Source organism: Psychrobacter sp. (assembly GCF_041554015.1).
In the GTDB taxonomy this organism is placed as follows: Bacteria; Pseudomonadota; Gammaproteobacteria; order Pseudomonadales; family Moraxellaceae; genus Psychrobacter.
Window position 1 is genome coordinate 1 of sequence record NZ_JBFFMS010000018.1, and the last position, 48,859, is coordinate 48,859.

Consider the following 48,859-nt stretch of genomic DNA (forward strand, 5'->3'; position numbering starts at 1 on the left):
CATGACGGATTATACCAACTTAAAACTATCGATTGATGGTCATACTGCAACGCTAACATTGAACAACCCACCTGCTCATACGTGGACGATGGACAGTCTTAAGGCGCTTAAGCAATTGGTCACTGACCTCAATGCTAATGATGAGGTATATGCACTAATCGTTCATGGTGATGGTGAGAAGTTCTTTTCAGCAGGCGCCGATCTGAACAATTTTGCAGATGGCGATAAAGGTCGCGCGATCAGTATGGCGATAGCCTTTGGTGAAGCATTTGAAGCGTTGTCAGCCTATCGCGGTGTTAGTATCGCGGTTATCAATGGCTATGCGATGGGCGGTGGTCTTGAGTGCGCACTCGCTTGTGATATCCGTATTGCAGAAGATCATGCTCAAATGGCCTTACCTGAGACGGGTGTGGGTTTGTTACCCTGTGCTGGTGGTACCCAAAATCTAACAGCTTTGGTAGGTGAGGGTTGGGCAAAGCGCATGATATTGTGCGGCGAGCGCGTCGATGCCGAGACGGCACTACGCATTGGCTTAGTCGAAGAAGTTGCTGCAAAAGGTGAGGGATTACAAACAGCACAAGCATTGGCGCAAAAAGTTGCTAAACAATCACCGGTTGCGGTCAGTTACTCTAAAACGCTTATTCAAGCGGCAAGAGACACGCCACCTGCGCAAAACCTTATCCATGAGCGTGAAGCCTTTGTTAAATTGTTCGATACTGAAGATCAGCGTGAAGGTGTGCAAGCATTTTTAGAAAAGCGTAAGCCCGTTTGGCAAAATAAATAACCTTAGCGTAAATATAATAATATTATTTCACTTTTTCATTTTGTAGGTCACTTTTATGACAGCAGCTATAGAAGGCACGCCAGACGCGCCGGTATTATTCAGCACCGAGGCGACAGATTGTGGTCACCTTATTGGGATAATGACGTTAAATATGCCAAAGTCTCTTAATGCCTTGAGCGTTGAGATGTGTCAGTTGTTATCGCAGCAACTAGAGCAATGGCAAGGTGATAAGCAAGTGGTGGCATTGCTATTAAAGGGCGCAGGCGACAAAGCGTTTTGTGCAGGCGGTGATATTCGCAAGCTTTATGACAGTATGTCAGCAACAGCGCCTATGCCAAATCCTTATGCGACAGATTTTTTTGGTCATGAATACAGTCTTTATCGCCAAATGCACTTTTATCCCAAGCCATTAATCTTATGGGGTGACGGCATCATGATGGGCGGCGGTATGGGTTTGATGGCAGGCTGTAGCCATCGTCTAGTCACTGAACGTACCCGTTTTGCCATGCCAGAGATTACCATAGGCTTATTCCCCGATGCGTCCGGCAGTTGGTTCTTACAGCGTATGCCAGCCAAAACAGGCTTATTCTTAGGATTAACGGGTGCGATGTGTAATGGCAGTGATGCACTACTAGCCAACTTAGCAGAATATGCAGTTGCCAGCTCTGATTATGATGCCATCATGCAACGTTTGAAGCAAAGTGATTGGCAACCGGCAGCTGATACGGATAATAAAGAAAGCCATAAAGAAAACAACAACAGCGCTCATAGTATCGTGAGTCGAGCATTAGCGGCGCAGCCTGTTGCTGAGCTACCTGCTAGTAAGCTTGCGCAGCATTGGCGTGCTATCCAGCAGCTGATGAACAGTGGCGGCTTAGGTGATATCGATGCGCTATTACAAAGCGATAAGGCGCTTGCAGAGCTTGATTCAGATTTTGCTGCCGACAGCTGGTCACAGCGAGCTGTAGCAACCTATCGACATGGCTGTCCAGTGACTGCAGCGTTGACCTATGCGTTATATCATAAGGTGACGGATTTATCGCTAGAGCAGGTCTTGTATCTAGAGACCAATGTCGCTGTACATTGTGCGGCTAACCCTGATTTTAAAGAAGGCGTACGGGCGTTATTGATTGATAAAGATCGGACGCCAAACTGGTCTCGTACGTTAGCTGAGTGTTTGAGCACTGAGGGACAAGAGTATATCCAGCAGCACTTTACCAATCCATATGCCAAAGGCGAGCATCCTTTAGAGGAGTGGCTTAGCGCGGCAGCACTCGGTAATAAAGCGGTTCGCTAATCAGATATTTAGTATCTGATTTAAGACAACTTAGCTAGATTGAATAAAAATTAAAACCAATTGCATAATCAATCATCAAGGAGTGATGAGATGGCTACAAAGGATACAGGTTCAAGTAATACAACTACGACTGATAGTAATGATAATACAGCAAAGCCAAATATCGCCTTTATTGGGCTAGGTAACATGGGCAGTCCAATGTCAGAGAACTTATTAAAAGCAGGTTATACATTATCGGTTTATGACTTGTCTACAGAGGCAACTGCGCGTTTGCAACAAGCAGGTGCTAGCGTGGCTGATAGCCCAAAAGACGCAGCACGTAATGCTCAAGTGATCATCAGTATGTTACCTGCTGGTAAGCATGTCCATTCTGTTTATTTAGGAGATAATGGCTCTGACGGTCTACTTGCGGACTTACCAAAAGGTACTTTGGTCATTGATAGCAGTACCATAGCCGCAGCGGATGCAAGGGCAGTGGCAGAAGCTGCGACTAAGCTTGGTATCGACTTTTTAGATGCGCCAGTCTCTGGCGGTACGGGCGGCGCTATTGCTGGTACGCTAACCTTTATCGTTGGTGGAGAGGATACAGCCTTTGCCAAAGCTGAGCCGATACTGGCTGTGATGGGTAAAAATATCTTTCATGCAGGCGAGCATGGCGCCGGACAAGTGGCGAAAATCTGTAATAACATGCTGCTTGGGATTTTGATGGCAGGCACGGCCGAAGCGATTAATCTGGGCGTCAAAAACGGTCTCGACCCAAAAGTGCTGTCAGATATCATGCTACAAAGCTCAGGTCGTAACTGGACGCTAGAGGTATACAACCCTTATCCGCAAGTGATGGACAATGTGCCATCGAGCAACGGCTATCAAGGCGGCTTTATGAGTAAGCTCATGCAAAAAGACCTTAACCTTGCCATGCAGACCGCTGAAGATACTCAGGTAGAAACGCCAATGGGCGCTAAAGCCACTGAGCTATATGCCGCGCATACTGTCGACAATGGTGATAGAGATTTTTCTAGTATTATGGCGCGTCACGACAGTTCTGTATTGTATTAAAATATCAGAAACCACTAAAAAAGGTCTGCACTATTACGATAATGCAGGCTTTTTTTAGTGATTTCTGATTTATATCAAGGTTTTAATTTGGCAGCTCATAGACCAAAGCCTGAATATCTTGTGCTGCTTTTTGCAGTCGTGGCACATGGGTTAAGAGGTCATCTAAAGACACCCGTATGGTTGGCGCATGCAGATAAAGCGAGGCAAGGTAGCGCGATTTTCTATCTCGTATTGGTACGGCGATTGCCACCATCTCAGAGATAAACTCTTCATTGTCGATACCTATGCCCGTTACGGCGATACGATCAAGCTCAGCATTTAATGCATCGATATCGGTGATGGTGTTTTTGGTAAATTTATCCAGCGACAGGTTTTGCAGTATTTTGTCACGACTTACGCGCGGTAATTGACTCAAGTACAGCTTGCCAGTTGCGGTACACCACATCGGTGATTTTGCACCCACTGGTAAATAAATCTGTATCGGCAAGGTCGTCTGTGCACGATTGGTATAGATCATATTCATCTGATAAGGCACACCGATACCGCAAGTCTCTTTGAGCTCATCGACCAATTTTTGCAAAATCATTTGCCGCTCATTAAAGAACAGTCGCTGCTGCCAAAGCTCAACACCCAAATTGCGCACCCGTTTGCCCGGTATAATACCGCCGCCAATATCGACGGTCACAAAGCCTTCATCGACCAAGTTTTGAATCAATCGATGAATGGTCGGCTTTGGGATGTCAAGCTCTTGAGATAGTTCAAGTGGCGAAAGCGGCTTTGAGGCATAAGATACCGCCTCAATAATCTCTAGCACACGGGTAATCGATGATACTTTAGGCATATGAGTGACTCAATAAGAATAAAAAACTAAACAGGCAATTAGACCATAACAGATGCAGGCGCTAGCATAAAATAGGCATAGTAAATAAAGCGATAAGGCTAACAACGAATAAGCATAAAGGCCGACAGTGATTGGCTTATTGATTCTAATTTAGCACAATATAGCGCTTAGACAAGCCTGACTTTATAGCGCCTAGACAAGCCTGACTTTCATTATATAGCAGCGTGTTTATCTTGCGTGAATTTATGACCAAATTATCTGATATTTTTCAGGTTTTTAGCAATATTAGATACGTTCAGTCACAAACAACAACAATCTGTAGTAATTAACCCCATAACTGTTATTGCGTTATTCGGTGAGATGCTGCATCATGCAGACATATTTTGTAATACCTTTACATGAGCGTTAAGCATTCCGATAATCATGTTTGGGCTGCGCGGTGGCTTTAGGAGCATTGTGTAACAAAAAGGCGAAGTATTGCGGGTTGGTAGCGTAATTATTACAATATCTATGCAATCTTTACATAACGGTAAATAAAAAGTTCGTTCTTAGGGGTGACTTTTTGAACCAAAATTGTTTTAATCCTCGCATCAAAATGATTGTTTAAAAAAGCTAGATTTTCATTTTTTTATGGGCGCGTTATTTCATACTTTAGGAGAGTAATCATGAAACTTATTCAATTAACAGCAATTACTGCTGCCGTTTTAGCCTCAACTGCTGCTCTTGCAGCTGAACCAGTTATCGTAGTTGATGGCAATGATGCTGTTGTATACGAAGTTGAGCCAGTAGCTGTTGCTTACAATGCTGACGCAGGTGTATTACGTAATACTACTGGTGCGGTTGTTGGTGGTACTAAGACTTTCTTCCAAACCGTTACTCATCCAGCAGCGATCAGCGCTGAAGTTGGTACTTTAGGTTATGGTGCTAACATCGCTTGGGGCTTAAACGACAAAACTGAAATTCAAGCTGGTTGGGCAGGTGGCGATGTTGCTGATCTATTCGGCGGTGACTTTGATGCTAACGATATCAACTACGATGTAGATTCTGACTTTAGCAACCCGTACCTAGGCGTGCAATTACGTCCTATGTCTAACTGGTTCACTGTTGGTGCTGGTATCATCGTTCCTGATAACGATATCAATGTACGCGCTAACGCTGAAGGTGAAGGTTATTACAGCATCAATGGCGATAAATTTTATGCTGGCGCAGCTCCAGATAGAGTTAACGACGAAGACTTCGGTGGTCAGAACGTTGGTGCTTTAGAAGGTACTATCGAACATCGTAATAAGCTGGCGCCATATGCTACTATTGGTTTCCGTCCTAATATCACCAATAACTTTGGTCTATTTGGCGAGCTAGGTGCTGCATATATGGGTAAAACTAATGCTACTATTAATCGTGTAGCTGGAAATCCTAACCCTGCTGCTGATATCGTCGCAGATCAAGCTGAAAAAGATTTAGAAGATAAAAACTGGTTAGAGTGGATGCCAATCGTTAAAGTTGGTGCAACTTACCGCTTCTAATTTAATGACAGTCTGAGTACTGTTATTAAAAGAAGAATAAGTTTAAAAAACGATCCTCTCGAGGGTCGTTTTTTTATGTTTAAAATAAGGTGAATAGTCTCATGGAGTATCGAAGCTTTGTATCTTTAATAGATGATGACCGTTTGTTGGGAAACAATAGCGGCAATATGATAACCGCTTGTCTCATCAATTATCGTTGGTAAATGCAGAGTGTCTGCCACTGGTTTGATTAACTCAGGAATATAAGCGGAATAATCCATACCTAACCCTTGGGCAAGGGTATATTGACGTATTTTGATAAAACTTTCTTTTATTTGCCATAGTAATTTAGCGACAGTGTCACGTTGCGTGCTGTTTAGAGCTTGTAATATAGCCAGCTCGTTAGTATGGTAAAAGCGCTGCGCCACTTGCCATTTCACATTATTGGCTTCTATGTCGATGCCTACAGGTCGATGACAACTAATAACTACTGCAACTTTATTATCTAAACTATCTAACCTATTAAAAGGTTTTTCTTTGTTCAGTTGAGCCGCGTTACTTTGACTACTTGCGCCAGTATGACTAAAACACACATAATACTGACTGCTGGTCAGTCGATAAGGGAAGCTTGTTTCATCCAAAGTATCTCTAATATTCATTTTCTCAAGTAGTGCCTGTAACAGTAGCCGCACACCGGCACGTTGCTGCTGGCGCTGATGACGAGCAATGTGAGGAGCAGATAAAGATAAGTGAGCATCGGCTGTTTGCTCATAATGAGGCTGGATAGGGCGCACTTGAGCAGTCGCACACCATGTCACGGTCATAGGGTCGAGATTGGTATAGTGGATATTGTCTAGTATTAAGTTTTGCATAGATTTTGTATGAAAGAGACTTTGTATGAGAGATTTAGGGTTTATAGGCGATGTAACATGTATCTTAGTCTAATAAAAAGCAAAAAGCCCAACAATGGGTTTGTTGGGCTTTTTAAGACGTATAGTGTCTTGTGCTCTATATCTTAGTAAGACAGTTCAGCGCGGCGGTTTTGCGCATACGCATCTTCTGTGGTGCCAGCAGCAGCAGGGCGCTCTTCACCATAGCTGATGACACGGATATTATTTGCTGCAACGCCTTGAGCGGCAAGATAATCACGTGCTGCTTGGGCACGGCGCTCACCCAATGCCATGTTATATTCACGGCTACCGCGCTCATCGGTGTGACCTGCGATAACTACGCTTGCATTTGGATTAGATTTTAACAGACCAGCGTGTTGATTTAAAACGCCAGCAGATTGTGAGGTGATTTCACTGCTGTCAAAAGCAAAGTATACAACGGCTTGGATGTTCTCAGCACCAGTGATGACTGCATTTGAGTTGTCGACGATGACAGCACCATTGTAGCCAACTTGACCACCTGGGATACCTAGTGGAGCAACCACGACTTCAGAAGTAGCGCGCTTGGTAGCACAACCTGATGCTAGAGCGACAGCGCTTGACAATACAGCAAGGGCAGCGATTTTTGAAAAACTGGTTGACATAATAAGCTCCAAAAATTTTAATGAATTAGATTTGTTGTTGTAAACTGCTTACGATAAAACTTGGGCAATTACTATCTATCATATACTAAATGTTACTTTATGTAAGTACTATTACTGTAAATAATGCTAGTCTTTACAAATAGATATAATGCGTATTATGTCGAGATTTGTACCATAATAATAGGGGTTTGATCAGCAGTGCTTTCTTATTTTAATTTATCAGCACCCTTGAAATTTGGCGCGTCAGGTCAATGTAGCTAGGTATCGCTGTAAAGGCTGTTATCATTATAACCCTCATAAAAATCAATAGGAATCTATATGTCTACCGCTGAAACCGCTGCGCAAATTATCAATCCAGATATGCCTGATGTGCCGCTTCATACCCCCAATAAGATCCATTTAAAAGATTACCAAAAGCCAAGCTATGATGTTGAAACGGTTGATTTGGACATCAAGCTATTTGAAGACCATGCACAGGTAGACAGCGTGTTAAAAATGGTACGTCAAAGCGCAGGTGATCTCGTTTTATTTGGTGAAGAGTTAGAGTTGTTGGCGCTGACGATGAATGGTGAGGTGTTGACCTCTGAGCGTTATGAGCTGTCAGCAGGGAAGCTTACGATTAGTGAGGCTCCTGATGAGGTGACATTAGCCATTCAAGTACGTATCTGCCCGCAGACCAATACTGCGCTTGAAGGATTTTATATGGCGGGTAGTGGTGACGATACGATGTTTGTCACCCAGTGTGAGCCGGAAGGCTTTCGTAAGATTACCTTTTATCCAGACCGCCCTGATGTGCTTGCGATATTTACTACCCGTCTTGAAGCAGACAAGCGCTATCCGACGCTATTGGCCAATGGCAATTTGGTTGAAGCAGGGGATATGATCGATAACCCAGACCGCCATTATGCGATTTGGCATGATCCAACCAATAAACCAAGCTATCTGTTTGCTTGTGTGGTTGCTGACTTGGACGTCTTGGCGGATAGCTATACGACCAGCGAAGGTCGAGAGGTATTGCTGGAAGTCTATGCAAAGTCTGCTGACATCGATAAATGTGCTGTCGGTATGCAGGCACTTAAAGATTCGATGCAATGGGATGAGGTCAATTACGGCCGTGCTTATGACCTTGATCGTTATATGATCGTTGCAGTCAGTCAGTTCAATATGGGTGCGATGGAAAATAAAGGTTTAAATATTTTTAATACTGCCTGTGTGTTATCTAGCCCTGAAACGACGACAGATAGCCGCAGTTTTAGTGTAAAAGCCATTATCGCCCACGAGTATTTCCATAACTGGACGGGCAATCGGATTACGTGCCGTGATTGGTTCCAGTTGTGTTTAAAAGAGGGCTTTACTGTTTATCGTGATCAGTCGTTTTCAGCCGATCAGCAATCACGCGCGGTACAACGTATTGATGATGTCGCCACCTTGCGCGCCCATCAGTTTGCAGAGGATGCAGGACCACTTGCGCACCCTGTGCGCCCTGAGAGCTTTGTTGAGATTAATAACTTTTATACTACCACCGTCTATGAAAAAGGCGCTGAAATCGTGCGCATGATTGCCAATACCTTGGGCGCGGATGATTTTCGTAAAGGGACCGACGAGTATTTCCGCCGCTATGATGGTCAGGCGGTGACCGTCGAAGACTTCTTATCGGCGCTTAGTGTTACCAATGATAAGGTAGAAGACTTTATTGATTGGTATCGTCAGCCCGGTACGCCAGTGGTGTCCGGTCATCAAAACTATGATAGCGCGACGCAAACCTTGAGCATTACTTTAAGTCAGCAAACCCGTCATGTGAGCGGATTTGCTGCATCAAAACCGTTGCCAGTACCAGTTGCCACGGCGTTATTTGATAAAGAAAGCGGTAACATTATCGCTGAGCGTATGCTGCTGTTAGACCAAGCTACACAAACCTTTACTTTTGAAGGTATCAGTAGCGAGCCTATCGTCTCTTTGCTACGTGATTTTAGCGCACCCGTGCAGCTCAATTACGACTATCAAGATGAAGATTTGGCATTTTTACTCAAATACGAAACCAATGGTTTTAATCGCTGGCAAGTCACGCAGATGCTGGTAAACCGTATTTTATTGCAAACCCAAAATACAAAAAGTAACCCAGATATTTATCTGGCGGCATTGGCACAGACCTTGCCAGTGCTCGCAGCTGAAGATGCGATGCTAGCGGCGCGTTTGCTTGATATTCCATCGGCGCAGGAGCTGGCAGCGGCTATCTCTAAAGACTATGATCCCGATCAGGTCAAAGCGCAGCGAGAGGGCTTATATCAGCAGTTGGCAGCGGCGTTAAAAGACCAATGGGCAGTATTGTATAAGCAGTTGCCAATGCAGGATTATGAGGACAGCGCGGAAGCACGTGGCAAGCGCGCGCTACGTAATGTGGTACTGGATATGGCGTTGACGGCAAATGTGGAAGGCGCTGGCGAGTGGGCACAGCAGCAGTATGAACATGCCAGCTGTATGACGGAGCGTTTTGGGGCACTAAAAGCCATGGTCAATCATCAAGTGGCGCAGGCGGATGCGTATTTGGCAGATTTTTATCAGCGTTTTCAAGCGGATGATTTGGTGATTGATTTGTGGTTTAGTGTGCAAGCGTCAGCTGATAACGTCAGTGCCGATGTTATTAAATCACTATTAGCACATAAAGATTTTGATTGGAATACGCCCAATCGTGTGCGCGCAGTCATCAGCGCTTTTACCTCGCAGCCAACTGCATTATGGACACCAGCAGGTTTGGATATCTATACAGACGTGATTAAAAAGCTAGATGACTCCAACCCGATGATAGCTTCGCGCTTACTACAAATATTGGCACGTTGGAATACCTTAGCTGAGCCACGCCGTCAAATGGCGTATGAGCAGCTGCTTGATGTACAACAGCAGGTATCTTCTAAGCACGTGCATGAGAGCCTAAGCAGTGTACTGGGCGCAGCAGTGAAGTAGAGTAGTATTAAAGAGCCAATATCATAAGCTTAAACCTAAAAAAGCCCGTTTGACACTAAAATGTCAGACGGGCTTTTTGATAAGCAGTGCTCACTGGATAAGCTATGATTAACGGTTAGGTAAGACGTCTTTAACCATATCACGTAAATTATGTAGTGCAGTAACGGTGCTATCCCAGTCTAGGCAGCCATCAGTAATCGACATGCCGTATTCTAGTGCAGTCAAGTCAGCAGTCAGCTCTTGACGACCGCCTTTTAAATGGCTCTCAATCATCATACCTATGATAGATTTGTTGCCGTTTCTGATTTGCTCCGCGACGTTTTGGATGACCATCGGTTGCAAATAAGGGTCTTTACCGGAGTTAGCATGACTTGAATCAATCATAATCTTATTACTGGTTTTGCCTTTCGCTAATGCGTCCTCTACTTGAGCAACGGCCGTTTCATCATAGTTGGGCTTGCCATTGCCACCGCGAAGTACCACGTGAGCATACGGATTGCCTTTAGATTTGATGATAGACACTTTGCCATCTGATGACAGACCTAAAAAGCTATGACCGGCTTTTACCGCTTGCATAGCGTTGACTGCGACCGTCATACCACCATCAGTACCATTCTTAAAGCCAACTGGGCATGATAAGCCTGAGCTCATTTCACGATGCGTTTGGCTTTCAGTCGTACGAGCACCAATCGCTGACCAGCTGATCAAGTCCTGCATATACTGCGGCGTGTTCGGATCAAGCGCTTCGGTAGCACAAGGTAGTCCTTTTTCATTCAAATCAAGTAGCAGCTTACGGGCAGTACGCAGACCTTTTTCGATATCAAAGCTGTCATTCATATCTGGGTCATTAATCATGCCTTTCCAGCCAACGGTCGTGCGCGGCTTCTCAAAATACACGCGCATCACTACAAATACACTGTCTTCTATCTCTTTTGCCAATACGGCTAAGCGATCAGCATATTCATGAGCGGCTTTGATGTCGTGAATAGAGCAGGGACCGATAACCACAAACAAGCGCTTGTCTTTGCCATCCAAGATATTTTGAATGGTCTTACGACCATTTAGAACGGTTTTATAGGCTTCGTTTGATAAAGGAAGTTCGGTTTTTAGCTCATTGGGTGTGATTAATGGAATAAATTTTTCAATATTCACGTCGTCAATTTCTGCATTATGGGTAGCGGTTGTTATCATGATTATATATCGTCTAGCTGATTTATAGGGTCTTTCATTATGCGGACAAAAGTACCAGTTGACAAGGGCAGTCGAGCAGTTAATTGACTGATAACTGGAATGCGGATGCGAAAACTTGGTTATACTTGACGATTGTGGGTAGGAGCAAGCGGCGTTCATAATGCTGGATTTCTTTGAGCAACTTCGCTATTTTTATCATCGTCACGTATGATGGCACTATAGATAGCTGAGTTTGCGCACCAAAGAAGTCGCTGATTATGATAGTACATGTCCTATACTAGCTACGCTATGCTATATTTTATAATATCTATGTTTTATCTCTTGTACGACTTTCACTGTAACATTTTATTATTAAGAGTTTGTTATGACCGATACCGCTATGCTTCAGCCTGATTTAACTGTGCCATTTGATCATTGCAAATCAACTCCTGTAGCGCGTCAGCCGCTTGTTATCGGTATCGTGGCTGGTGAAGTGTCGGGGGATAGCTTAGGCGCTGACTTTATGCAGCAGATGAACAATCTACGTGATGACATCATATGGGTTGGTGTTGGCGGCACCAAGATGCAAGCACAAGGGCTTAAGAGTATTTTTCCACTGTCCCGTTTGGCAGTTATGGGGTTGGTAGAGGTGATGGGGCAGTTGCCGGACTTGCTTAAGGCGCGCCGTGAGTTACTGACAGCTTTTAAAACTGCAAATATTGATTGGTTTATTGGCATAGATGCGCCTGATTTTAATCTTCGAGTCTCTAAAAAGTTAAAGCCTCAGGGCGTGTTTTGCGTGCAGTATGTCAGCCCCTCTATTTGGGCATGGCGTGAGTCGCGTATCCATAATATCAAAGCGGCAACCCACTTGGTGCTTTGCTTGTTTCCATTTGAGCTGCCCGTCTATGAGCGTCATGATCATCCGGCGATATGCGTTGGGCATCCATTGATGCATACTATTGACCAGTCACTGCTCGACATACCCATTAATCAGCGCCGTAGTGAGCTGGTTTGGCACAATGATGGCTTACAGCAGTTTTTTATTGAACGCTTTGATGAAGTCAGTCAGCTTATTTGTGTGATGCCAGGCTCACGGCGCGGTGAAATAACCGCTATTTTGCCACTGATGTTAGATGGTATTCAAAGGCTGCTATTATTAGACCCAAAGCTGTGCTTTATCATTCCAACCATTGATCAAAATCATCAATATATCGTCCAAGATGTCATTGATAAGCGCTCAGAGCAGCTGCGAGCAGCGATTGTGGTGGTTTATGATGACAGTCAGCCTGCATTTAGTCAGCAAGCGATGGCAGCATCAGATATCGTGATGTTAGCATCGGGTACAGCCACGCTTGAGGCGATGTTACTTGAGCGTCCGATGGTGGTCGTGTATCAGCTCAATCAGCTGACTTATCAGATTGCCAAGCGTCTGGTAAAGGTTCCTTATGTCGGCTTACCCAATATTTTGGCAGATAGCGCGATTGTACCTGAGCTTATCCAAGAGCAGGCAAGTGGTGACAATATTTGCCGTACCGTTATGCGTCTGTTGCAGCCCCGTGCTTATGCTGAGCAACTAAAAGCGCTTATTGATACCAAGCATTTGTTGCAGCAGCAAAGCAATCATCAGCCTGCTAATAGTGTGATTGAACAATGGTATCTGCAAGACAAGCTGCCAAAAACGCTGTAAATCTAGCCCGCGCATCCGCCTTATACCTCATTAACTAATGCAAATAAGATCGTACAATCAATGAATAACATGCCACATATAGAAAGCAATATTTTACAAGTTGAACGCCGTATCGAGCAGATTGATATTAAAGGACAATATATTAATTTAGCCTCTGCAATTTGTTTGTCTGGTCACCTTAATGTCACTGAATTACATGCTCAATATACACAAAATATCGCACAAAATGATACGGGGTCAGTACTACAGATCGGGGTTGATGAAGCGGGGCGCGGACCTTTGTTAGGCAGTGTTAATGTCGCGGCAGCACTATTGCCACGTGCTTGGTCAGGACTGATTGAAGAGCAGCCCCTCAAAGATACGCCGTTATCGATATTGACAGACTCCAAGCAGCTAAGCGAAAAAAAACGCGACATACTTTATCCGCTGGTTCAGCAGTACGCCGTCGGGCATATCGTCGCTGATATACCGGCAGCGGTCATCGATCAGATAAATATCTTGCAAGCCACCATGCTGGGCATGCGTTTATGTACTGAGGTGTTATTAGAGACGCTTACCAAGCACCTTGATATGGAGCATAAAAGGTTTTTTGAGGTGTTGATTGATGGCAATCGCTGTCCGGATTTAGATAGTGCAAAGCTTGTAAAACTTGGTATCGAAGAATCAGCCCTTGACTGCCAAGCGTGGGTCAAAGGCGATGGTCGTCATACCAGTATAGCCGCTGCCAGTATTTTGGCTAAGGTAAGCCGTGATAAGACCATGTATGCACTTGACGCTGAATATCCTGAATATGGCATTGCCAAGCATAAAGGCTATCCGACGCGCGCCCATATGGAAGCTATTTCAGCTCATGGCGTGTTAGCCGCGCATAGACGCAGTTTTGCACCGATACGAAAGGCATTAGAAGGTGAGCATTAAGGCTTTGATAATGAAGCAAGTGCATACAAAAGTTAGTATAGCTACGCCAATCTCAACTTATCGTAGGCTTTTGGTTTTTATAGAATTTAAAATTCTAATTGTTTTAACTGAAATTTTAAAAACTAAGTAAACCAATACCTTAGAAAAACAAGTTGAGAGTGGGGTGTATAGCTATATAATTCTATATTTTATAAATAGCCTAAGCAAAAAAGGTTTACTATTTAACAGTAAGCCTTTTTTAATGGCCTCTTTTAGACAAATGATTAAAAGGAAGAGTCAGGTTGCTGCAAAAATGTCAGCTCTGTTGCAGTGGATTTTCTACCTACTACCTCATTACGATGCGGATAACGCCCAAACTGCTTGATAATTTCTTTGTGACGCTGCTCGAAATCTAAGGTCAGGGCATCATCAAGCTGCTCAAATAATGGCAGATAGCGCTGATGAATCATCAAAGATTCTGAATGCATAAACGGCATAATAAGAAACTTACGCCATTGCGTTGGTAAGGTATGAAAATGTGGCTGCAAAATAGCTTCTTGCGCCAATACCAGTGCCATACCATCTTGGGCAAACGCGCACGCTTGCTCGCGGCATAAATTGCGTGAAAACTGATCTAGCACGATGATTTCTGCCAAACGCCCAGCCAAAGCAGTGATGGAGCTATTACTATCGGCTGGCGCGTCTGCAATGCGCCAAGTGACACATTGCCCTTGCTTCGCGGCTTGCCAAACCTTGCCAAATTTAGCCTTTATCTGCTGATCAAAAGCATCATTTTGCTCAAACCAATAAGGCTTATTGTCTTCGTCAAACCAAAAATCCAATACGGCACGCGCATCCAGATCGAGATACTCTAAACTTATGTTTTTTGGATCAAGTGACGATAGATTGGCATGGCTTTTTGAGGTGGAATAATCGGTTGAGAGAGACATAAGCTATTCTAATTATAATAGATTTAGTCTACTATAGCGCAAATATTTATATCTGTCACAATGCCAATAGCAGCTATTAGGTTACTTTTTATGAACGAAAAAACCTCACAACCGATGTCACCTGTATCCTCTGTATCGATGCCTCCGACGCCCTATTATTTGCTTGATGAAGCGGCAATCGTTGCCAATATGCAGATTATCGCGCGCCTGTGCGAGTTGTCTGGCGCCAAAGCATTACTTGCGCTCAAATGTTTTGCGACTTGGGGCGTGTTCGATATCATGCAGCCTTATTTACATGGGACCACTTCATCTTCGCTCAATGAGGTGAGATTGGGCTATGAGACTTTTGGCAATAATAGCGACGCTAGTAATAAAGATAAAAAAGAAACCCATGCCTACAGCGTCGCTTATAGCGCGGATGAAATCGACGAAGTAATAAGCTATGCCGATAAAATTATTTTTAATTCTATCTCGCAATTAAATGCTTTTAAAGGTGAAGCAGCAGCAAAAAACATCCCAGTCGGGCTGCGCTTAAATCCAAAGACTAGCAATTCGTCTTTTATCATTGCTGATCCTGCGCGTCCCTTTAGCCGTTTAGGTGAGCATGATAAAGATAAGATTGCAGCAGTGCTTGCTGATATTACAGGGGTGATGATTCATAATAACTGCGAAAATGACAGTTTTGAGGCGTTTAGTGACAGCTTAGCTGATATAGAAGCCAGATTCGGTGATATCTTGGCACAGCTTGAATGGGTCAGTTTGGGCGGCGGTATTCATTTTATAGGCCCTGATTATCCACTTGAAAAGCTTGCTGAGAGATTAAAAGGCTTTAGCGAAAAATATGGCGTACAGGTTTATTTGGAGCCGGGTGAGGCGAGTATTCATGGTGCTGGCTCACTGGTGACGACGGTATTAGATACCATGCACAATGAGAAAAATCTCGCGGTAGTAGATTCATCTATCGAAGCACATATGCTTGATTTGCTGATTTACCGTGAGTCAGCGCCGATAGCAGCTGTGAATAATGATGTGATGAATATCGCCTCTCTCGACATCGACCCTACCAATATCGCACCCATCAGCGAGGACGCAAAATCTGCTGATCATACGATTATCTATGGTCGTTCTTGTTTGGCAGGCGATATCTTTGGTGAATATGCCTTGCCAAATACCCTAAAAATAGGTGACACCGTTACCTTTGGCAATGCAGCAGGCTATACCATGGTCAAGAAAAATTGGTTTAACGGTGTCAATATGCCAGCGATTGTCATTCGCCGCTTAGATGGCAGTATCGATATCCAGCGTGAGTTTGATTACCAAGATTATAAAGCAAGTTTGTCATAGCGCTATTACAACTGTATTCGAGAGGAATAAGTGAGACTGGCAAACAACTATCTGTAAATTATTATTCGTCTCGAATTTTTTAAGTTAAGTTATAATTTTTGCCGAAAAGTAAGTAAAAATTGTTATAATTGCGACTGGCAAACAAAGTAGGATTTGTCTAACGGGTGCGTGGGTTTTCCTCGGTCTTCCTTTTTAATTCACGCATATCATTCACTCGTTTCTGTTTTGCATAGCCAATATCAATGGTATCGACAGGGACACAAAGGAGGATTGTTCTTTGAACACAAACCAACAAGCTAAGTCCAACAAAAAAGATGTACTGATTATCGGTGCTGGCGGCGTCGCTCAAGTAGTCGCGCATAAATGTGCGATGCATAATGACGTGCTTGGCGAGATACATATCGCGTCACGTACCAAAGATAAATGCGATGCCATCGCTCAGAGCGTTATAGAAAAGAACAGTTTTAAAGAGCCCGCGGTATTGCACACGCATGAAGTCGATGCCATGGATACCCAAGCGCTGATACAGCTGATCGAAGATACAGGTATTCAAATCCTTATCAATGTCGGCTCGGCATTTGTGAATATGACGGTATTGGAAGCCTGCATAGAGACGGGCGTAGCATATATCGATACGGCCATTCATGAAGATCCGCGCAAGATTTGTGAGACGCCGCCATGGTATGACAACTATGAATGGAAGCGTAAGCAGCGCTGTGCCGACAATAATGTCACCGCTATCTTGGGTGCAGGTTTTGATCCTGGTATGGTCAATGCCTATGCGCGCCTTGGTTATGACATGATGGATGCAGGCTCAGTGACTGATATTGATATCATTGATATCAATGCAGGCAGCCATGGTAAATACTTCGCCACCAACTTTGATCCTGAGATTAATTTCCGTGAATTTACTGGTACGGTTTATTCTTGGCAGGACAGTAAGTGGCAGTCGAATAAGATGTTTGAAGTGAAGCGTACGGATGACTTGCCTGTTGTTGGTGTGCAGAACAGTTATTTAAGTGGTCATGATGAAGTGCATTCTTTGTCTGCCAATTTGGATGTGCCCAATATTCGCTTTTGGATGGGCTTTGGTGAGCACTATATCAATGTCTTCACCGTCTTACAAAACCTAGGTCTATTGTCTGAGCAGCCAGTGATGACGGCTGAAGGACAAGAAGTGATTCCGTTAAAAGTGGTTAAAGCGGTGCTACCAGATCCAAGCTCACTTGCGCCAAACTATACCGGCAAAACCTGTATCGGCGACAAGGTCAAAGGTAAGATCAACGGCGTTGATAGCGAGGTATTTATCTACAATATCTCAGATCATAAAGACGCTTATAATGAAGTTGGTAGCCAAGGAATCTCTTATACGGCTGGTGTGCCACCCGTCGCTGCGGCGATATTGGTTGCGACTGGCGAGTGGGATGCAGGCAAAATGGTCAACGTCGAAGAGCTAGATGCCAAGCCATTTATCAATCTATTGAATAAGATTGGTTTGCCAACGCGTATTCAAGACAGCGAAGGCGATAGAGCGCTTGAGTTTGACATCTAAATTCTGGTGTTAGCGTCTGTTGTCTGTTAAATAAAAAGCATCCTATCGAGCAATGACTCAATAGGATGCTTTTTTGTATTGCTGCTTCTATTATAAAAATAATGATGATAAATGGCATAAGGAAAAGCGCTGTGTCTTTAAAGCACTATAAAGTTTTTAATTTGATTGAGGATGTGACAACGTTAAAAGTGCTATTCATTCTAGAATCTCCCTATATCAATGAATATATTCATCAACATCCGGCGGCAGGCGAATCGGCGCTTGAGCTCACTCAGTTTTTGATGACTCAAGGATATATAAAGAGTTTCGATGCCAAGTTACCCTTAGGCTGTAATATCAAAGCATTACATTACAAGCCGCTGGGTATTTTGAACTGTTCTACATTACCACTGAATAAAGCATTTTATCCTTGTACTTTAAATAGTGAAGACTTATCACAAGTGAACGAGCTGGCAGCGCTTAAACAAAATTTATATCAGAATAATTCAAAAATATTGTCTGAAGATTTGAAAGAAAACAGTGTTTTTAAAGACTTTATTAGCCGATTGACTCAAGTGCTTAAGCAAGCACCAGCGGATATCATTATCGTACCTTGCGGTCATACGGCAATTGGGTTTATGGATGCTTTCAAAACAATTTATCAGCAGCCTTTGACGGTTTTAGAGGGTTTGCCGCATCCCACTGAGCCAGATTGGGCTGAGAAGGTAGCCGCTATCAATCTAACCGACCACATCGCCCCCCAGCTATTACCTTAACTGGGATTGTACTATGTGTACAATGGCGCTCTATATAAAGGACGAGTGCATCTATGAGGATTGATAAGTAAAAACCTGCGGATACGCCAAAGGTTACGGTAGATGCTGTTATAGAATGGCTGAAGTTGTAAATAAGATTCAAGTTCAAGGCTTCATGCTAAGCCTGTGAGGTCACACAAGCCTCAATCCTAAAGCTTTCATATAAGATAGAGAATCAATCTCGCCATCTATTATTATCTGTTTATTCATTAAGCTGAGCTAAGCGTTATAATTGAATCAGTTTAAAGATGATACACGTCAGACAAGAGGTTAAATACAGGGATAAATATGAGTAACGAAAGGGAAGACGAGCGCTTAACCGAAGCACAGCAACAAGCCGAAAATCCCCGTACGCCGTTCGAGCGTAGCCAATTTGGCGGTACAAAACGTCAATCCAAGCCTTTCGATGAAGATGTTCCTATATCGCGTAATGATCTGCAAAAAGGCGCGCAAGAGTTATCAGAAAACAGCGTTGCCCATATTAATTGGAGCGTGCTCATTATTTCATCGCTGGTGATTGTTGCCTTTTCCATATGGGCGATTTTTATGCCTAGTAACGCCAGTACGACGATGAAAGCAGTGGTAGATTGGATTGCGACCAACCTTGGCTGGTATTACGTGATCACCATGGTAATGGTCATCGGCTTTGTACTATGGGTGGCATTTTCTAAAGAGGGAAGCATCCGTCTTGGGCCTGATGATTCGCGGCCGCAGTATAAGCTAGGTACGTGGGCGGCGATGTTATTTGCCGCTGGCGTTGGTATTGATTTGCTGTTTTTCTCGGTGACTGGTCCTGTCGTACAGTATTTAACTCCACCTTCTGGTGATGGAGCGAGCGCCGCAGCCATGCAAGATGCCGTCGTTTGGACGATGTTTCATTATGGTATCGCTGGCTGGTCAGTGTATGCATTGCTCGGTATGGCGATGGGTTATTTTGCCTATCGCTGGGATATGCCATTATCCATTCGAGCGGCCCTTTACCCACTACTCGGTAAGCGCGTAAAAGGCCCTATCGGTCATGGCATTAGTATCATTGCATTAGTGGGTACGGTGTTCGGTGTGGCGACGACGATGGGTATCGGTGTGGTACTGCTAAACGTTGGTTTCTCAAAGCTGTTTGGTTTAGAAGAAGGCTTAACGCTACAGATTGCCCTCGTAGTTGGCGCAGTTATCTTAACCATTCTTGCAACCACCTCGGGCGTTGACCGTGGTATCCGCTGGATATCTGAGCTCAATCTTTGGAGCGCGGTGGCAATGATGGCGTTTATCCTCATCGCTGGCGAGACGGCATTCTTGTTAAATGCTCTGGTCGAAAACCTTGGTCAGTTCCTTGTCACGCTACCTGCTCGGATGTTCAAAACCTTTGCCTATGTGCCCGGTAGTAGCGACTGGATGGGCAGTTGGACGCTATTCTTTTGGGCTTTTTGGCTGGCATGGGGACCGTTCGTTGGGGTGTTTTTAGCGCGTATTTCGCGTGGACGTACGCTACGTGAGTTTGTCATTGCTGCGATTACCGTACCGGTATTATGCGACTTTATCATTGTATCTTTTTTTGGGAACTCAGCCCTTTATCAGGTACTACAAGGCAATATAGCCTTCGCTGAACTTGCGGTTCAAAGCCCAGAGCGTGGATGGTATGCGCTGCTCGAGCTGTTCCCAGGGGCAACTATCTTGGTAGCTTTAGCGACACTATCAGGATTGCTGTTCTATATCACCAGTGCCAACTCAGGAGCGATGGTCATGTCAAATTTCTCAACGTCGATACCTGATCCAAGCGAGGATGGTCCAAAGTGGCTACGTATTTTTTGGGCGGTATTGACGGCGATGTTGACCATCTCGATGTTGATCGCAGGCGGCGTCATTACCATGGAATACGCCACGCTTATCTTCGCGCTTCCTGTGACCATCATCGTTTATCTGGTGATGTTCTCTTTTTCTAAGGCGTTAAAAATAGAACGCGCCGAGCGCGAAGGCACCGTGCTGCGCCGACCTTCTGTGACGCCAAGCGGCGGCTACATCCCAGAGCGTTCATGGAAGCAGCGACTGGGACAAATGCTTGCGTATCCATCTAAGCGGGAGACTGTCCAATTCCTTGAGCGCGTCGTCCGCCCAGCGCTAGATGATGTCGCTAATGAGTTTGAGCGTCAAGGTTATGATATCGAGCGCGATAATATCCCTCACATAGCTGGTGATATTGATATTGGTGGGCCATTATTAAAAGTATCTACCGATGCTCTGAATAACTTTTATTATCAAGTCTCTATGGTTGAGACGCCGTCACCGACTTTTAGTGGCAAGATGTCGCCGGTCAGTGATGTTTATTACCGATTGGAAGTGACGACCCAAACGGGTTCTGGCGGTTATGATCTAATGGGACTGACCAAGCAGCAAGTTATCGATGATGTCCTTGAGCAATACGAGGCTTACCTGACCTTTATTAGCAGCCCAGCAGACACTCATACTGGTTTGGACAGCGCGTTGACGTCAGTGGGGACAACCGGTAAGAGTTAAGCCGCTGGTCGTGATTAAACCATACAGATAATAGGGGAGCCGCTACAGTCAAGGCTAGCGGTAACATCGCATTCTTGCTAAGATTTATTGTGGTTTGAGCAATTTTTATCTGTGCGCGGGGCTCATCCTACGGTACTAATTTTCACAAGGAAAAAATAATATGGACATGGATGGAGTTATGGATAAAATTCTTGCCGATAACTCAGGTGAAAATTTAGAAGTCTATCGTGCTAATAAAATACTACGTTCAAAAATATCAGCTAAGGCAAATCAATATATCGAAACACACTCTTCAGGTTGGCCACCCATTACATTTAATTGGGACTTATCAAAAGAGAGTCAGCGCTTTTCTTTAGATGGTGAAAATGAATTGAGTTTTGAAACTCACTATCCAGAAAGTTTTATATTAGGGAGAGTTAAGTTAAATGCTCTCGATAAAAAACTATGTCATTTTAGCCGTAGGGATGAAGGTGAGCTTTGGCAGGTAGGGTGTAAAAGTAGCTTGGCATATTTAATTATCTATTTATCTGAACAAAGACCTATATCCCCACCTATATTAAAACCGCATATCGAAAATGAGATTATGTTGCAAGGTGGGCATCATCGATATGCTATTGCTAAAGAGATAGGGGAAGAATATTTGCCTATTTATATTGAGCCAAAATATAAAAATCAGATAGACAGTATCATTAGAGTGGATTGGAGTAAGCACGTATTATACTAAAAATTAGTAAGGACTAACTAGAGCAGCTAATAAGTCTAGTAATGTGCGTTCTACTCTCTAGATAAGTTTCTCAATTATAGTCAACCTATAACTCCCTGACTAAGTCTTTTACTGCATTGACTTAAGCTACGGCATAATTGATAGTTAATCGATTCAATCTAAAAATTATGCCTGTAACCGCTTAGAAAGTCGAACAAGCTATCACAATTTTCACTAAGCTTCCCGAGGATTATACTTCTTCAGCGCTGCAATACGATCATCCAGCGTTGGATGTGAACGAAAAAGGTTAGCGATACTAAAGCCTGTAGACTGCCCTGACGAAATCGCAAATGCTTTCATACTCTCTGGCATCTGGTCTGGACGCTGCTCAGAAGGACGCAAGGCATCAAGCGCACTTATCATTTTGTCACGGCTGGCAAGCTTTGCACCCATCTCATCAGCACGGAATTCACGTAGACGTGAGAACCACATAACGATGGCAGACGCCAAAAATCCAAGCAAAATATCCATTACGATACTTGTGATAAAGTAACCAATACCAGGGCTATCACTGGTGTTTTTAAAGACAGTCCGGTCAACGAAGCTGCCGATAATACGCGCAAAGAACATCACAAAGGCGTTTACCACGCCTTGGATAAGCGCAAGAGTTACCATATCGCCGTTTGCCACATGACCGATCTCATGAGCAAGCACCGCTTCTACTTCATCGGGTGTCATGCTTTGCAGTAAGCCAGATGAAACAGCGACTAATGCTTTGTTTTTATTCCAGCCTGTGGCAAAGGCATTTGGCTGTGAATTATTAAATATCCCCACTTCTGGCATGCCAATATTCACTGCTCGTGCTTGTTTAGCGACGGTATCTACTAGCCATTGTTCAGTGGCGTTGCTTGGCGTTTCAATAACCACCGTTCCCGTTGATCTTTTGGCCATCCACTTTGAGATAAATAGCGAAACCATTGAGCCAACCATGCCGTATATACCGCACATAATGGCAAGGCTGGTGTAATTTAGCCCGCCTGCGCCATGTACGCCACCAATCCCAAAAAATCTGGATAAAATACCAAACACGATGCTAAATGCCACAATCACCGCTAAGTTGGTTAATAAAAACAATCCGATACGCATCATGACGCTAACTTCCTCATTAAATTCAACGACAGCATTAGGAGTAATCTCTTTATTGCAATAAAGACTAAAAATTAAACAGAGGACAATTATAACCTTCTAGAAATAATAAGGGCGCCAATTCTAGTATGAATAAAGTTTTATAATATCAAAAATACCAATGATAGCGGTGTGAGATGTGCAATTGCTAGATATAGGCGCAAGTAGAAAAATAAACACAAATAGTTAGCAGTTATAATAGATAATAAATGGTTTAGGTTCGCTGTTTAAATTCGAGGTATAGTAAGTAAAAAACTCCATAATTAGTTAACGATTAAATCAGGGAGATGACGTCATGGAAATGAAAAACATACCTTTTGCGACTACCGACTGGACGACAGTAGCAGCGGTAGAAATCAAAGGCGAAACGGGCACGGGCTATTGGAAGACGCGTGAATTTGATACTATTAATGTGCATATGGTTGAGTATTCTGCCGGCTACCTTGCCGATCACTGGTGCGATAAAGGTCACATTTTATTTTGTATTGAGGGTGAGCTAAACACCGAATTAAAGGATGGGCGCACTTTTACTTTAACAGCGGGTATGACTTATCAAGTAGCGGACAATACGATTGCCCATCGTTCGTCAACGAAGACCGGCGCTAAGCTCTTTATTGTTGATTGATGGCGGTAAACTCATAAATCTATAAAACCATAATATATGTGGGGGTCACTTGTCAGGCTAAGTCCGCTGCATATTATCAAGCCTCAAAACGAGGCGGTATTTTAGACTGTGTCGTCGCTGGTGACAGAGTAATGATTTCTGGTCATGCCGTACAGTATATGACAGGATTTATCACCGTCGAGGAGTCGTTAGTTTGACTGAATTAAAAACCGTTGGTCTATTTGCGCTGACTGCATTGGCAGAGATTGCAGGCTGTTATTTGCCTTACCTGTGGCTGCGAGAAGGTAAGTCCATTTGGCTGCTTGTTCCGGGTGCACTAAGCTTAGTCGCTTTTGTTTGGCTACTATCATTACATCCTACTGCTGCTGGACGGGTTTATGCTGCCTATGGCGGTGTTTATATTTCGATGGCAATTATCTGGCTGTGGACAGTGAATGGCATCAGACCTACTACGTGGGATATAGTAGGCTCGGCAGTTGCCTTGCTGGGCATGGCAATCATTATGTTTGCGCCGCGTAGTACTTAGCATAAAAGCAGGCGCTACTATAAAAAAGTGCTTAGCATAAAAAATGCCAATTAAACCGTGAGGTTCAATTGGAATAGCTTTAATTAGTATGGTTCAGATTAATATAGGCTCAGTTGGCACACTGATACAGTGAATATTAATGTTTACCTAAGATACTACCATTATCATCTTTCTTAGATTGTTTAGCGGCTTTTTTCTCTTTTGCCGTTAATAGCGGTTTCTTTTTTACGTTCTTTTTACTGTCTTGACCTTTACTCATGGTTTTTTTCCTGTTGGAGTAAGCCTAATGCCTTTAAAGCCAGCCTAAACAGGCTTAAAGCTTAGATTAATGCTGATGACGCAAATAGTGCGTACTGCAATGAGTATAGGCTTAAGGGATCGCAATAGATAGCGTGAGCACAATTCACCTACGCATCGGTCCAACCATCTCTTCTCTAATACGACTTTTAAAACACTGTTTAAAGATTTATTTAGTCAATATGGCTATTAATAAGTGCTTACTTACGAATACATCACGATTTGCTATAATGAGCAGCAAGCCGATAACTCGCGGCACACCTTTATCTTATTATTTAGCACAATGCTATTTACTGTCTTGGTTGATTATTATGCGTATCCGCAAACTGTTTAAATTCGAAAACGCTCATATTGTGCGCAATTGTAGCTCTGAGCGCTGCAAGCACTCGATTCACGGTCATAGCTATCAGATTGAGCTGATACTTGAGGCCAAGCGTTTAGACCACGGGCAGATGGTTTATGATTTTGGCTTATTAAAATCTTCTATTAAAGACATTATTGACAGCTTCGATCATGCGATTTGCTTTTGGAACAAGGATGATCCTGAATATATCGCTGCCTGTAAAAAATTCAGTGCGCGCTGGATCAGTCTGCCAGTATCGCCATCAGCAGAGCAATTTTCACGGGTGATATTTTTTTGGGCGCAGGAAATTTTAAAACAAACCCAAATGCAAAACGGTGAATCTGATGTCAGTGTGTATTCGGTAATTGCTCACGAGACCGCTACAGGGTACGCGCAGTGTTTTGCTGATGATGTGGCTAATGAGCAGATGGGTAAGCTTAGCTTAGAAGAATTTGAATTTAGCGACCAAGTTAGTGCCGAGTGGCATGACCCTGAGTTGTATGCCAAACTGATACGTGGTGAGAGTTTTGCTAATCCAGCCGTCACGATGCAAGTACAGGTAGATTGAGCGTAATGAATAATCAAACGATTGAAGGCGCAGCTGTAAATGATGGTAAGAATTTGCAAACTTTGACGCTACACTCAGAAGCTGAGACACAAGCATTGGCTCAGAGATTGGCAGCATTACCCTTATCCGGTAGTGTTTGGTTGGCGGGTGATTTGGGCGCAGGTAAAACCACGCTAACCCGTTATTGGTTGCAAGCGCTTGGACATATAGGTGCTGTCAAAAGCCCAACTTATACTTTGGTTGAGCCTTATAGCATTGAGCAAAAAGATGGGTCAATCAAGCCAGTTTATCATGCGGATTTGTATCGTTTGCAAGATCCAGAAGAGCTGTCTTTTATAGGCTTTGATGAGTACTTGGACGAAGATAACGCTCTGGTCATTATTGAATGGGCGAGCCGTGCAGACAGCTATTTGCCATCGCCAGCTATGTTTATAGATATGACCCAAAGCAATAGCGATGATGATAAAAAATCTCGCCATGTTGTAATACGATTGTCAAAGTCAGGACAAGCACAAGGTTTGGATTTAACCTCTCTTAAGATTTAATTTGCATTCAATATAAATCATCAATATCCGCTAGCACTACTTATCACCATGCAAAACAACGATACCTTTTAATGCCACAAATACCAGACAATCATTCTCGTACTCGTATCAAAAAACTATCGCCGCTGCTCATTAATCAATTGGCAGCGGGTGAGGTAGTGACACGTCCAGCAGCAGTGGTCAAAGAGCTACTTGAAAATGCGATTGATGCGTATGCTACAGATATTGAGGTGCGTATTACCCAAGGCGGCATGGGTATGATAGAGGTGATTGATAATGGCGTAGGTATTCATCCTGATGATATGGTCATGGCAGTCACGCGTCATGCTACTAGCAAAGTCGCTGATGTGGCACACTTGCACGGCATTACGACATTGGGTTTTCGCGGGGAAGCGCTGGCAGCGACGGCAGCGGTTTCTCGTTTAAGCTTAACCAGTAGCCATGATGACAGCGGTGTTGGTCGACAGTTGCAGGTTGCTGGTATATTGGGTGATATGCCAAAATTGACACCGGTTGTGCATCAGCGCGGCACCACTATTACGGTTAAGGATTTATATTTCAATGTGCCAGCCCGCCGTAGCAATTTAAAATCTATCGCAACCGAGTTTGGTCATATTGAAACCATCGTTCGGGAGGTGGCTTTAGCACGTGCTGATGTGGCATTGACTCTTTTTCATGATAATAAAAAGAGGCTGTCGCTATCGATAAATACCGTCAATAACAATAATAACAATCACAAGAGCTGTCTGCCATTATCGCGGCTGGAGCAGGCAACTGGATTGCCATTGACAGAGCAGGCGCTTGAGATCGCGGTTGATTTATCTAGCCTAATACAGCAGCAATCCAGTACATCTCCTGTTGCTCATGTTCATGGTGGTGGATGTGCGGATAATGCAAGAGCTATGCAAGCAGCAAGGATCGGTGGTTGGTTGTGGGTGAGTCATAATACAAATCATAGTTTGCCTAAGCTTATTTATGTGAATGGCAGGTTGGTAAAAGAGGTGATAATCAGCAACCAGCTTCGTCAAATGGCCCAAAGCGCACAGCTCGCAGGTTTGGGTTATGCGCTATATTTTGAATTACCCACTGAGTGGCTCAATATCAATGTTCATCCCTCCAAACAGCGTATCAAGATTGGTCCGCTTAATAATATCATGGCGCATCTAAACCATGCACTGCGAGCGAAGCTCAAAAACCTTGGCCATGCAAACATTATTGCTAATAGAAATGTATTATCAGATAGCAATATCTCAACGAGCCAGTCTTTTGAGGCGTCAAACCCGATAGTCCGCTCTACCAGTAGTGCAAAGGCAAGTCAGCATGTTCAAGCCCCTAAGCAAACCTATCAATTGTCAGAACGTGAGCCGTTGTCCAAAAGCGTTAAAGACGTTCATACTGATGCACATATAAAAAACAGTCTTCCTGCTGTCAATCCTGACTCGATAAACGCGCTGCTTTTGCCCATATGCTTAGATGTTATCGATAGTATGACTGATTTGGTAAAGTTGCCAGCTACATATAGCACTGACGATAAAGCGCTGCCTTGGCTACTATTTTATCATCAAGGTTGCTGCGTGTTGATAAGCGCTAAGAGGTGGCAGTTAACATTAAAAGTGTTGTTTGACGCCACTGTCTTTAATAGCGCTACGTCTCACAATATTAAAAGGTTAAATAGCACTACCATCAATCAGCAATTGACAAAGATTGCGATACAAATGTCTGTACAAGATGCCCAAGCTTTTGTCACAGATATTGACGCTATACTGAATAAACATGCTATCCGTTCTATAGATAGTCATCAATTGGTCACATTAATGTTATCATCTGCGCCCAAATAGCCTTTTCTATGGTTTATACATTGCGCTGAGCTATCCAGCATTTACCTTATCGTGCTCACAAATATTATTATCAAAGGCAAGTATATGCGACTTTCGTCTGACAGCCTATCTTCTTATTTAAGTCCCAGTTTGGCGGACAATAGCGTGGTGTGCTTGATGGCACCAACCGCGAGTGGTAAGACTGCTTTGGCTTACGAACTTTATGACAGTGGTCGCTATGAGCTGATTTCGGTAGATTCGGCATTGGTATATCGTGACATGACGGTCGGTACCGCAAAACCAAACGCTGCTGAGCTGGCACGTTGTCCTCATCACCTAGTCGATATCATCGATCCTATGCAAAGCTATAGTGTCGCTGAGTTTGTCAGTGACGTTGCAAGACTGATTGATAGCTGTCATCAGCGTGGCAAAATACCCTTATTGGTTGGCGGTACCATGATGTATTACATGGCATTACTCGAGGGACTTTCACCTGTTCCTGATAGTGATGACAGTGTTCGCGCGCGCGTTGAGCAGTGGCGCCACGAGGAGGGGATCAGTGCACTCTATGATTATCTTGGTAGCGTCGATGCTATCAGCCATGAGCGCCTGCATGCGACCGATACCCAGCGTATCACCCGTGCACTTGAGGTATATTTACAAACCAATATACCGATCAGTGACTGGCAGCGCCAGCCAAAGCAAGCATTGGCAAATAATCCGGATCAGCAGTGGCATGCTTTGGCGGTGATACCAGATCGTCCCTGGCTGCATACACGGATTGAGCAGCGATTAGATATCATGTGGCGTGATGGCCTAGTAGCTGAAGTGATAAGCTTGCTTGAGAATTATCCTTTGACGCCGAATTTGCCTTCGATGCGCTGTGTTGGTTATCGGCAAGTATTGGAATATCTGGTACAGATTCAGCACCCTATCTTTGATCAGCCGCATTTAGATAAAGCACAGTTTTATGATGCTTTTGCTCAGCCGCCGCTCCCAAGTAACGAGCAAGAGTCCACCACTCCTAGTATTAGGAATCAGACACCTATATCCATGTCAACTCACCAAGCTGAGGCACTTGCTTGTCAGCAAATGCAAAATAAGGCATTATATGCCACAAGGCAGCTGGCAAAGCGTCAATATACGTGGCTGCGAAAAGTGATGCAATTATGTGATACGGTAGAAGTGCCTGCAACCGTACCATCGACAGAGCCGTCCACATCTACTATCGGCTCTGATAATGTGACCGCTCTTCAGCAGAATAAATTGATACTGCACTCATTTAGCACGATGGAACAGGCGAGAGCGTATTTGATTTAATACGCGATATCAATCGGTTATCCATATCTATGTTTGTCCCATCTATATTTGTCACACCATCAGTGTTCTACAATATAAAAGGCAAGTTATGGTTGTAGTAATAGTGATGCAGGATAACTGTACAACATACATATAAAGATACGAAAGTAATGACAATTAGTTTCAAAGTATAATGTAGATAACTGTTATAATTTGATTATATGAAAGTATTAACTGTTTTAAGTGCCATTTTTTAAGTGCCAATTTAAGTGACAACGGCTAATTAGAGATTATTCATCCAGATTCTGTCATAAAGGTCAGTTATGTAACACTTAGTTACTTAATTTATGACAATAATGACATATTCAATATAAAGTAGAATAACTTAATCAGCTTTAGTGTTTATTTAGATACGTTTTACAAATAAAACTCATTATTGTATCTGCCCTTAGCCATTATAATTGCAGCAATCCTTAGAATAATTGACGCTAACAATAATTATATAATATTTAGGAGAGATTTCATGTCAAAAGGACAAACTTTACAAGATCCGTTCTTGAACTCACTACGCAAAGACCGCATTCCTGTTTCTATTTTCTTAGTCAATGGTATCAAGCTACAAGGTCAAATAGAGTCATTCGATCAGTACGTGGTGTTGCTAAAAAATACCGTCAGTCAGATGGTATATAAGCATGCCATCTCAACGGTTGTTCCAGCACGTAATCCTCGCAGCAGTACCACACCAGGTGCGGCGGCTCAAAGCCAAGGCGCATCGCCGATGGGCTATCCGAGTCAAGGTGGCGGCATGAGCAGCGGTTTTGAGCGTGGTAGCAATCCAGCTACTGGCGGCTTTGAAGAGCGCGGCTTTGCCAACCGTAGTGGCTTCAATCGTGGTGGTTTTAGTCAAGGAAGCCAAGGCCAAGAGCGTGGTTTTGAGCGCGGTAGCTTTGGTCAAGGGCAAGAACGGGGTTTTGAGCGCGGCGGCTTTGGTCAAGATCGTGGTTTTGAAGCGCCATCAGACAATGGGGGTTATGACAATAAACCCAATGATGAATCTGATAGCAATTCCTAAGCTACTGTATTAAGACATGAAATATCATATTGAGACCTGCTATTTTAGTGGGTTTTTTTGTTTTGATGGCTTTGTTTTGATAACTTTATATGGATAGCTTTGTAGCGATAACCGCTTAGTCTGCTCGTGATGTGCTTATGGCTGTATTCCTACCGTATCATATTAATATTGACCAGAATTATTAATATGGTTCATAGTATAGTAAAATGAGGTATTAGATTATAAAAAGATAAAATTAATGCCACAGCAGCATCAAAAACAAAAAATTAATGAAATATAGAGCCCTTGTATGAATAGTCCTGAACGCAATCTGACCCATGAGCAGTTTATTAGTACCGCTATTGATGCCATCAATACTGAAAAGGCGGCACTGGCATTACTCACTGAACAAATAGATGATAGGTTTGCTCAGGCTTGTGATATTATTTTGGCGTGTCAGGGTCGTGTGGTGGTGACAGGGATGGGTAAGTCGGGCCTGATTGGTCGTAAGATAGCGGCGACATTTGCCTCTACTGGTACGCCATCGTTCTTCATGCATCCTGGTGAAGCAGGGCATGGCGACTTAGGGATGTTAGTCAAAGGAGATGTGCTACTTGCCATCTCTAACTCTGGTGAGTCAGATGAGATAAAGATGCTCTTGCCTGTGGTGAAGCACTTAACGATTCCGCTGATTAGTATCAGTCGAGACAAGCGCGGTATGCTGCCTCATGCTGCCGATATTGTCTTGACGCTTGGTAAGTCGCAAGAAGCGTGTCCGCTTAATCTTGCGCCGACCTCAAGTACCACTGCGACATTGGCTTTAGGCGATGCGCTAGCGGTGGCATTGGTCCATGCGCGCAACTTTACCTCAGAAGATTTTGCACTATCACATCCTGCCGGTGCCTTGGGCCGTCAATTACTGACACGTGTGGAAGATTTGATGCATGGCAAATCAGAGAATTTACCGCTCATCAATCAACAAGCGCCGTTGCAAGAAGCGTTATTTATTATGTCTGCTGGGCGTTTGGGCATGACGGTGGTGACAGATGACGATAAAAGGGTTGTGGGTATCTTTACCGATGGCGACTTAAGGCGAGGCTTAGAAAAAGGTGTTGACTTACAAACGCCGATGCGTGAACTGATGGTACGCAACCCTCGCCGGATCAATAAATCTATGCGCGCGTCCGATGCGCTTAGCGTGATGAATGAGAATGCGATCAGCCAGTTACTTATTATCGATGATGAGCAGCGTTTAGAAGCCATTATTACGGTGCATGATTTACTACAAGCCGGTGTAAAGTAAGCGCTATTGTAGATTGCCTATTAATAAAAGAGATGATTGATGCAAGACTTAATCAAAAAAGCCGGACAAGTAAAACTGTTGGTCATGGACGTTGATGGTATTTTATCAAACGGTCAAATTATCTATGATGCCAATGGCGCCGAGACCAAGGCGTTTTTTGTCCATGATGGCGTCGGCGTAAAATCGTTAGCTCGCTATGGCATCTTGACTGCGATTATTACTGGTCGTAGCAGCCCTATGGTTGATAAGCGCGCCGCCGAGATTGGCGTGGACTATATTGTCCAAGGTCGTGATGATAAGCTTGTGGCATTAAACGAGCTACTTGCAAGCCTTGATCCTGCGCTTAATATCACCGCTGCCGATTGCGGCTATATGGGTGATGATTTGCCAGATATTAAAGCCATGCAAACCGTCGGTTTTGCCGCGACCGTGCCAAATGCTCATGCAGAGGTGATCAATCGCAGTCATATGGTGACCACACGTGCCGGCGGTAGCGGCGCCGTACGTGAAGTATGTGACCTGATTTTAAGGGGTCATGGACACTATCAAGACTTTATCGCGCACTATACGCTTGATGAAGTAAAAAATCAGGATGACTTATCGTGAATACCCGTGTTTTAATAGTCATTACCTTGATTATCGCAGGCCTTGCAGGTTGGTTTTTTAAGCAGCAAGGAGAGATGGCGCCGCCAGTCAATATTGAAACCTCTGATGTTGACTATAAAGCGACAGATATCAAGGCGGTACAAACAAATGAGCAAGGTGAAACAGAGTATGAGCTGAGCGCTGAGTCATTGACGCACAATCCGGTTACCAATAAAGATGAGATGAAAGGCATCACCATGAATTGGGAACCGTCAGATGAGCAGCGTTATCGTATTGAAGCGGGTACAGCGGCTATCAGCCAGCAGACCGGCGAGCTGAGCTTATCAGGGGGTTTTTCTTTAATCAGTGAAGGCAAGACCGCCAATGCCAATGTTGAGCCCATTAAAGTGACTGGCACCACATTAAAAGGCAATACCAAGTCAGGTCAAGTCTATAGTGATGAGCCGGTCAAGGTCGAACAAGGTATGAATCGCTTTGAGGCATCAAGTATGAAGGCCAATCTTGAAACAGGCGACTATGAATTTGGTCAAGTAGCGGTGTCATTTACGCCTGCTGACCGTCAAGACAAGGCCTTGTTTTAATTAGCCTATCATTTAGTAAAGCATCTAGCAGGAAGTTTGCAAACTCTACTACCCATTATAAAACGAGTAATTTTCATGAAATCTAATTTTTTGCCTACTTTACACTTGCTGTCAACGCGATCTATGCACGTGGCACATGGCTTACGTACATTGCCAGTCGTTATGCTGCTAGCGCTACCTTTATATAGCCATGCTTTGCCATCAGATGCCAATCAGCCTATCAAACTGTTAGCGGACAAAGCAACTTATAGTGAGCGTACGGGCGTGACCAGCTATTCTGGTACGGTAGTGATCACTCAAGGTACCTTCAAAATGACCGCTGATAATATCACCGTCAATTTATCACAAGGTCGCAGTATCAATTCAGCAGTAGCAACAGGGCGTCCAGCGACGATGCAGCAAGTTGTCACGCAAGAAAAAGGTTTGGCAAAAGGTCAGGCAAATAAGATTGATTATAATGCCGTAACTGGCATCGTGACCCTAACGGGTAATGCAAAATTGGTACAAAATGGTGCAAGCTTCGCCGGTAACGTCATTCGTTATAGCCTAAAAGCTGGTGATGTAGAAGCCACAGCTGGCAGTAATCAGCGCGTAGAGTTGGTGTTTCCGCCCAATAATAGTAATAGTCAAAGCGGTATACGTTAAGCGGTATAGTGAGCTAAGTCGCAATATTTACCGTGATATAGATAAACGTCTAAATATTTTAGTGATTGCTATATAGTTAGAGATGATCGCCTTATGAGTAAGTTATGAATGATAATAAAAATAATGCCAGTTTAGTGCAAAGCCAAACCATAACAGCGAATGATGCTGTCGAGCCGGTCGCTCGTTTATCGATGCAAAACTTAGGTAAGCGTTACGGCAAACGCTGGGTTGTCAAAGACGTCTCGTTCTCTGTTGAGCAAGGACAAGTCGTTGGCTTGTTAGGCCCAAATGGGGCGGGTAAAACGACCAGTTTTTATATGGTTGTTGGACTGGTTAATATGGATAAAGGGCGCGTTACCTTAGGTAAAATGGATTTATCTAAATATGCCATGCATGAGCGGGCGCGCGCTGGCATTGGCTATTTACCGCAAGAAGCCTCTATTTTTCGTAAATTGTCTATTGAAGACAATATATTGGCTATATTGCAAACACGTAAAGACTTAAATAGCAATCAGCAGCGCCAAGAGCTTGAAAAACTCATTGGTGACTTTCATTTAGAACATGTGCGAAAATCGTTAGGTATGAGCGTATCAGGCGGCGAGCGTCGTCGTTGTGAGATTGCTCGAGCGTTGGCTGCGGATCCCAAATTTATCTTGCTAGATGAGCCTTTTGCTGGGGTAGATCCTATTTCTGTTGGGGATATTAAAGACGTTATTTTGGCGCTCAAAAAGCGTGGGATTGGGGTATTAATCACTGACCACAATGTTCGTGAGACGCTAGCAATTTGCGAAAAGGCTTATATTGTCTCAGAAGGCGCTATCATCGCTGAGGGAACCTCAGAAGAAGTTCTAGAAAATGAGCTGGTAAAATCTGTCTATCTTGGTAAAGACTTTCAGGTATAAGCTTATCGCCGCAGCAACTACAAAATCTATTGACGCTGATTTAAGGTTTGTCTCTATCGGATCTTAGTCAGCGTTTATGAATATTACTTCAGCTTATCTTTACATCCCCTATAAAACATTGCCGCTGACAGCAACTCTTTGTTTATCTTAATATCCACGTCTTACATATCTTAGTTATTTTTTAAACGCCTATAAGCGTTATCCTCTTTTGATGTGAACATCTGCAAAAGGCTTCTATATTATGGCAAAAAATAAAACCAGCTATGTCTGTCAAGCTTGCGGCGCTCATTTTGGTAAGTGGGCAGGTCAGTGTAGCGATTGTGGCGAATGGAACACTTTGATTGAAGCGCCCAACGTTAGCATGCCACATCATAATAAAAGTAACGCCAAACCTGCTGCTAGCCGTGCAGCGTCTCATGCGACTGGTGTGACAGCTGGCAACTATGCTGGAACACACAGTGCGGTCATGCCGCTCAATGCCGTCAGTGTCGGTTTAGATACCCGTTTGCCGACGGGCATTAGTGAATTTGATCGTGTATTAGGCGGGGGCTTGGTCGCAGGCTCAGTCGTGCTGATTGGTGGTGACCCGGGTATCGGTAAATCAACTATTCTATTGCAAACTGCAACCAATATGGCAAAGGCAGATTCGCTGGCAGGTAGTGCGCTTTATGTGACGGGCGAGGAGTCATTGGCGCAGGTTGCTATGCGAGCGAAGCGCTTAGATTTGCCTGCGGATAGACTTCGGGTACTTGCGGAAACCAATGTAGAGACTATTTGCGCCGCGTTAACCCAAGAGCAGCCCGCGATTGCTATCATTGATTCTATTCAAACCATTTATACCGATGCGATCAATTCGGCGCCAGGCGGGGTGAGTCAAATTCGAGAGTCAGCGGCTATCTTAACCCGCTACGCAAAGCAAACAGGGACAGCGCTGTTTTTGGTAGGGCACGTTACTAAAGAGGGCACGCTTGCCGGTCCGCGCGTTCTTGAACATATGGTGGATACTGTATTGTATTTTGAGGGGCAGTCTGATTCACGTTTTCGGATGATTCGGGCTGTCAAAAACCGTTTTGGCGCAGTCAATGAGCTGGGTATCTTTGGCATGACCGATATGGGGCTAAAAGAAGTTGCCAATCCATCAGCGATATTTTTGAGCCGCTATGACAAGCCTGTTGCTGGTTCTGTGGTCATGGTCAGCCGAGAAGGCACCAGACCGCTTTTGGTAGAAGTCCAAGCCTTGGTTGATGACTCGCAAGGCTCACCAAGACGTATGGCGTTAGGATTGGATTTTCAGCGTTTATCCATGTTACTTGCTGTTATGCATCGCCATGGTGGTATCCATACCAGCGGACAAGATGTCTATGTCAATGTCGTTGGGGGCGTCAAGGTCATAGAAACAGGATCAGACTTAGCGGTATTATTAGCCTGTGCTTCAAGTATTAGAGAAAAAGCTTTACCCTCCTCGTTGGCAGTCTTTGGTGAAGTTGGCTTATCAGGTGAGATTCGTCCTGTACCCAATGGACAAGAGCGTTTAAAAGAAGCAATGAAGCATGGTTTTAAGCATGCCATTATTCCTAAAGCCAATGCTCCTGCCAAAGATGCGCCACAGTTTAAAGGCATAAATGTGATCGCAGTCGAACGTCTAGACGATGCCATTGCTAGTGCGTTTGAGTTGTAATTTGCTCTGGTTTATTGGGCTAATATTTAAAAAATAGATTTTATAAATTTAAGACATAAAAAAGCGCCTAACTATCAATGAGTTAGGCGCTTTTATTTAAAATAGTATTTGTACAAAACCGTTAAAGGCTTAAACCGCGAGTGGTCTAAAACGTTAATGGTTTAAGAAGAAGGTCCTGAAACACGCTCGATTGCGACGTTACCGACACCTTTAGCCGTAATACCAAGTTTTTTGGCAGCGCCATAAGATAAATCCATCACACGATTACCATGGAATGGGCCGCGATCGTTTACTTTAACGATGACGCTTTTACCATTGGTTTTATTGGTGACTTTAACATAGCAGTTTAAGGGTAGTGAGCGATGAGCTGCAGTTAGACCATTCATATCAAAGGTTTCACCACTGGCGGTTTTGCGACCATGGAACTGACGACCATACCAAGAGGCTAAACCAGTTTGTTTAAATTTGCTTACAGAGTTAGAGGCAACAGCGGTTAAGCGCTCCAGTACATCTTCATCATTACTGACTTGGGCGGTATCACTGGCTAACAATGAGCTACTAAGTGCTAATGAAGTTGGTTGGCGTGCAGACTTAACTAAGCTTGATGCGCCGTCATGTTGACGACTAAGTTCACCGAGTACACGGTCGATATGGGAGGCGTTATCTTGCGAAATCATCGCAAGGGAGGTTCTTGATTCTACAGCATTTGCATTTAGAGCAATGGTAGAGCCAGCGAATAATACTGCTGACATAGTAAGTAAACCAGATAAACGCTTATTCATAAATACCTCTATAACTTATACATCAAAACTTAACACTAAAAACCTCTTAGATGGAGCGAGGCAATATTAGACCACTCTAACAGTGCCGCAAACTCTAAAACCGATATCAATCATCTTTCTCATAATGACCGACGTTATAGTTCGGCTTCAATAAATATCAATGTATGGTAATTTTTAATTCATGATCATCACCGGATAGCAGATTTTGATAGCCCAGCGATGACACGCTCAAATGATGGTTAACAACTTTAATTAAAACATTTATCAACAACTAAAATCTGATACTAATATTCGATAAACAACCTTTTTAACATTGCTAATTTAATAAAGGGTTTAGAGAGACTTACGTATGAGTTTGTTATTAAACCGTTAATTAAGTAGTGACTTTGAAAGCCTAAAATCTACAAGTTGCTAACTATACGGATGAGCTATAACGACAATATAATTAAATGCTAACTTTCTTAGTAGCTATGTACGGGTTATGTATAAATGATACTAAGACGAGATTAACGCAAATAATTGTAAAAAACAAGGAATAAAACTGGCTGTTATTGCATGTTAAATGCTGAATATTAAGCATGATTTATACGAGTATTATTCAGTTTAATTATTAATAAAATCATATATTTAGTATTGAATAACGCGCAAGAAAATTATGATTTTTATGACATTTTATGTAGCATTGATTACAAATAAGATAGGGATAGGTGAGCCGATCTACTACAATTTTTGCTCATTCTACATTTACCTATAGTTACTTAGTAAATAGATTTTAAGGGGGATTGACGCGCTTATTTGTTAATAAGACCATTGGTTCAACTTCATTATTAAAGCATCATAAGTTGGCATTGTATTAATGTGGGGTATATAAAAGAGTATATAAAAAGAGACCTTTGCTACGAACATAAGGTCTCTTGGTTATTATAACTATTGAAAAACGTTAGCTGGATTTGTGAGTGTGAATCGACATGAGTAAGCCAAAACCTGCCATCAAAGTAACAATAGCGGTGCCGCCGTAGCTGATAAAAGGTAGAGGGACACCAACGACTGGCAGAATGCCACCGACCATACCGACATTGACAAAGACATAGACAAAAAACGACATCGCAATCGCGCCTGCTAGTAGTCGGCTATAAGTATCAGGATGAGAAAAGGCGATATAGAGAGCACGGGTCAATAAGCAAGCATAAATAAACATCAATAGTATGACGCCAAGCAAACCAAACTCTTCAGAGAATGCGGCGATAATAAAATCAGTATGACCTTCTGGTAAAAAATGTAGGTGCGACTGCGTGCCCTCTAAATAGCCTTTGCCCGTCAAACCGCCAGCGCCGATGGCTGTCTTGGACTGAATGATATTCCAGCCAGCGCCTTGTACGTCCGCCTCAGGATTAAATAGCGTCAGTACTCGCGTACGCTGATAGTCGTGTAGCAAAAAATTCCAAGCAAACGCAACCAGTGGGACAGATAAAGCCACCGCACCAGCAATCAGTTGCCATGATAGCCCTGCCAAAAACAGCACAAAGATACCACTGGCCGCGACCAGTAATGAGGTACCAAGATCAGGTTCTTTAGCGATTAATAATACGGGTACCACAATTAGCGCTAAGGTAATGCCGATACTGGCCAGTGAAGGCGGTAAATCACGCTTGGATAAAAACCATGCGCACATCATGGGCATGCCAAGCTTCATAAACTCTGACGGCTGCACACTGCCAAATCCTGGTAGATTGATCCAGCGCTGGGCGCCCATGCGTACTTCACCAATAATATCAACCAATACCAATAATATTAAACCCAGTACATAAAAGATGGGCGTAAAGGTGCGATAGATACTCGGCGGTATCTGCGCCATAGTAAACATGACTGTAAATGCGACACCGTAGCTGACCATCTGTCGTAGCACCATGCTCGTATCTTGAGCAGCGGCACTATATAAAATCGTCAGCCCAATACAGCAGACAGTCAATAATAAAAGGGTCAACCAAGGGTCAATATGACTACGTTGCCAAAAGGTCGATGTCTGACCTTGACCGAAATGGTGGCTTTGTCGGGAAAAACGATATTGCGGATTAGAAGACATAGGCAAAGTGTGACTGGCAGTTGGCGTAGAATAAGGGTGGGATTTAGCAGAAAACTTAAAAAATCGATAATTATAGAACGTTTACGCAAGCTGACAATAAAAAAAGTAACTTATCGGCAATAAAGTAACGTCAATATAAAAATAATGAGGATAAGTGTTAATAACGAATAAGTCGCTGCCAATTGGTGACGATAGTTTAGCTTGCTTGCCTAAAATTTGATAGTATCGATAAAACGTTTTTAGCGGTGTTTGTTGCAATGTTCAAAATAAAAAAACAAGTTTATAGGCAAATTCACAAGCCTATTATTGCACTCTGTCTTTGTGCCAGCACGATGAGTAGCTATGCTGCCATCATTAGTGATAATAGTGAGCGCCGTATCCAAGTCCGTCAGGGCAATAGTATCAATAATGGTATTAGTAATAGCGGCAATGCCTATATCACGCCGTCTACGCAAGCGACGCCTTATAATGCAGGTGTCACTATCTTAAGTGGGTCAGGCGGCGATAGTATGCAAGGACTGATCCAGCAAAAGCAGCGTGAGTTTGAATTTGATGCCAGCTTGTCGATAGAAGAGAACAAGCGTGTCATTACTAATAGAAGCACGCCGCGTTATAACACCACCTATAGCACGGGTAATAACAATTACAATGATTTTATCAGCATGGATTTTAATACTTGGTTACATAGTAACAGTTACCGTGCTGGGCAAGTGGCAAATTATCAGCGTTATCTGAGCGCGCGTGTCGGCGCTAGGAATGTTCCACCTTTATCACAGCTACTGACCACCGCTCGCAGTTGGGACAAATGTGGCTATGAGCCTTATCAGCTACCACCGCAAGAGCTGTGGGCAAACATCGTACCCACCTTACAGCTCTATAGTCAGTTAAAAAGCCAAGGTATCCTGCCGGCGAACACTGAGATACGCTCAGTCTATCGCAGCCCTGGACTCAATGATTGTGCAGGCGGCGCAAGTAGCAGTAAGCACATGACTGCTGGCGCTATGGATATTTGGGTACCCCAATATGAAGGTAATCCATGGCAGCTAAGCAATATGCAAGACAGCTTGTGCGAGTTTTGGCAATATCAGGGTCAGGCGCATAATTTTGGATTAGGGCTATATGCTACCGGCGCTATTCATCTTGATACTGATGGCTATCGTAAGTGGGGCTTTAACCATGCCAGTAGTGGTTCTCCTTGCCGTTATTAAAGGTCATGGCGATAAAGGACATATTTAGTCACTACTCAATAAAGTGGATACACAGCACCCGTCCCGCTGTAACTTTTTATAATGACCTATTTATAAGATAAAAAATAAGCCCAGCTTGTAAGGTAACAAGCTGGGCTTATTTTATGTGCAGTATAAAAGACAAAACGAGCTATTTAGCTGCTTTCTTATCCCAAGGATCAACCTCGCCAACCGTGACAATTAAAAAATCCTCAGGCTTTAAGGTATCACGTAGGGTTTGATTAACGTCTGCCAGTTTGACTTGTTCGATACGATTCACATAATTGGTGAGGTAGCCTGTTGGCAGCTGATAGAAGTTCATCATGCCAAGTAAGCCATTAATACCAGCATTACTGGCAAAGCCCATCGGGAAACTGTGTTTTAGATTGTCGGTAGTCAGTGTCATCTCCGCACTGGTAATACCGTCTGTTAAAGTATCATTAATCACCTTTAAGCTGGCATCAATCGCCGCGCGTGCTTTGTCATTACGGGTTGAAAAGCCAATCTGATAAGGACCACGTGCCAGCATCGGATTCATCGAGCCTGAGATACCATAAGTATAGCCAAGGTTTTTCCTGATTTCAGTCATCAATCGTGCATTAAAATCGCCACCCGCTAGCACTTCGTTGCCTACCACAAAGTTGGTTTGCTTTTGCTGCGCTTTTGCATCTGTTGCGCGCTTGTCGCCCAATTGCCCCATCAAAACGGTGGTTTGGCTACTAGGAAAAGGGATGTGAATATGCTGTGATTTGGTGAGTGGCTTTGGCTCAGGTAAGATAGGCGCTGCCTGACCCAGTGGTAAATTGGCGGTGATGTCTTCAGCCAATTTCTGCGCTTGTGGCAATGTTAGATTGCCTGTCATAGAGAGGCTGGCATTGGCAGCAACCAAATAGCGATTTTTGAAATCTACCAGCTGTTGTCTTGTGATATTAGGTACGGTCTCAAGCGTACCCACAGTCGGATTGGCGTAAGGGTGATTGCCATAAAGGGCTTTGCTAAAGGCAAGGCTGGCAAGGCTGTTAGGGTCTTGTTTTTGCTGCTGTAAGCCCACCAATAGGCGGGCTTTATTGCGAGCCAAAATTTGCTCATCAAATCTCGGTTCAGTGAGCATTTGCGTCATCAAATCAATAGCAGGTAATAAATGTTTATCATCGGACAAGCTGCGTAAGGACACCGTAAACATATCTTTATAAGCACTACTGCCTAGCTGAATACCTAACGTCTCAACCGCACGGGTAAATTCGTTTTCATCCAAGCGCTTAGAGCCTTGTTCTAGCATCGTCGCTGTCATATTGGCGATACCAAATCCTGTGCTGCTGATGCTGCCATCACGCGCGCTACCAGCATTAAAGCGCAAATCGATATCGACGATTGGTAAAGTGCTTGTTGCCACAAACAGTACCGGTACACCGGCTTTGGTCTTAAAGGATTGAATGGTTGGGACCGTTACCTTTAAAGGCTTGGCATTATTAAGGCTGGACAATTTATCTAACGCCGCAATTGGCGCGCTGATATCAACTGTAGAGGCTTGAGCGCGATATTCCTCACCAGAGCTCATATCTGCCTGTGCGGTCAAAGTCAAAGTTGACAGCCCCAGCAATATGCATATTCTTAAACTTTGCAGTGGTTTGGATTTTGGTTTTATCAACGATGCCGGAACAATATTGTTTTTGGCATAAAATGTAGTGTTTTGAGTCATGGCTTTCTTCTTATTCATAGCGTCTTACGCGGTAGTTTTTGATGAGACAATCTGACTTAACGTCGCCTTTATTTGCTTTTGACTGGTGTTTTGGCTGTTGTTTTGACAGGCGCTTTATTGGATGTCTTCGTTTCGTCTTTCGGTGGCACGATATGCATCACGGTTAGATTGTCTTTGACCAAATACTTTTTACTTGCAGCTTGTATATCAGTAATCGTTACCTTATCAAGCTTAGCAGGTAGCTTAGCCAGCAGCCTGTCATCAAGCCCGATAGACTGTAACGAGCCAATCATACGCGCTTGACCCTCCATACTGTCTTGAGCATATACCAGACCGGTCACCGTATTGGTTTTGGCGCGCTCGATTTCATCGGCCGCAATCGGATCGGTTTTAAGCTTCTCTATTTCAGAGATAATAGCTTGCTGTGCTTGATCTAAGCTCACGCCTTCGCGCGGCGTCGCTTGTATCAAAAATAGCCCATCGCCGCGATCTAATAAGTCATATGAGGTACCCACTGTGGTCAGCAGCCCTTGCTCACGTACTAATCGGCTCTCAAGACGTGCTGATAAACCGCCGTCCAATACGTCTTGCGCAAGCGATAATGCATAAGCTTGCTTTTCATTGCTCGCACCTGCTGTCACAAGGCTTGGGACGTTATAACCCATTAGCAATACAGGCACTTGTACCGCTTGCTCAGACTCTACTTGCTGATAACCGCGAAAGCCTTTTTGACTCACTTCAGGGCGTTTTGGTAGCTTACTTGGTTTTAGCCCATCAAAATAACGCTTTACTTGGGTTAATACGTCGCTTGGTTCAACGTCACCAACGATTACTAAGGTGGCATTATTTGGCGCATACCATGTTTTATACCAATCTTTTAAATCTGCCAGCGTAATCGATTCAAGCTCGCTCATAGGTCCGATGATCGACTCACCTTTTGGACTATTGGGTAGGGCGAGCAGGCGAAATGACTCATAAGCCTTGGCAAGGGGATTGTCATCAGTACGCTGGCGGCGCTCCTCCATCACGACTTGATGCTCTTTGGCAAATTCCTTTTCATCGAAGACTAAGTTTTTCATGCGATCCGCTTCAAGCTCTAGCGCTAAAGGAAAGCGGTTAGCGGGGAACAGCTCGTAATAGCCCGTATAATCATAGCTGGTAAAGGCATTATTGATGCCGCCAAACTTAGCAATCAAGCGTTCATAATCAGCGCTTGATACATTACGGGTGCCTTTAAACATCATATGCTCAAGTACATGTGAGATACCGCCTTTGTCCAGCGGCTCATCGGTTGAACCCACGTTATACCAAATTTGAGTCATCACCACGGGCGCACGATGGTCTTCTTTGACGATTATTTTTAGACTGTTTTCTAACTGATATTCATGGCGACCAGACATATCTGTGGTCAATGCTTCGCTCAGTACTTTTTGCTCATCACCATTTGGCGGTGCAACTTTTTGATGAATGATTGGGTAGTCTGGATGACTTGGATTCATCTGACTGGTCTGACAAGCAGCAAGGCTAGTGGCAAGAGCTAGGCTACAGGCGATACGCAAACTTAGAGAGGATGGCATGATGTTTTCTACTTATAAAAAATAATGACGTATGATGACGACTCAATAAATAAAGTATTGAACCATTAATGCAAATGACTGATAGCAGGTTTTATAAAGATTTGTGAGCGCCAACCATCACACTTGCCGTCGGTTTAAAGGTGGGCGTCGTACTACAGCCTGTGGCTGACAGCGCCAAGACTGCCAATAGTAAACCAGAAGCGAGAAAAATTGTTTTTTGGACATAATTAGAGTTAGAGACAGATAACATGGATAATTCCTAATATAAAAGGCTTAAATAAAGCATATAAATGCGTAGGATAGAAGTCTTGCTAAGAGTAGGCGAAGTTTGACATGAAAAAGGTCAGATTTATGTGTCAAAACCTTAAGAGAAACTTGCTCTGCCAGCGATCTTGCTGAGCATTTATGTAAAAGTCTTAATATCGCGCTTAGTTAACTGGATGATTTTGAGCATTTACAAGCAATCTCGGGTGTGAAAGGCTGAGCTCAACTTGAATTATGCTAAACTAGGCTAAAAATAATCTCTGCATTGAATCATAGCAAACGGACAATACGACAATATATAGATCCGGTTTTACCATAAACATATTACTGATACTGATAAATTTTAGGGCAAACTTATGAATAACCCCAATAATAGCAATCGTGTGGTCATTAATCTTGACAGCGGACTTGACGAATTAGATGACGATGATATTACCTTACCCAGTCTGCCAGTGCAATCTGTCCCCATTATTGATGCAGCTAATAGAAATGAGGCAATTGATAGCGATGAGCCAGTAACGCCTACTGTCAATAAGCAAGTATCAAGTACCGATGCCGCCAAGAGTATTGCTTTGGGCGCGCCTATTCTCACGACCCAAAAGCATAGCGGTACAGAGAATGCCTCAGAGAGCTTTGCAAATGCCAATGCCACTGAAACAGATAAGACGATACCAGCTACCGCTACATCAAAAATCCCTACCATGCCTTTACAAGCACAGTTAGGAGAACGGCCAAGCGTCACTGCTAGCAGTGCTAGTATCACAACTAATAATGATCAAGCGCCTTCTGAGCCACAGCTTGCGCCTTCAGTACAGTCGCAAGCAAATAATGCGCTACAAGAGGAGCCAGAAAATAGCAAAAAGGGCAGCTGGTTTAACCGGATGAAAACCGGCCTAAGTAAGTCGCGTAAGAACTTAGCTGAAGGGATGGTCAGTATCCTTATCGGTGGTAAAGAGATTGATGATGAGCTGTTAGAAGAAGTCGAGGATCAACTGCTGGTCGCTGATATCGGTGTCAATGCGACCAATCGTATTATCAAAAGTCTTACTGAGCAGACCGATCGTGGCGACTTGATTTATGCGCATTCATTATATAAAGCGTTGCAAGCGGAGCTGGTCGATATCTTGTCGCCAAAAGTTGCACCACTTATCATTGATACTAGCAAAAAACCCTTTGTTATCTTGGTAGTCGGGGTAAATGGCGTAGGTAAAACCACCACCATCGGTAAGCTTGCCAAGCGTTTGCAAGGTGAGGGTAAGTCTGTGATGCTAGCAGCTGGCGATACTTTCCGTGCGGCAGCGACCGAACAGCTACAAATCTGGGGTGAGCGCAATCATATTCCAGTAGTGGCGCAAGGTCATGGCTCTGATAGTGCATCAGTTATCTTTGATGCCATGCAATCTGCTAAAGCCAAAAACATCGATGTGTTGATTGCCGATACGGCTGGGCGTTTACAGAATAAAACCCATCTAATGGCTGAGCTTGAAAAGGTCGTGCGTGTCATGCGCAAAGCCGACCCAAGTGCGCCGCATGAAGGCATGATTGTCCTCGATGCTGGCACCGGTCAAAATGCGATTAATCAAGTGGAATTGTTTAATAAAGTGGTACCATTAACAGGTATCACCATTACCAAGCTAGACGGTACAGCAAAAGGTGGCGTGGTCTTTAATATCGCCGAAACCACAGATGTGCCTATTCGTTATATTGGCGTCGGTGAGTCGATTGATGATCTGCGTGCCTTTAGCCCCAAGCAATTTGTCGCAGCCTTGTTTGAAACTGATGATAAAGAATAGTGCTCAGCAGTTTATTTTAGTCTCTACGTAAGTCTTAACGAGATAGCAATTTAAAAGGAGTCGTCATGATAGTCACCACCGCCGTTTTTGGATCTTATCCGCTCACATTAATTGCAAATGTCAATGAATATGGCGCTCCTAAACTGGTTGAGGTCAACTGGCTGCTGGCAGGTGACTCTTGGCATCACTCAAAATCTATTCCCAAACTTAAGAAGTATTATGGTAGTGACGATCAGAGCTTTACGTTTATAGATAAAGATAGCCTAAGCAAAAACGAGCCTGCTCAAGCATTATTAATAGAAGCTATAGCGCAATTAACAGAGTATTTTGCTGGTGATCGCCACGCGTTCGACTTGCCACTAGATACAAGTTTGGGAACCAAGTTTCAGCAACGAGTCTGGCAAGCACTACAAGATATTGCTTACGGTGAGACGATTAGCTATGCGACGCTGGCACAAAATGTCGATAGTCCCAAAGGCTTTCGTGCGGTAGCGAACGCCAATAGTAAAAACCCTTTTAGTATCATCGTTCCCTGTCATCGTGTCATTGCAAGCGATGGTAAGCTTGGCGGTTATACAGGCGGCTTAGATAAGAAGACACACTTATTAGCACTTGAAGGTGTCACGTGCAAAGCTTAATATGAAGTAAGTGCTTTTGGTACTATTTAGTCAAAATATCATTAGTCAAGATACAAACAGATAAAAAAGGCCAAACGCTAAAAACGTTTGGCCTTTTTGATATAAAGCAAAGGAGTTATTGCTCAAGCTGTGCCATGACTTCGTCTGAAAAAGTGACGTTGCTATAAACCTCTTGCACATCATCGATATCTTCTAACATATCAATCATCTTCATAACTTTTTCGGCATCTTCAATGTTGTCAATTTCAGCACTGGTCGATGGCGACATGGTGACTTCAGCATTATCAGAAACCAGACCTGCAGCATTTAGCGCGTCTTTAACATGACCAAAATTCTCCCACTCAGTGATGACAAGTAAGCTTTCGCCATCATTTTCGATATCAAGCGCGCCTGCATCCAATGCCACCAACATGACGTCATCTTCTAAGCTTGTGTCATTAAAGCTAATTTCACCGCGTTTATTAAAGAGATAAGCAACTGAACCTGAAGTCCCAAGATTGCCATCGTTTTTGGTAAAGGCATGACGTACTTCACTGACGGTTCGATTGAGATTGTCAGTCATGGTTTCGACCAATACCGCGACGCCGCCAATGCCATACCCTTCGTAGCTCACTTCGTCCATATTGTCATTATCATCGCCACCAGTACCACGAGCTACCGCACGGTTGATGGTGTCTCGTGTCATGTTGACAGATAGTGCTTTTTCGATGACCGCACGCAGGCGTGGATTCTTATCAGGGTCAGGGTCACCTTGCTTGGCAGCAGAAACAATTTCACGAATAATTTTGGTGAATATCTTACCTTTTACCGCATCCTGACGGGCTTTACGGTGTTTGATATTTGCCCATTTTGAATGGCCTGCCATATGACGTCCTTAAGTATTACGAGTGATGTATTGTACAGATAAAATATTTTTTGGTAAAAAACGATAGCTACTAGCGTTTTTATTACCTGACTACGCGGTTAAACGCCAGTAAGTGATCTGTCGCTAAGTTAACGATTTGTATGTTGTTAATAGCGCTTTTTTGCTACACTGCTATGTTCTGGCTTTTGATCCACTAGTGATTATTCTCGTAGTGATAGATAGCAGCCGATAGCCACATTACTTTCAATATTATAAACCACTTTTACGTATTTTGACCAATCTTAGCTTACGCATATGAGCCTAAGTTGTCCGGTTTTAGATATCCATTGATCCTATGATTTGATTGACTTTATGAAGCAGCCGAATACCGAAGCCGTTACCCATTTGCGTAACCGCATCCATATTATTGTTGAAGGTACAGATACTCGTTTGGGTAAGCTGTTTGATATTGTATTGTTGATTGCGATTTTGACCAGTGTGGCAGTCGTGATGCTCGATAGTGTGCTCTATATGCGCTTGCAGTACGGCACGCTGTTTTTGTATGCAGAATGGTTTTTTACTATTTTGTTTACGATTGAGTATATGCTCAGGTTGTTCTCAGCGCCCAATCGCTTTCGTTATATGTTTAGCTTTTTTGGCATAGTGGATTTATTGTCTGTACTGCCAAGCTACTTGAGCTTGGTGTTTGGCGGCGTACAGTACTTACTTGTCATTCGTATTTTGCGTATTTTGCGTATCTTTCGGGTACTTAAGCTTGAAGCCTATATGCAGCAAGCAGGATTTTTGGCGTCTGCGCTTAGAACCAGTCAGCAAAAAATCACGGTATTTTTCTTATCACTGGTGTTACTGGTGACCATTTTCGGCTCGATTATCTATGTCGTAGAAGGACCAGAAAACGGCTTTACCAGTATTCCGCTGTCTATCTACTGGGCAGTTGTTACTATGACGACGGTTGGTTACGGTGACATGTCACCAAAAACGCCACTAGGGCAAGCCATTGCAACCATGGTCATGATCACAGGTTATTCAATCATTGCGGTGCCGACAGGGATTTTTACCTCAGAGCTTGCACGTAATATGCGCCCGCAGCTCAATCCTGTTACCTGTCCGAACTGTGGTAAATTTGGTCATGCAGTCGGCGCAGAGTTTTGTGACCGCTGCGGGCATGCCTTGCATGTATAGTCGATACGGAAGCTTTTGTATGGTTTTACTACTGAATTCAGTATATTTGTAGCTATGCAACGTTCTAAAATTCAATGCCTTAAAACTCTATATAGTCATGCACCAGTGGCGATAAATCTATCGTCACTCCTAAATTAACGAGGTTCCAGTATTGTCCTGATATAGTACGGTCGAGCATCATCGTAGAGGCTGATGGTTGAAACTGTCCAAAGTATTTCAAAGACGTACGCATCTGTGCAATGACATCATGATGGATTTGACTACTTGCAAAATCAAAAGCACCGTCTTGATAAGGTTTGATAGATAAGGGTTTTAGTCCAATCTCCAGCCATTTGCCATAAAACTCGCCCGGCACGATTTTATCGTCTTCACGGCGTATATCAAGAGCGACCAAATCCTGCTCAAGAGCCGTGACATCACCCTTTAAAGCATGCTTGGCAAAGCGGCGAAATAACTGAACTTCGCTGTCGCTATAGCTGCGAATCCCGCCAAAATCATAGGCAATCACACTGCCATCAGCACGAAAAGCAAAATTACCCGGATGAGGGTCGCAGTGCATGCGATACAACCCAAACAGCTGCCCTGCGGTAAAATGAAACAAGCGTACGGCGATTTTCTGCTTGATGTCATTATCCCACGTTGCTGCCACAGTCAAGGTTTCACCGCTCTCTTCTGTCAAGGTCAAGATTCTTTTAGAAGAGTGACTGCTGATCACTTTTGGGATAATAAGCCCCGTATCATCAGCATGAAAAGCACCAAATACCCGCAGATTATACGCCTCTTTAATATAATCAAGCTCATCATGTAAGCTTTGGCGAATTTCGTGAAATAACTGCTCCTGCAATTGCTTACTCATATTGAGCACGCCAGCGATTTTTAGTGCCATACGGACTTGTTTTAGATCGCTATCACAATTTTTGTCGACATCAGGGTATTGCACCTTAACGACCACCCTTTGTCCGGATGGTAATACCGCTCGATGTACCTGTCCGATGGACGCCGCTGCAAACGGCATTTCTTCAAATTCAGTAAACAAGTCAGTAATAGGCGCTTTTAGCTCACGTTCAACTTGTGTGCGTATCTGTGCATAGGGCATTGCCGGCGCATCTTTTTGCAGCTTCTCTAGGGCAGTTGCAACTTCAGGCGGAAACACATCTTTATATTGCGAGGCGATTTGACCGACCTTCATGACC

General features: G+C 43.7%; 43 protein-coding genes and 1 pseudogene. 30 read left to right on the forward strand and 14 right to left on the reverse strand.

What is annotated here, in order from left to right:
- The 3 genes from ABYU67_RS06415 to mmsB all read left to right on the forward strand — a co-directional run.
- Positions 1 to 784: enoyl-CoA hydratase (locus tag ABYU67_RS06415; RefSeq protein WP_372844175.1), on the forward strand; the 784-nt coding region annotated here is incomplete at its 5' end.
- Between the two features lie 55 nt (positions 785 to 839).
- Positions 840 to 2,081 carry an enoyl-CoA hydratase/isomerase family protein gene (locus tag ABYU67_RS06420; RefSeq protein ID WP_372844176.1) on the forward strand — a complete coding sequence of 414 codons (1,242 nt, stop codon included), beginning with the start codon at positions 840 to 842 and terminating at the stop codon, positions 2,079 to 2,081.
- 90 nt (positions 2,082 to 2,171) lie between these two features.
- Positions 2,172 to 3,137, forward strand: coding sequence for a 3-hydroxyisobutyrate dehydrogenase (mmsB, locus tag ABYU67_RS06425; protein ID WP_372844177.1), 966 nt, complete (start codon positions 2,172 to 2,174; stop codon positions 3,135 to 3,137).
- Positions 3,138 to 3,219: 82 nt separating this feature from the next.
- Here mmsB and ABYU67_RS06430 read toward each other — a convergent pair whose 3' ends face one another.
- The gene (locus tag ABYU67_RS06430) at positions 3,220 to 3,978 is read right to left on the reverse strand and encodes an IclR family transcriptional regulator (RefSeq protein ID WP_372844178.1); all 759 of its coding nucleotides are present in this window, start codon (positions 3,976 to 3,978) and stop codon (positions 3,220 to 3,222) included.
- Between the two features lie 665 nt (positions 3,979 to 4,643).
- On the opposite strand from ABYU67_RS06430, the gene ABYU67_RS06435 reads away from it, so the two are divergent.
- Complete coding sequence (locus ABYU67_RS06435; RefSeq protein ID WP_372844179.1) at positions 4,644 to 5,501, forward strand: hypothetical protein; 858 nt, start codon at positions 4,644 to 4,646, stop codon at positions 5,499 to 5,501.
- A gap of 125 nt (positions 5,502 to 5,626) precedes the next feature.
- On the opposite strand, the gene ABYU67_RS06440 is transcribed toward ABYU67_RS06435, so the two are convergent.
- Both ABYU67_RS06440 and pal read right to left on the reverse strand, forming a co-directional pair.
- Positions 5,627 to 6,352, reverse strand: coding sequence for a 4'-phosphopantetheinyl transferase superfamily protein (locus ABYU67_RS06440; RefSeq protein ID WP_372844180.1), 726 nt, complete (start codon positions 6,350 to 6,352; stop codon positions 5,627 to 5,629).
- 143 nt (positions 6,353 to 6,495) lie between these two features.
- Complete coding sequence (gene pal / locus ABYU67_RS06445) at positions 6,496 to 7,014, reverse strand: peptidoglycan-associated lipoprotein Pal (protein ID WP_201551049.1); 519 nt, start codon at positions 7,012 to 7,014, stop codon at positions 6,496 to 6,498.
- 360 nt (positions 7,015 to 7,374) lie between these two features.
- Here pal and pepN point away from each other — a divergent pair, with 360 nt between their 5' ends.
- The gene (pepN, locus tag ABYU67_RS06450) at positions 7,375 to 9,975 is read left to right on the forward strand and encodes an aminopeptidase N (RefSeq protein WP_372844212.1); all 2,601 of its coding nucleotides are present in this window, start codon (positions 7,375 to 7,377) and stop codon (positions 9,973 to 9,975) included.
- A 108-nt stretch (positions 9,976 to 10,083) separates the two neighbouring features.
- Here the strand turns inward: pepN and ABYU67_RS06455 are convergent, their stop codons facing one another.
- Entirely contained in the window at positions 10,084 to 11,166 is a 1,083-nt protein-coding gene (locus ABYU67_RS06455) for a 3-deoxy-7-phosphoheptulonate synthase (RefSeq protein WP_372844181.1), read from the reverse strand.
- 364 nt (positions 11,167 to 11,530) lie between these two features.
- Here ABYU67_RS06455 and lpxB point away from each other — a divergent pair, with 364 nt between their 5' ends.
- Positions 11,531 to 12,835, forward strand: coding sequence for a lipid-A-disaccharide synthase (gene lpxB / locus ABYU67_RS06460; protein WP_372844182.1), 1,305 nt, complete (start codon positions 11,531 to 11,533; stop codon positions 12,833 to 12,835).
- Positions 12,836 to 12,904: 69 nt separating this feature from the next.
- On the forward strand, positions 12,905 to 13,753 hold the full coding sequence (locus tag ABYU67_RS06465) for a ribonuclease HII (protein WP_372844183.1): 849 nt from the start codon (positions 12,905 to 12,907) through the stop codon (positions 13,751 to 13,753).
- A gap of 263 nt (positions 13,754 to 14,016) precedes the next feature.
- Here the strand turns inward: ABYU67_RS06465 and ABYU67_RS06470 are convergent, their stop codons facing one another.
- Positions 14,017 to 14,592: a DUF924 family protein gene (locus tag ABYU67_RS06470; protein ID WP_372844213.1), complete on the reverse strand. Its 576-nt coding sequence runs from the start codon at positions 14,590 to 14,592 to the stop codon at positions 14,017 to 14,019.
- Between the two features lie 180 nt (positions 14,593 to 14,772).
- Here ABYU67_RS06470 and ABYU67_RS06475 point away from each other — a divergent pair, with 180 nt between their 5' ends.
- The 5 genes from ABYU67_RS06475 to ABYU67_RS06495 all read left to right on the forward strand — a co-directional run bounded on the left by ABYU67_RS06475 (position 14,773) and on the right by ABYU67_RS06495 (position 21,607).
- The gene (locus ABYU67_RS06475; protein WP_372844184.1) at positions 14,773 to 16,026 is read left to right on the forward strand and encodes a carboxynorspermidine decarboxylase; all 1,254 of its coding nucleotides are present in this window, start codon (positions 14,773 to 14,775) and stop codon (positions 16,024 to 16,026) included.
- Positions 16,027 to 16,303: 277 nt separating this feature from the next.
- Entirely contained in the window at positions 16,304 to 17,578 is a 1,275-nt protein-coding gene (locus ABYU67_RS06480; RefSeq protein ID WP_372844185.1) for a saccharopine dehydrogenase NADP-binding domain-containing protein, read from the forward strand.
- 131 nt (positions 17,579 to 17,709) lie between these two features.
- Complete coding sequence (locus ABYU67_RS06485) at positions 17,710 to 18,333, forward strand: hypothetical protein (protein WP_372844186.1); 624 nt, start codon at positions 17,710 to 17,712, stop codon at positions 18,331 to 18,333.
- 327 nt (positions 18,334 to 18,660) lie between these two features.
- Complete coding sequence (gene betT / locus ABYU67_RS06490; protein ID WP_372844187.1) at positions 18,661 to 20,883, forward strand: choline BCCT transporter BetT; 2,223 nt, start codon at positions 18,661 to 18,663, stop codon at positions 20,881 to 20,883.
- Positions 20,884 to 21,043: 160 nt separating this feature from the next.
- Positions 21,044 to 21,607 (forward strand): transcriptional regulator, encoded by a 564-nt coding sequence (locus ABYU67_RS06495; RefSeq protein ID WP_372844188.1) that lies wholly within the window; start codon positions 21,044 to 21,046, stop codon positions 21,605 to 21,607.
- Positions 21,608 to 21,820: 213 nt separating this feature from the next.
- On the opposite strand, the gene htpX is transcribed toward ABYU67_RS06495, so the two are convergent.
- A complete protein-coding gene (htpX, locus tag ABYU67_RS06500; RefSeq protein WP_372844189.1) occupies positions 21,821 to 22,735 on the reverse strand; it encodes a protease HtpX in 915 nt (304 codons plus the stop codon).
- Positions 22,736 to 23,066: 331 nt separating this feature from the next.
- Between htpX and ABYU67_RS06505 the strand changes: the two genes are divergently transcribed.
- The 3 genes and pseudogenes from ABYU67_RS06505 to ABYU67_RS06515 all read left to right on the forward strand — a co-directional run bounded on the left by ABYU67_RS06505 (position 23,067) and on the right by ABYU67_RS06515 (position 23,922).
- Complete coding sequence (locus ABYU67_RS06505) at positions 23,067 to 23,396, forward strand: DHCW motif cupin fold protein (RefSeq protein WP_372844190.1); 330 nt, start codon at positions 23,067 to 23,069, stop codon at positions 23,394 to 23,396.
- A 74-nt stretch (positions 23,397 to 23,470) separates the two neighbouring features.
- Positions 23,471 to 23,593, forward strand: a pseudogene (locus ABYU67_RS06510) (phenazine biosynthesis protein PhzF); the annotation flags it as partial.
- On the forward strand, positions 23,590 to 23,922 hold the full coding sequence (locus ABYU67_RS06515; RefSeq protein WP_372844191.1) for a YnfA family protein: 333 nt from the start codon (positions 23,590 to 23,592) through the stop codon (positions 23,920 to 23,922). The pseudogene ABYU67_RS06510 and the gene ABYU67_RS06515, both read left to right, overlap by 4 nt.
- A 136-nt stretch (positions 23,923 to 24,058) precedes the next feature.
- On the opposite strand, the gene ABYU67_RS06520 is transcribed toward ABYU67_RS06515, so the two are convergent.
- Complete coding sequence (locus tag ABYU67_RS06520) at positions 24,059 to 24,181, reverse strand: hypothetical protein (RefSeq protein ID WP_020443648.1); 123 nt, start codon at positions 24,179 to 24,181, stop codon at positions 24,059 to 24,061.
- Between the two features lie 349 nt (positions 24,182 to 24,530).
- On the opposite strand from ABYU67_RS06520, the gene ABYU67_RS06525 reads away from it, so the two are divergent.
- The 11 genes from ABYU67_RS06525 (at position 24,531) to radA (ending at position 35,557) form a co-directional block, all read left to right on the forward strand.
- Positions 24,531 to 25,130, forward strand: coding sequence for a 6-pyruvoyl tetrahydropterin synthase family protein (locus tag ABYU67_RS06525; RefSeq protein ID WP_372844192.1), 600 nt, complete (start codon positions 24,531 to 24,533; stop codon positions 25,128 to 25,130).
- Between the two features lie 5 nt (positions 25,131 to 25,135).
- Positions 25,136 to 25,675, forward strand: coding sequence for a tRNA (adenosine(37)-N6)-threonylcarbamoyltransferase complex ATPase subunit type 1 TsaE (gene tsaE / locus ABYU67_RS06530; protein ID WP_372844193.1), 540 nt, complete (start codon positions 25,136 to 25,138; stop codon positions 25,673 to 25,675).
- A 71-nt stretch (positions 25,676 to 25,746) separates the two neighbouring features.
- Positions 25,747 to 27,513 (forward strand): DNA mismatch repair endonuclease MutL, encoded by a 1,767-nt coding sequence (mutL, locus tag ABYU67_RS06535; RefSeq protein ID WP_372844194.1) that lies wholly within the window; start codon positions 25,747 to 25,749, stop codon positions 27,511 to 27,513.
- A gap of 84 nt (positions 27,514 to 27,597) precedes the next feature.
- A complete protein-coding gene (miaA, locus tag ABYU67_RS06540) occupies positions 27,598 to 28,812 on the forward strand; it encodes a tRNA (adenosine(37)-N6)-dimethylallyltransferase MiaA (RefSeq protein ID WP_372844195.1) in 1,215 nt (404 codons plus the stop codon).
- A 502-nt stretch (positions 28,813 to 29,314) separates the two neighbouring features.
- Positions 29,315 to 29,863: an RNA chaperone Hfq gene (hfq, locus tag ABYU67_RS06545; protein ID WP_372844196.1), complete on the forward strand. Its 549-nt coding sequence runs from the start codon at positions 29,315 to 29,317 to the stop codon at positions 29,861 to 29,863.
- Positions 29,864 to 30,152: 289 nt separating this feature from the next.
- Positions 30,153 to 31,145 carry an SIS domain-containing protein gene (locus tag ABYU67_RS06550; RefSeq protein WP_372844197.1) on the forward strand — a complete coding sequence of 331 codons (993 nt, stop codon included), beginning with the start codon at positions 30,153 to 30,155 and terminating at the stop codon, positions 31,143 to 31,145.
- Between the two features lie 39 nt (positions 31,146 to 31,184).
- Positions 31,185 to 31,751: a KdsC family phosphatase gene (locus tag ABYU67_RS06555; protein ID WP_372844198.1), complete on the forward strand. Its 567-nt coding sequence runs from the start codon at positions 31,185 to 31,187 to the stop codon at positions 31,749 to 31,751.
- Positions 31,748 to 32,332, forward strand: a complete 585-nt coding sequence (lptC, locus tag ABYU67_RS06560) for an LPS export ABC transporter periplasmic protein LptC (protein WP_372844199.1) — start codon at positions 31,748 to 31,750, stop codon at positions 32,330 to 32,332. The genes ABYU67_RS06555 and lptC overlap by 4 nt, the downstream gene beginning before the upstream one ends.
- Before the next feature lie 162 nt (positions 32,333 to 32,494).
- The gene (gene lptA, locus ABYU67_RS06565) at positions 32,495 to 32,977 is read left to right on the forward strand and encodes a lipopolysaccharide transport periplasmic protein LptA (RefSeq protein ID WP_372844214.1); all 483 of its coding nucleotides are present in this window, start codon (positions 32,495 to 32,497) and stop codon (positions 32,975 to 32,977) included.
- Between the two features lie 104 nt (positions 32,978 to 33,081).
- The gene (gene lptB, locus ABYU67_RS06570; RefSeq protein WP_372844200.1) at positions 33,082 to 33,879 is read left to right on the forward strand and encodes an LPS export ABC transporter ATP-binding protein; all 798 of its coding nucleotides are present in this window, start codon (positions 33,082 to 33,084) and stop codon (positions 33,877 to 33,879) included.
- Positions 33,880 to 34,120: 241 nt separating this feature from the next.
- Positions 34,121 to 35,557 (forward strand): DNA repair protein RadA, encoded by a 1,437-nt coding sequence (radA, locus tag ABYU67_RS06575; RefSeq protein WP_372844201.1) that lies wholly within the window; start codon positions 34,121 to 34,123, stop codon positions 35,555 to 35,557.
- Between the two features lie 161 nt (positions 35,558 to 35,718).
- Here the strand turns inward: radA and ABYU67_RS06580 are convergent, their stop codons facing one another.
- Together ABYU67_RS06580 and rodA are read right to left on the reverse strand one after the other, a co-directional pair.
- Entirely contained in the window at positions 35,719 to 36,339 is a 621-nt protein-coding gene (locus tag ABYU67_RS06580; protein ID WP_372844202.1) for a septal ring lytic transglycosylase RlpA family protein, read from the reverse strand.
- Positions 36,340 to 37,279: 940 nt separating this feature from the next.
- The gene (gene rodA / locus ABYU67_RS06585) at positions 37,280 to 38,422 is read right to left on the reverse strand and encodes a rod shape-determining protein RodA (protein WP_372844203.1); all 1,143 of its coding nucleotides are present in this window, start codon (positions 38,420 to 38,422) and stop codon (positions 37,280 to 37,282) included.
- Positions 38,423 to 38,754: 332 nt separating this feature from the next.
- Between rodA and ABYU67_RS06590 the strand changes: the two genes are divergently transcribed.
- Positions 38,755 to 39,630: a D-Ala-D-Ala carboxypeptidase family metallohydrolase gene (locus ABYU67_RS06590; RefSeq protein ID WP_372844204.1), complete on the forward strand. Its 876-nt coding sequence runs from the start codon at positions 38,755 to 38,757 to the stop codon at positions 39,628 to 39,630.
- A gap of 169 nt (positions 39,631 to 39,799) precedes the next feature.
- Here the strand turns inward: ABYU67_RS06590 and ABYU67_RS06595 are convergent, their stop codons facing one another.
- From ABYU67_RS06595 to ABYU67_RS06605, 3 genes are all read right to left on the reverse strand, one after another.
- Entirely contained in the window at positions 39,800 to 41,347 is a 1,548-nt protein-coding gene (locus ABYU67_RS06595; protein ID WP_372844205.1) for a M16 family metallopeptidase, read from the reverse strand.
- Positions 41,348 to 41,415: 68 nt separating this feature from the next.
- Entirely contained in the window at positions 41,416 to 42,924 is a 1,509-nt protein-coding gene (locus ABYU67_RS06600) for a M16 family metallopeptidase (protein ID WP_372844206.1), read from the reverse strand.
- A gap of 91 nt (positions 42,925 to 43,015) precedes the next feature.
- A complete protein-coding gene (locus ABYU67_RS06605; RefSeq protein WP_372844207.1) occupies positions 43,016 to 43,174 on the reverse strand; it encodes a hypothetical protein in 159 nt (52 codons plus the stop codon).
- Between the two features lie 895 nt (positions 43,175 to 44,069).
- Here ABYU67_RS06605 and ftsY point away from each other — a divergent pair.
- Complete coding sequence (gene ftsY, locus ABYU67_RS06610; protein ID WP_372844215.1) at positions 44,070 to 44,981, forward strand: signal recognition particle-docking protein FtsY; 912 nt, start codon at positions 44,070 to 44,072, stop codon at positions 44,979 to 44,981.
- Between the two features lie 65 nt (positions 44,982 to 45,046).
- A complete protein-coding gene (locus ABYU67_RS06615) occupies positions 45,047 to 45,619 on the forward strand; it encodes a methylated-DNA--[protein]-cysteine S-methyltransferase (protein WP_372844208.1) in 573 nt (190 codons plus the stop codon).
- Between the two features lie 115 nt (positions 45,620 to 45,734).
- Here ABYU67_RS06615 and ABYU67_RS06620 read toward each other — a convergent pair whose 3' ends face one another.
- Positions 45,735 to 46,484 (reverse strand): YebC/PmpR family DNA-binding transcriptional regulator, encoded by a 750-nt coding sequence (locus ABYU67_RS06620; protein WP_372844209.1) that lies wholly within the window; start codon positions 46,482 to 46,484, stop codon positions 45,735 to 45,737.
- A gap of 351 nt (positions 46,485 to 46,835) precedes the next feature.
- Between ABYU67_RS06620 and ABYU67_RS06625 the strand changes: the two genes are divergently transcribed.
- Positions 46,836 to 47,666, forward strand: a complete 831-nt coding sequence (locus tag ABYU67_RS06625; RefSeq protein WP_372844210.1) for an ion transporter — start codon at positions 46,836 to 46,838, stop codon at positions 47,664 to 47,666.
- A gap of 79 nt (positions 47,667 to 47,745) precedes the next feature.
- Here ABYU67_RS06625 and ABYU67_RS06630 read toward each other — a convergent pair.
- Positions 47,746 to 48,859, reverse strand: a 1,114-nt coding sequence (locus ABYU67_RS06630; RefSeq protein ID WP_372844211.1) for an ABC1 kinase family protein, incomplete at its 5' end; no start/stop codon positions are given.

What these genes read in the sequence shown, in the direction of transcription:
- ABYU67_RS06420 (WP_372844176.1), top strand. Translation starts at nt 840, where the DNA reads ATGACAGCAGCTATAGAAGGCACGCCAGACGCGCCGGTATTATTCAGC.
- mmsB (WP_372844177.1), top strand. Translation starts at nt 2,172, where the DNA reads ATGGCTACAAAGGATACAGGTTCAAGTAATACAACTACGACTGATAGT.
- ABYU67_RS06430 (WP_372844178.1), bottom strand. Translation starts at nt 3,978, where the DNA reads ATGCCTAAAGTATCATCGATTACCCGTGTGCTAGAGATTATTGAGGCG.
- ABYU67_RS06435 (WP_372844179.1), top strand. Translation starts at nt 4,644, where the DNA reads ATGAAACTTATTCAATTAACAGCAATTACTGCTGCCGTTTTAGCCTCA.
- ABYU67_RS06440 (WP_372844180.1), bottom strand. Translation starts at nt 6,352, where the DNA reads ATGCAAAACTTAATACTAGACAATATCCACTATACCAATCTCGACCCT.
- pal (WP_201551049.1), bottom strand. Translation starts at nt 7,014, where the DNA reads ATGTCAACCAGTTTTTCAAAAATCGCTGCCCTTGCTGTATTGTCAAGC.
- pepN (WP_372844212.1), top strand. Translation starts at nt 7,375, where the DNA reads ATGCCTGATGTGCCGCTTCATACCCCCAATAAGATCCATTTAAAAGAT.
- ABYU67_RS06455 (WP_372844181.1), bottom strand. Translation starts at nt 11,166, where the DNA reads ATGATAACAACCGCTACCCATAATGCAGAAATTGACGACGTGAATATT.
- lpxB (WP_372844182.1), top strand. Translation starts at nt 11,531, where the DNA reads ATGACCGATACCGCTATGCTTCAGCCTGATTTAACTGTGCCATTTGAT.
- ABYU67_RS06465 (WP_372844183.1), top strand. Translation starts at nt 12,905, where the DNA reads ATGCCACATATAGAAAGCAATATTTTACAAGTTGAACGCCGTATCGAG.
- ABYU67_RS06475 (WP_372844184.1), top strand. Translation starts at nt 14,773, where the DNA reads ATGAACGAAAAAACCTCACAACCGATGTCACCTGTATCCTCTGTATCG.
- betT (WP_372844187.1), top strand. Translation starts at nt 18,661, where the DNA reads ATGAGTAACGAAAGGGAAGACGAGCGCTTAACCGAAGCACAGCAACAA.
- ABYU67_RS06495 (WP_372844188.1), top strand. Translation starts at nt 21,044, where the DNA reads ATGGACATGGATGGAGTTATGGATAAAATTCTTGCCGATAACTCAGGT.
- htpX (WP_372844189.1), bottom strand. Translation starts at nt 22,735, where the DNA reads ATGATGCGTATCGGATTGTTTTTATTAACCAACTTAGCGGTGATTGTG.
- ABYU67_RS06505 (WP_372844190.1), top strand. Translation starts at nt 23,067, where the DNA reads ATGGAAATGAAAAACATACCTTTTGCGACTACCGACTGGACGACAGTA.
- ABYU67_RS06520 (WP_020443648.1), bottom strand. Translation starts at nt 24,181, where the DNA reads ATGAGTAAAGGTCAAGACAGTAAAAAGAACGTAAAAAAGAAACCGCTA.
- ABYU67_RS06525 (WP_372844192.1), top strand. Translation starts at nt 24,531, where the DNA reads ATGCGTATCCGCAAACTGTTTAAATTCGAAAACGCTCATATTGTGCGC.
- tsaE (WP_372844193.1), top strand. Translation starts at nt 25,136, where the DNA reads ATGAATAATCAAACGATTGAAGGCGCAGCTGTAAATGATGGTAAGAAT.
- mutL (WP_372844194.1), top strand. Translation starts at nt 25,747, where the DNA reads ATGCCACAAATACCAGACAATCATTCTCGTACTCGTATCAAAAAACTA.
- miaA (WP_372844195.1), top strand. Translation starts at nt 27,598, where the DNA reads ATGCGACTTTCGTCTGACAGCCTATCTTCTTATTTAAGTCCCAGTTTG.
- hfq (WP_372844196.1), top strand. Translation starts at nt 29,315, where the DNA reads ATGTCAAAAGGACAAACTTTACAAGATCCGTTCTTGAACTCACTACGC.
- ABYU67_RS06550 (WP_372844197.1), top strand. Translation starts at nt 30,153, where the DNA reads ATGAATAGTCCTGAACGCAATCTGACCCATGAGCAGTTTATTAGTACC.
- ABYU67_RS06555 (WP_372844198.1), top strand. Translation starts at nt 31,185, where the DNA reads ATGCAAGACTTAATCAAAAAAGCCGGACAAGTAAAACTGTTGGTCATG.
- lptA (WP_372844214.1), top strand. Translation starts at nt 32,495, where the DNA reads ATGCTGCTAGCGCTACCTTTATATAGCCATGCTTTGCCATCAGATGCC.
- lptB (WP_372844200.1), top strand. Translation starts at nt 33,082, where the DNA reads ATGAATGATAATAAAAATAATGCCAGTTTAGTGCAAAGCCAAACCATA.
- radA (WP_372844201.1), top strand. Translation starts at nt 34,121, where the DNA reads ATGGCAAAAAATAAAACCAGCTATGTCTGTCAAGCTTGCGGCGCTCAT.
- ABYU67_RS06580 (WP_372844202.1), bottom strand. Translation starts at nt 36,339, where the DNA reads ATGAATAAGCGTTTATCTGGTTTACTTACTATGTCAGCAGTATTATTC.
- rodA (WP_372844203.1), bottom strand. Translation starts at nt 38,422, where the DNA reads ATGTCTTCTAATCCGCAATATCGTTTTTCCCGACAAAGCCACCATTTC.
- ABYU67_RS06590 (WP_372844204.1), top strand. Translation starts at nt 38,755, where the DNA reads ATGAGTAGCTATGCTGCCATCATTAGTGATAATAGTGAGCGCCGTATC.
- ABYU67_RS06595 (WP_372844205.1), bottom strand. Translation starts at nt 41,347, where the DNA reads ATGACTCAAAACACTACATTTTATGCCAAAAACAATATTGTTCCGGCA.
- ABYU67_RS06600 (WP_372844206.1), bottom strand. Translation starts at nt 42,924, where the DNA reads ATGCCATCCTCTCTAAGTTTGCGTATCGCCTGTAGCCTAGCTCTTGCC.
- ABYU67_RS06605 (WP_372844207.1), bottom strand. Translation starts at nt 43,174, where the DNA reads ATGTTATCTGTCTCTAACTCTAATTATGTCCAAAAAACAATTTTTCTC.
- ftsY (WP_372844215.1), top strand. Translation starts at nt 44,070, where the DNA reads ATGAAAACCGGCCTAAGTAAGTCGCGTAAGAACTTAGCTGAAGGGATG.
- ABYU67_RS06615 (WP_372844208.1), top strand. Translation starts at nt 45,047, where the DNA reads ATGATAGTCACCACCGCCGTTTTTGGATCTTATCCGCTCACATTAATT.
- ABYU67_RS06620 (WP_372844209.1), bottom strand. Translation starts at nt 46,484, where the DNA reads ATGGCAGGCCATTCAAAATGGGCAAATATCAAACACCGTAAAGCCCGT.
- ABYU67_RS06625 (WP_372844210.1), top strand. Translation starts at nt 46,836, where the DNA reads ATGAAGCAGCCGAATACCGAAGCCGTTACCCATTTGCGTAACCGCATC.